46 protein-coding genes are annotated in these 43,405 nt (G+C 42.6%); 3 read left to right on the top strand and 43 right to left on the bottom strand.

What is annotated here, in order from left to right; genetic code table 11:
- Nucleotides 1-206: 206 nt before the first annotated feature.
- The 19 genes from FZ952_RS02450 to udk all read right to left on the bottom strand — a co-directional run bounded on the left by FZ952_RS02450 (nucleotide 207) and on the right by udk (nucleotide 18,086).
- Nucleotides 207-791, bottom strand: coding sequence for a GrpB family protein (locus FZ952_RS02450; protein WP_148880454.1), 585 nt, complete (start codon nucleotides 789-791; stop codon nucleotides 207-209).
- Nucleotides 792-866: 75 nt separating this feature from the next.
- Nucleotides 867-1,604, bottom strand: coding sequence for a DUF3307 domain-containing protein (locus FZ952_RS02455; RefSeq protein ID WP_148880455.1), 738 nt, complete (start codon nucleotides 1,602-1,604; stop codon nucleotides 867-869).
- Nucleotides 1,601-2,266: a SatD family protein gene (locus FZ952_RS02460; protein ID WP_148880456.1), complete on the bottom strand. Its 666-nt coding sequence runs from the start codon at nucleotides 2,264-2,266 to the stop codon at nucleotides 1,601-1,603. Before FZ952_RS02460 ends, FZ952_RS02455 begins: the two co-directional genes overlap by 4 nt.
- Before the next feature lie 91 nt (nucleotides 2,267-2,357).
- Nucleotides 2,358-2,672, bottom strand: a complete 315-nt coding sequence (locus FZ952_RS02465) for a TfoX/Sxy family protein (RefSeq protein ID WP_148880457.1) — start codon at nucleotides 2,670-2,672, stop codon at nucleotides 2,358-2,360.
- A gap of 148 nt (nucleotides 2,673-2,820) precedes the next feature.
- Nucleotides 2,821-4,341: an ABC transporter permease/substrate-binding protein gene (locus FZ952_RS02470; RefSeq protein WP_148880458.1), complete on the bottom strand. Its 1,521-nt coding sequence runs from the start codon at nucleotides 4,339-4,341 to the stop codon at nucleotides 2,821-2,823.
- Complete coding sequence (locus FZ952_RS02475; protein WP_148880459.1) at nucleotides 4,334-5,062, bottom strand: ABC transporter ATP-binding protein; 729 nt, start codon at nucleotides 5,060-5,062, stop codon at nucleotides 4,334-4,336. The genes FZ952_RS02470 and FZ952_RS02475 overlap by 8 nt, the downstream gene beginning before the upstream one ends.
- Nucleotides 5,059-6,021 carry a zinc-binding dehydrogenase gene (locus FZ952_RS02480; RefSeq protein WP_148880460.1) on the bottom strand — a complete coding sequence of 321 codons (963 nt, stop codon included), beginning with the start codon at nucleotides 6,019-6,021 and terminating at the stop codon, nucleotides 5,059-5,061. Before FZ952_RS02480 ends, FZ952_RS02475 begins: the two co-directional genes overlap by 4 nt.
- A gap of 14 nt (nucleotides 6,022-6,035) precedes the next feature.
- Nucleotides 6,036-6,800, bottom strand: a complete 765-nt coding sequence (locus FZ952_RS02485) for a nuclear transport factor 2 family protein (protein WP_148880461.1) — start codon at nucleotides 6,798-6,800, stop codon at nucleotides 6,036-6,038.
- A 3-nt stretch (nucleotides 6,801-6,803) separates the two neighbouring features.
- Nucleotides 6,804-7,241: a MarR family winged helix-turn-helix transcriptional regulator gene (locus FZ952_RS02490; RefSeq protein ID WP_148880462.1), complete on the bottom strand. Its 438-nt coding sequence runs from the start codon at nucleotides 7,239-7,241 to the stop codon at nucleotides 6,804-6,806.
- Between the two features lie 129 nt (nucleotides 7,242-7,370).
- Nucleotides 7,371-8,675, bottom strand: a complete 1,305-nt coding sequence (locus FZ952_RS02495; protein WP_148880463.1) for an McrC family protein — start codon at nucleotides 8,673-8,675, stop codon at nucleotides 7,371-7,373.
- Nucleotides 8,638-10,368: an McrB family protein gene (locus FZ952_RS02500; RefSeq protein WP_148880464.1), complete on the bottom strand. Its 1,731-nt coding sequence runs from the start codon at nucleotides 10,366-10,368 to the stop codon at nucleotides 8,638-8,640. Before FZ952_RS02500 ends, FZ952_RS02495 begins: the two co-directional genes overlap by 38 nt.
- Nucleotides 10,369-10,561: 193 nt before the next feature.
- Nucleotides 10,562-11,341, bottom strand: coding sequence for an L-threonylcarbamoyladenylate synthase (locus FZ952_RS02505; RefSeq protein WP_148880465.1), 780 nt, complete (start codon nucleotides 11,339-11,341; stop codon nucleotides 10,562-10,564).
- 99 nt (nucleotides 11,342-11,440) lie between these two features.
- Nucleotides 11,441-12,031 carry a 3-isopropylmalate dehydratase small subunit gene (gene leuD / locus FZ952_RS02510; protein ID WP_148880466.1) on the bottom strand — a complete coding sequence of 197 codons (591 nt, stop codon included), beginning with the start codon at nucleotides 12,029-12,031 and terminating at the stop codon, nucleotides 11,441-11,443.
- A gap of 9 nt (nucleotides 12,032-12,040) precedes the next feature.
- Nucleotides 12,041-13,423, bottom strand: coding sequence for a 3-isopropylmalate dehydratase large subunit (gene leuC / locus FZ952_RS02515; RefSeq protein ID WP_148880467.1), 1,383 nt, complete (start codon nucleotides 13,421-13,423; stop codon nucleotides 12,041-12,043).
- A 1-nt stretch (nucleotide 13,424) separates the two neighbouring features.
- Nucleotides 13,425-13,691, bottom strand: a complete 267-nt coding sequence (locus tag FZ952_RS02520) for a DUF1294 domain-containing protein (protein WP_062198557.1) — start codon at nucleotides 13,689-13,691, stop codon at nucleotides 13,425-13,427.
- The gene (gene leuB / locus FZ952_RS02525; RefSeq protein ID WP_062198559.1) at nucleotides 13,688-14,725 is read right to left on the bottom strand and encodes a 3-isopropylmalate dehydrogenase; all 1,038 of its coding nucleotides are present in this window, start codon (nucleotides 14,723-14,725) and stop codon (nucleotides 13,688-13,690) included. The genes FZ952_RS02520 and leuB overlap by 4 nt, the downstream gene beginning before the upstream one ends.
- Before the next feature lie 12 nt (nucleotides 14,726-14,737).
- On the bottom strand, nucleotides 14,738-16,303 hold the full coding sequence (locus tag FZ952_RS02530; RefSeq protein ID WP_148880468.1) for a 2-isopropylmalate synthase: 1,566 nt from the start codon (nucleotides 16,301-16,303) through the stop codon (nucleotides 14,738-14,740).
- A 432-nt stretch (nucleotides 16,304-16,735) separates the two neighbouring features.
- Nucleotides 16,736-17,410 (bottom strand): YoaK family protein, encoded by a 675-nt coding sequence (locus FZ952_RS02535; protein ID WP_062198563.1) that lies wholly within the window; start codon nucleotides 17,408-17,410, stop codon nucleotides 16,736-16,738.
- A 40-nt stretch (nucleotides 17,411-17,450) separates the two neighbouring features.
- On the bottom strand, nucleotides 17,451-18,086 hold the full coding sequence (gene udk, locus FZ952_RS02540) for a uridine kinase (protein ID WP_062198565.1): 636 nt from the start codon (nucleotides 18,084-18,086) through the stop codon (nucleotides 17,451-17,453).
- A gap of 104 nt (nucleotides 18,087-18,190) precedes the next feature.
- On the opposite strand from udk, the gene FZ952_RS02545 reads away from it, so the two are divergent.
- A complete protein-coding gene (locus tag FZ952_RS02545; protein WP_148880470.1) occupies nucleotides 18,191-19,171 on the top strand; it encodes a Gfo/Idh/MocA family protein in 981 nt (326 codons plus the stop codon).
- Nucleotides 19,164-20,252, top strand: a complete 1,089-nt coding sequence (locus FZ952_RS02550) for a DEAD/DEAH box helicase (RefSeq protein WP_148880471.1) — start codon at nucleotides 19,164-19,166, stop codon at nucleotides 20,250-20,252. Before FZ952_RS02545 ends, FZ952_RS02550 begins: the two co-directional genes overlap by 8 nt.
- A 97-nt stretch (nucleotides 20,253-20,349) precedes the next feature.
- Here the strand turns inward: FZ952_RS02550 and FZ952_RS02555 are convergent, their stop codons facing one another.
- The 24 genes from FZ952_RS02555 to FZ952_RS02665 form a co-directional block, all read right to left on the bottom strand.
- Nucleotides 20,350-21,747 carry a polysaccharide deacetylase family protein gene (locus FZ952_RS02555; protein WP_148880472.1) on the bottom strand — a complete coding sequence of 466 codons (1,398 nt, stop codon included), beginning with the start codon at nucleotides 21,745-21,747 and terminating at the stop codon, nucleotides 20,350-20,352.
- An 89-nt stretch (nucleotides 21,748-21,836) separates the two neighbouring features.
- Entirely contained in the window at nucleotides 21,837-22,223 is a 387-nt protein-coding gene (locus FZ952_RS02560; RefSeq protein WP_062198569.1) for a VOC family protein, read from the bottom strand.
- A gap of 76 nt (nucleotides 22,224-22,299) precedes the next feature.
- Nucleotides 22,300-23,658 carry a sensor histidine kinase gene (locus tag FZ952_RS02565; protein ID WP_148880473.1) on the bottom strand — a complete coding sequence of 453 codons (1,359 nt, stop codon included), beginning with the start codon at nucleotides 23,656-23,658 and terminating at the stop codon, nucleotides 22,300-22,302.
- On the bottom strand, nucleotides 23,648-24,322 hold the full coding sequence (locus FZ952_RS02570; RefSeq protein WP_148880474.1) for a response regulator transcription factor: 675 nt from the start codon (nucleotides 24,320-24,322) through the stop codon (nucleotides 23,648-23,650). Before FZ952_RS02570 ends, FZ952_RS02565 begins: the two co-directional genes overlap by 11 nt.
- Nucleotides 24,323-24,441: 119 nt before the next feature.
- A complete protein-coding gene (locus FZ952_RS02575; protein WP_148880475.1) occupies nucleotides 24,442-24,864 on the bottom strand; it encodes a hypothetical protein in 423 nt (140 codons plus the stop codon).
- Between the two features lie 216 nt (nucleotides 24,865-25,080).
- Nucleotides 25,081-27,624, bottom strand: coding sequence for a M1 family metallopeptidase (locus FZ952_RS02580; RefSeq protein WP_148880476.1), 2,544 nt, complete (start codon nucleotides 27,622-27,624; stop codon nucleotides 25,081-25,083).
- Between the two features lie 243 nt (nucleotides 27,625-27,867).
- A complete protein-coding gene (locus FZ952_RS02585) occupies nucleotides 27,868-28,194 on the bottom strand; it encodes a hypothetical protein (protein ID WP_148880477.1) in 327 nt (108 codons plus the stop codon).
- Nucleotides 28,195-28,202: 8 nt separating this feature from the next.
- Nucleotides 28,203-28,499, bottom strand: coding sequence for a hypothetical protein (locus FZ952_RS02590; RefSeq protein WP_148880478.1), 297 nt, complete (start codon nucleotides 28,497-28,499; stop codon nucleotides 28,203-28,205).
- Between the two features lie 10 nt (nucleotides 28,500-28,509).
- Nucleotides 28,510-29,850 carry a hypothetical protein gene (locus tag FZ952_RS02595; RefSeq protein ID WP_148880479.1) on the bottom strand — a complete coding sequence of 447 codons (1,341 nt, stop codon included), beginning with the start codon at nucleotides 29,848-29,850 and terminating at the stop codon, nucleotides 28,510-28,512.
- The gene (locus FZ952_RS02600; RefSeq protein ID WP_148880480.1) at nucleotides 29,841-30,404 is read right to left on the bottom strand and encodes a hypothetical protein; all 564 of its coding nucleotides are present in this window, start codon (nucleotides 30,402-30,404) and stop codon (nucleotides 29,841-29,843) included. Before FZ952_RS02600 ends, FZ952_RS02595 begins: the two co-directional genes overlap by 10 nt.
- A gap of 362 nt (nucleotides 30,405-30,766) precedes the next feature.
- Nucleotides 30,767-31,420: a phosphate signaling complex protein PhoU gene (gene phoU / locus FZ952_RS02605; protein WP_148880481.1), complete on the bottom strand. Its 654-nt coding sequence runs from the start codon at nucleotides 31,418-31,420 to the stop codon at nucleotides 30,767-30,769.
- A 50-nt stretch (nucleotides 31,421-31,470) separates the two neighbouring features.
- Nucleotides 31,471-32,229, bottom strand: coding sequence for a phosphate ABC transporter ATP-binding protein PstB (pstB, locus tag FZ952_RS02610; protein ID WP_062198602.1), 759 nt, complete (start codon nucleotides 32,227-32,229; stop codon nucleotides 31,471-31,473).
- Between the two features lie 27 nt (nucleotides 32,230-32,256).
- Nucleotides 32,257-33,060 carry a phosphate ABC transporter ATP-binding protein PstB gene (gene pstB, locus FZ952_RS02615; protein WP_148880482.1) on the bottom strand — a complete coding sequence of 268 codons (804 nt, stop codon included), beginning with the start codon at nucleotides 33,058-33,060 and terminating at the stop codon, nucleotides 32,257-32,259.
- Between the two features lie 11 nt (nucleotides 33,061-33,071).
- Nucleotides 33,072-33,956: a phosphate ABC transporter permease PstA gene (pstA, locus tag FZ952_RS02620; RefSeq protein WP_148880483.1), complete on the bottom strand. Its 885-nt coding sequence runs from the start codon at nucleotides 33,954-33,956 to the stop codon at nucleotides 33,072-33,074.
- Nucleotides 33,946-34,863: a phosphate ABC transporter permease subunit PstC gene (gene pstC, locus FZ952_RS02625; RefSeq protein WP_148880484.1), complete on the bottom strand. Its 918-nt coding sequence runs from the start codon at nucleotides 34,861-34,863 to the stop codon at nucleotides 33,946-33,948. Before pstC ends, pstA begins: the two co-directional genes overlap by 11 nt.
- Entirely contained in the window at nucleotides 34,860-35,744 is an 885-nt protein-coding gene (locus FZ952_RS02630) for a phosphate ABC transporter substrate-binding protein PstS family protein (protein ID WP_148880485.1), read from the bottom strand. Before FZ952_RS02630 ends, pstC begins: the two co-directional genes overlap by 4 nt.
- 98 nt (nucleotides 35,745-35,842) lie before the next feature.
- A complete protein-coding gene (locus tag FZ952_RS02635) occupies nucleotides 35,843-37,156 on the bottom strand; it encodes an RsmF rRNA methyltransferase first C-terminal domain-containing protein (RefSeq protein WP_148880486.1) in 1,314 nt (437 codons plus the stop codon).
- Between the two features lies 1 nt (nucleotide 37,157).
- The gene (locus FZ952_RS02640; protein WP_187423849.1) at nucleotides 37,158-37,928 is read right to left on the bottom strand and encodes an inositol monophosphatase family protein; all 771 of its coding nucleotides are present in this window, start codon (nucleotides 37,926-37,928) and stop codon (nucleotides 37,158-37,160) included.
- On the bottom strand, nucleotides 37,918-38,196 hold the full coding sequence (locus FZ952_RS11540) for a UPF0223 family protein (RefSeq protein ID WP_062198614.1): 279 nt from the start codon (nucleotides 38,194-38,196) through the stop codon (nucleotides 37,918-37,920). The genes FZ952_RS02640 and FZ952_RS11540 overlap by 11 nt, the downstream gene beginning before the upstream one ends.
- A gap of 3 nt (nucleotides 38,197-38,199) precedes the next feature.
- Complete coding sequence (locus FZ952_RS11545; RefSeq protein WP_187423850.1) at nucleotides 38,200-38,598, bottom strand: Spx/MgsR family RNA polymerase-binding regulatory protein; 399 nt, start codon at nucleotides 38,596-38,598, stop codon at nucleotides 38,200-38,202.
- A gap of 111 nt (nucleotides 38,599-38,709) precedes the next feature.
- On the bottom strand, nucleotides 38,710-39,639 hold the full coding sequence (locus FZ952_RS02650) for a bifunctional riboflavin kinase/FAD synthetase (protein WP_316246190.1): 930 nt from the start codon (nucleotides 39,637-39,639) through the stop codon (nucleotides 38,710-38,712).
- A gap of 25 nt (nucleotides 39,640-39,664) precedes the next feature.
- Nucleotides 39,665-40,543, bottom strand: coding sequence for a tRNA pseudouridine(55) synthase TruB (gene truB, locus FZ952_RS02655; RefSeq protein ID WP_148880488.1), 879 nt, complete (start codon nucleotides 40,541-40,543; stop codon nucleotides 39,665-39,667).
- A gap of 3 nt (nucleotides 40,544-40,546) precedes the next feature.
- Nucleotides 40,547-41,353, bottom strand: coding sequence for an alpha/beta fold hydrolase (locus FZ952_RS02660; protein WP_148880489.1), 807 nt, complete (start codon nucleotides 41,351-41,353; stop codon nucleotides 40,547-40,549).
- A 51-nt stretch (nucleotides 41,354-41,404) separates the two neighbouring features.
- On the bottom strand, nucleotides 41,405-42,997 hold the full coding sequence (locus tag FZ952_RS02665; protein ID WP_148880490.1) for a DUF2130 domain-containing protein: 1,593 nt from the start codon (nucleotides 42,995-42,997) through the stop codon (nucleotides 41,405-41,407).
- Nucleotides 42,998-43,184: 187 nt separating this feature from the next.
- Here FZ952_RS02665 and FZ952_RS02670 point away from each other — a divergent pair.
- On the top strand, nucleotides 43,185-43,405 hold a 221-nt coding region (locus FZ952_RS02670; RefSeq protein WP_148880491.1), incomplete at its 3' end, for a transposase.

Genomic DNA, 43,405 nt, shown 5'->3' on the forward strand with positions numbered 1-43,405 from the left:
TTTTTTCTCAAATTTCTCTCTACTCCTTTCTCTACATTGATGGATTGAAAAACTTGCTGGTTAGGGGATTGTCAAGTATGCACAAATCTACTGCCCCAGCAAGAAGTAGCAATCCTAGGTTTTAGCATCATTCAGTCCATCAAACCTAACGGTCTCTTAATTTGCTGAATTGATTAACGAAAAAGTAAGTAAGCGTCAGCTCAAATCTAAAAATCATAGCTTCTTTCATATCTTCCCTCATAAAGCTTTTTGGCCTTTTGAGTGTACTGTCTAATGAAATCCGTTTTAGCTGCCGTATAAGCATCCCGATTGTGCTCATACTTTTTCCATAAGATTAATTTCAACTGCTCATAGTCTTTGGCGACAGCTGGATGGTCTTGCAGATAGTCTCGGAAATAAAGTTCATCATGGTCTCCATAGTAGCGCAGATGCAAGTGGAAAACGCGCTCAGCAAAGCCTTGAAGTGTATAGCCCTTGTTAAAAGACATGCGGCCTTCTGACTCTGACATAAGTAGGTAGCCTTGCTCCAACAATTCTCTCTTGATGTTCTCCATATCTGCATTTTGAGGAATTTCTAAAAGAATATCAATAATCGGCTTAGCCCATATCCCCTCAATAGCTGTGGAACCGATATGATGCATTTTAAATAACTGATTTGGTGGCAAAAAGCTTTGTATTCTTCTGCTTTCCTCCTTATACCAAACTGACCAGTCCTTATCGTGCTCCTCTAAGAAAATGGGGAACAACTGCCATAATTCTTCTAACGACATCTCTTCTAAGGCTTTTGCCATGTGACTTCTCCTTTCTTTATAGAAAATAAGAATTAAAGTAAAGACTGAGCATCATATCCCAGTCCTCCTTTTTTATTACCAATAAAGCAAGCCATAAGTCAGTAAAACGCTGATCATGCTAAATAGTGAGCCAATCAGATAGTATTCTGCAAAGGACTGGCTTTCAGAAATTTTATTATAACGAGCAATAGACTTAGCCGTGAAGACCAGACCAATCGCTGTAAACTGCCCAAAAATAAGGGAAAGCCCCATAATCAAGCGCTCTAAAATCCCAATCATAGCACCAGCTCCTGCGATAGTCTCTCCACCGTCTTCCCCAGACTGGTATTTGCTGAAGAAAAGTTTAAAGAGAATATTGACTGGCTTACCAGTAAGGGCAAAGAAAAAGAGGGCCTGCAACATGAGGTAGTGTTCGGACAGCCAGTGAGGAGCCGAAACTTGCTGCTGTCGCAAGAGAAAATAAAGGGCAAAAATACTCATCAGATGCAAGAGCTGATCCAATAAAAAGGCAAACTTTTGCGCATGGCGACGGACAATCAAAGAATTTAATCTGTATTTCAAAAAGTCGATAAGTGCATGGCTGAGCCAGACCAAGGCGAAAAACACAAGACGCTGAGGCAAGAGCAAGCCCAAGAATAACAAGGGCAGCAGAACAATCCCCAAATGGAGAATCAAAAAATTCAACCGCCGGCTTTTAAGGTCAGCCATCTTCTGACTTTGAAGCTGAAAATCAGCTAGCACATGAGCCAGCAAAGTCAATACGAGAATCGGATTCTGCATGAAAAATTCTGAAAATCCCATAAAATTTGTCATTGTTCAGCCTCCTTTGCTGCCTGTAAAATCATTCTCATAGCTAAACGACGATTTCTCAGATAGATCTTCAGTCCAGACGACTTGAGCCGCTTACTAAGCGCACTGGGACTAATCTGCAGCAGCTCTGCTATTTCCCCGTGAGAAAAATTTTCATCATAGATATATTCCATGAGCATCTGCTCCAGCACCTCTCTTTGGCTAGCATTCCACTTACTCTGGATAAATGAAGTAGCTGCCAGCACTGTATTGACCGCCTGACTGAGCTCTTCATCGCCCAAGGATACCGCCAAGCGACTGCTGCCGTAGTCGTTCTTCTCATGAATAGCCTCAATGGCTGCGCGTGCCCTCCAGTAGGCCGGACCGTCCGAACCAATACTTTGCTCGCGATTGATCTCGGTCACAATCTCACCTAGACCAAGGCCAAAGCGAATCGGGTGGGGAAATCCTAATACAATCTGATCAATGAGCCGCATGACTTCAGGATTAGGGCGCAACAAAGCCTGAAACTCATCTCCTGTCGTAATGGTAAAAGGCGACACCAGGTAAGCCTGATAATCTTGGTTCAAGACTGCCATCAATTCCTGCAGCTCTTGCTGCGCCTGCTTGCGGTTTTTTAGCTGTTTGGATTCTATTAAATCTCCAATAAGAGCAATATAAAGCATACCAAACCTCCTTTAAGTCCATTATAAAGGAAAATTTAAAAAATGTCTATTTAAACGGAAATTTTTTCTAATATCTATTGTAAAGGAAAGTTTATTTTTTCTTTTTAGGTGCTGGTAAGGCAGGGTAGACAGCTTCAATCAGATTACAGAGAATGGCAGCATCTTCTACTTCTATACAAAGCATTGGCTTTGCGCCTGGATAAGGAGACTCATAAACCGGATTTTCAAAAAAATCCAGAGCTGGCTGGACTGGCTTGAGCAGCAAGCGATTGTCATAAATCCCGCCGAATAAGCGACCTCGATAATAGAGCAAATATTCCCCCATCATCTTGCGAAAGCTAATTTCTTGCCCTAAGCCCTCCAGTTGCTTCAGAATAAAATCCAAATATTCTTGACTAGATGCCATCGAAACACCTCCATGCATTAATACCTTATTATACCAAAAATAGATGAAGATTTCCTGACTAAGAGATCAACTCATCTCCTCCAATCCGTAGTCTGGCTATCCTCAAGTAAGCAAAAAAGCTAGACCTTACGAGTCTAACTTTTATTTCTCATTTTTTCAAAAGTCCTTCCTTGACCAGATAATCACGCGCAACATTTTCGGCCTTTTTACCTTCAATGCCAACTTGATAATTCATTTGGCTCATCTGGCTTTCCGTAATTTTACCAGCCAGCTTATTGAGAATACCTTCCAACTCAGGGTGTTTTTCGAGCAATTCAGCCTTCAGGAGAGGGGCTCCTTGATAAGGAGGGAAAAGGTGCTTATCGTCTTCTAAAACTTGTAAATCATAACGCGCAAGTTCTGCATCAGTCGAATAGGCATCCGTGATTTGAATATCACCCGACTGGATAGCTTGGTAGCGAAGGGCTGGCTCCATGGTCGCTACATTAAGATTAAGGCCATATAGAGATTGCAAACCCTTATTCCCATCTTCACGGTCGTTAAACTCTAGGGTAAAGCCTGCCTTGAGCTTGTCTTGGACTGTCTTAAGGTCAGAAATGGTTTTAAGATTGTATTCTTTAGCAACACTCTTAGGTACTGCAATCGCATAGGTGTTTTGATAAGCCATGTGATTGAGCAAGACTAGATTATCCTGTTTTCTGATTCCATCACGTGCTGCTTCAAAAACTTCTTCAGCATCATTGCTGACCTTTGGAGCAGGCTGTAAAAGAGTTCCAGTAATCGTACCGGTAAACTCAGGATAGATATCAATATCACCTTTTTTTAGAGCTTGATAAAGGAAGTCGGTCTTGCCAAAATTAGGTTTGACTGTCACAGTCATATCCGTATTTTCCTCAATAAGGAGTTTATACATATTCATAAGAATCTCTGGCTCTGGACCCAATTTCCCAGCAATAACCAGATGATCCTTCTCCTGCTTGGGAAAGAGACTCGGTGTATAAGAAGCACCGAGGCCGAGGATTAAAACCGCAAAAGCTGTAAATACTGTCCGAAGCTTAGCCTTTTCCATCCATTTAAGGAGACTATTGAAAAGAATTGCCAAAACTGCGGAGGAAATTGCTCCAATCAAGATTAGACTGGCATTGCGACGATCAATTCCTAGAAGGATAAAAGAACCTAGTCCACCAGCTCCGACAAGCGCTGCTAGAGTTGCTGTCCCGATAATCATTACCGTTGCCGTCCGAATTCCAGAAACGATGACGGGCATAGCTAGAGGTAGTTCAAACTTTTTAAGTCGCTCCCACTTGGTCATCCCAAAGGCGATTCCAGCTTCTTCTAAACTAGGATCAATCCCATTCAAAGCCGTGACGGTATTTTCTAAAATCGGGAAAATAGCGTAAATCACCAGAGCAGTCAGTGCCGGCAGTGTGCCAATCCCCATAAGAGGGATAAAGAGTCCCAGCAAGGCCATTGAAGGAATGGTTTGAAAAATTCCTGCAATTTGCAGCACCCAATTGGCTGCTTTTTTGTGACTATGAAGATAGATAGCGAGCGGAATGGTCAGGAAGATGGCCACTAATAAGGTCAGAAGAGACAGCTGGAGATGTTGCCCTAAGGCTGCCAACCATTCGCTAAAGCGCTCCTGAAAGGTAGAAATCAAATTAGCCATGTTGAACACCTCCAAATAAATCTGCTACGAAACTGGTCGCAGGTGCAGATAAGATTTCCTCAGGTGTCGCCACTTGACGAATCTCCCCATCCTGTAAAACAGCAATCCGATTCCCTAACTTTAAAGCCTCGTCCGTATCATGGGTCACAAAGATTGTTGTCATCCCAAATTGGTCATGAATACTCTTGGTCAAACTCTGCAATTGCTTACGCGAGATGGCATCAAGAGCTGAAAAAGGCTCGTCCATCAGTAGGATTTTGGGTTGGGCGATAATGGCACGGACAATACCCACCCGTTGCTGCTCACCGCCAGACAGCTCACTCGGCATACGCTGGGCATAATCTTCAGCAGGCAAGCCTACTAGCTCCAGCAATTCATCGGTCTTCTGCTGAATCTCTGCCTTGCTCCATCCTTTCATTTCAGGAATGAGAGCAATATTTTCAGCCACCGTTAGATTTGGAAAGAGGGCAATCGCTTGTAAGACATAGCCTGTGGAAAGGCGCAACTCACGCTCATCATAGTCCTTGATGCGCTTGCTATCCATATAGATATTGCCATCTGTTGGCTCTAAGAGGCGGTTGATCATCTTGAGCATTGTTGTCTTACCGGACCCAGAAGGACCCACTAAAACCATGAACTCTCCATCCTCAATCTGTAAATTGACATCTCTCAAGACATCTTTTTCTGTATAGCGTAGCGCTACATTTTTGTATTCAATCATTGTTTGTCCTCAATTTTTACGATAACCTTGCCAAAAGACTGGCTACTTTCCAGATAAGCATGAGCGTCCTGGATTTGCTCAATAGAAAATACTTTTTCAGGTCGCACATCCACCCGATAACGCTCCACAAAGTCCACTAAAGCTTGTAGCTTATCTCGAGATACATTGCCAGAAGCAAAGGTAGTCAAGTAGAGATTACGGTAAAGCATTTCAATAGGGTTAAAGTCTGGAATAGTCCACTGACCGCCCAGCAAGCCACAAGAACAGATTATACCACCATCTGCCGTCCGAGCAAATGTATCGAGAATATCGCTCGGACCGACAAGATCCAAGATCTTGTCAAACCGCTCTTCCGTCTGCAAGACCCCATCCTTGTCCAAAATCACCTGGTCAAATCCTACTTCCTTTAGTCGTTCTTCCTTGGCTAGACTACGGCTACTTCCCGCTAGATAGACATTTGGAAATTGTCCTTTGAGAAGTTTCGCAAAAGCAAGCCCAACACCACTAGTCGCTGCCCGAACCAGAACTCGGTCTCCCTCCTCAATCTTGAGATTGATATAAGAGCCAAATGCTGTGTAGTAGGTTTCAGGCAGTGCGATTAAACTTTCCAAAGCAAGCTCTGTCCTCACAGGATAAACCTGTTCATCTGGTAGCAAAACATACTCAGCATAACCACCATCAAAAGCACGCCCCATTTCTCCCATGATGGAGATGACTTGCTGCCCGACCTGCAAATCGGGACGATTGGTCTCCTCTACAAGTCCCACACATTCAATTCCTAAAATCCGTGGAAATTGAACGGAGGGCGATAGTCCTTGACGAGTAAAAACCTCGCTATGATTGATTCCAAATCCTTGTACCTTGACCAATGTCCAACCTTCTTTAACAGCCGGTTTTGGAACTTCCACAACCTGCAAAACTTCTGGTCCTCCAGCTTCCTTGACAAGCACAGCTTTCATCTTAGTGTCTCCTTTTAAAACTTCCCTCGATTCGTCAAGTCTTCTACCTTAGGCATGACTTCTTTATTGTCCCAATGCTCCACAATCAATCCATTCTCTAAACGGAAGATGTCATACTGGGCATAAGCCACCCCATCTATCTGAGTCTGCCCATAGCTGACCACATAATTTCCTTGTCCCAAAAGCTGGAAAACAAAGTCAAAAGTAAGCCCATGCTCTGCAACATAGTTTTTATAAGCCTGACTTCCTTGGCCAATCTCATGATTATGCTGAATCAAATCTTCTGCCACATAATCATTCCACTGCTCTAGTTCGCCGTTTTGAAAGATTTCTGTCAAGAAACGACGAACGGTTTTTTTATTTGCTACTGTCTTGTCCAAATCCATGTCTTCAAAATCCCCAAAGATCTGATCTAACTGCCCATTTTCTGGAGCGCGATAGTAGTCAATGACATCCCAATGCTCCACAATACGACCATTCTCATCAGAACGGAAAGTATCTGTCGTCACCCATTGAGCTTCTCCACCATTAAGATATTGATGGATATGGACAAAGACTAGATTGCCGTCTTCAATGGTGCGAACAATTTTCATCTCACGCTCGGGATGACGCTCAAAGAAATTTGCAAAGAAAGCCGCAAAACCTTCTTTCCCATCAGGCACACCTGTCGAGTGTTGGATATAAGTATCTCCTACAGATTGGGCTTGAGCCTCAGCAACACACCCGTCTTGAATGGCATGAATGTATAGATTATGTGCATTTTCAACTTGTTTTGACATGATTTATCCCTCTTTTTCTTTAAGGTTCGCTAAAATACGTTCCTGATAACTTTCAAACTGGCGAATTTCTTCCTCTGAGAAGCCTTTATAAAAAATCGCATCCAGTTTTTGACTGATACGATGGCCAACTTCTTTTTGAGACCAACCACGCTCTGTCAACTTGACATATTTTTTTCGCTTGTCTAAACCACACTGACTAAAGGTCACCAAATCCTGCTCTTCCAACTTTTTCAGCATAGTTGTCAGCGTATTATTGGCAAGTCCCGTCGCTAGTGCAATATCTGTGGCTGTAGCGCAACCTGTCTCACTATTCCATAACACCGTGAGAATCTTGCCCTGTTCACTCCGATAAAGAGCTTCAGGATCCTGACTCAGTAACTTTTGAAAAATCCGCCCATTCAACAAACGAATATGATGGGCAACTAAATGACTATCCTTCATGATTCCTCCAATTTATTTCTATATCGAATTTCCTCTATTGTAACACCTATCGTTCCATCTGTCAAGATTTTTGTTCTATTTGGAAATAGTTTTAGACTGGGGTAAAGAAAAAAGCAGGTTGAACCTACTTTAAAATTTAAAATTTATTGTTTCCGATTGATGTATCTGTTGAACAAAATGGTCATAATTTTCAGCTTCTTGAGGAATAAGAATAGACCACTTTTTCAAGAGCGCCCCGCAACCTGATAATTTACCTATGTCGTTATCAACAACCTTCCCCACGCTTGGGAAAATAAGACCGGCTGTTTTAGCTTCTAAAATGTATGTATAGGAAATCAGTTGATATAAATCCTCACGATTGATTCCTTTTTCAGTAAATTCTAGCTTTTTATATTTGGCATCTAGTACGATTTTTAAATCTTTATAATAGAAGTCTGGATAAATTTTTCGACCATGACTGCTAAATACAGAAATGCCATCTGTCTTTTCTTTATTTCGTGGATGGATGAATCCTTTTGGCAACAAGGTGTAAACATACTCTTCCCAAAGCCAAGCAACATCAAAGAGAACACCGTGTATTTTTTGCTCTTGAAGTCCTAAACCGTGCTTTTCGCTACTCAGAATCAACAGACAGAGTTCCTGTAATTTTCTATATTCTCGAAAATAGGCATGACGGACAGGTTTAGTTTGATTTAGTCTGATAATCTTAACACGATCAGCTAGTTTATAAGACGGAGTCACACGAATAATTTCTGTTACATTTTCACGATTAGCATCAAATACTCCACTCCCAATTATTTTCTGATTCTTAATATACTCAATGGTGTGTCGAATCAGCTGCATCAATGGATTATCATAAGCAAACTCTCTAGTAGTGTAGGAAATATTTCCCACAAAAGGAACATTTTTCTTAAGATGATTTCCTACATCAATCGCTCCCTTTACATGGCTATCATTATGGAAAAATCGCTGGTATTCCTTATAAAGCCCTTTTCTCAAAGCCGCTTGCAGATATTTTGGGAAGAGGTAAACCAATAGTTGATAGAGTTTATCTTCGCTAGATAAACCAACATCCAAATTAGTGAGATTGATATTGAGGACCTTCTGCAAGAGATAATGCAAAAAATAGTCGTTATTAGCATTTGAAAAACGAGAGGAAATCGTTAATCTTTCCTGACCGTAACCCAGAAAACCAATCACATTTCCTGTCTTAATGTTCTGATTTACAGTTTCAAAAATTTTCTGTTCCTTGTCCAAGTCAGAAGTATTTTTCAAGTCATTTGGAAAAATGAAAATACCATCCTCTTGAGAAAGACTTTCTAAAGTTCTATCTAAAAGTACCTGACTAATTTTTGGGTAGATTTCAACAAAATCCTCTTTTTTTATAAGTTGCTGATTATCTGTTATCCGTATCGCCATTTCCATTGCTTTCATTATCACCAGTTATTGACTGATTGGTTTGCTCATTGCTTGTCTTATCAAATGCCTTTTTCAAAGTTTCCAAAGTTTCAACCTCATCATAAGAACCTCGCAAGTAGTCTTCTAGGAGCGGCTTAATATAATCAGACCAGAGCAACTCATAGTCAAAGTCTACTTCCTGCAACTTAAGGAAATAACTTGGTCCAACATGGTAATGACTATTGAGCTCTTCTACTTTTTCTATAGCAGCATTCAAATTTCTTAGACGCATTTTCGCTTCTTCAGCACCATCTCCAAGATGTTCATCAAGCATTCCCAGCTGACTTTCAGCAGTAATTTCAACAAAGCGGAAACGACGGCGCATGGCAAAATCAAAGGTATCCACCGAACGATCAATATCATTCATCGTTCCGATGATGTAGACATTTTCAGGAATATAAAACTTCTCATTAGTTTCATGTAAATTAGCATATTGGGTCGAAACCTCTCCATCCTTACCACGATAGCCCGGATCAATGGAGAAAAAAAGTTCACCAAAAATCTTAGAAATCTCACCACGATTGATTTCATCGATGATGAATACGAAGTTTTTAATACTTGATATTTCAGCTGCTTCTTTATAAGTTTTTAATGCAAACCTTTCTTTCAAGACTTTTAGAACTGTTTTCCCGCCACTCTTATAATATCTTTGTTTATCATAATTCTTATTTTTATATAATTCATAAACATAATGTCGAGGCAATGTCCATCCAGATGCTCCACTATCATAATTGACAGATAAATTTTGCCTGCTATTAACTGACAAGTAAGATGTCTTTGTTAAATACTCCTTCTCTTCAGTGGTATTTATAAACTCCAAATAAGATTCCCAGGCTTCCTCAAAATTATCCTGACCGCCTGTCTTTTGCGCTAATTTAGCTCTTTCGCAAAATTTCTTAAAAATTCCATCCTGCAAGCCGAAGCTAATCTGCTCATCATCACTTGGAAGCGGCCGCAAACCCTCTACAAAATCCGTATAGTCATAAGAGGGATGGAATTGTACAAAATCGATTTGTTCCTCGTTTCCTCCAGTCAACTCCCTTGCAATTTGTCTAGCAAGATAGGTTTTTCCCGTACCAGGAGCACCACGGAGGATGAGGTTTTTTGATTGTTTTAATACGTTAGCATATTTCATCGAGTCCACTTTTTGTTTACTGTTTACATCGTTTTCCACTTTATACCTTTTCCAATCAAGATGATTTAAGAAATAATTATAATCTTGCTCTTTAATGTCATCACTCAGAGCAAAATCAATTAACTGATTTGCTTCTTTCTTTCGATAATTATTATCTAAGGGACACCAGATTGTTTCTTGGCTAGTTAAGAAATACCATTCCCGTTCTAAATAGCCTTGTTCCCAATCAACAATCACTGTATGCCCATCATTTAGAATCTCTTTTACAATACCCCTACCACGAATTTTCATAACAGAGACTTTCATTTCACTTTTCTTTGAGAAAGGTAGATTATGCTTTTTTGTATATGAAGACTTGGCAAATAAGATATCTCCTTGTTTTATTTTATTGAATAATTTTAGCATTTTTTGATACTGTTTATTTTCTTCATCATTATGCCATCCTAGTTCCCACTTCCCTTCTTTATTAAAATGCTCAAGATAATCATCATTTCCAAATTTTGTACCAACAAAATAAAAGTTATTATTATTCATTAATAAAACACCTCCAATTTTATAACCTATTACTGTCTTTTAAAATTATTTTATGAGTATAACTTAAATAGGTTTGTAATCTGTTAATATATCATTTTCTATCATAGCATAATTATAGGAAAAATAAAAGAAATTATAAACAAAAAACTCAGTGTAAAGAGGAAATCCCCCTCTCACACTGAGCTTTTTTATCTTAGTAATATTCGCCCTGACGGTAATCCCATGAGTTAAAGGTATCAGACAGGTGCATCATGATTTTGTCGATGTCCAAGCCTTTGCGGATGACTACTGGTGCTGGTGAGATGGAACGTTGGCCACCTTGTTCTGGAATCAGTTTTCCATCTTTATCCACCATGGAGACCATAACGCCTTGTTCATAGCGAGTTTCAATGGTCTTGTCTGGCTGGATAGAGGCCACATAGTCATCTGCTTCAATGACGAGGTCAACAGCATTTTCGATGCGCTCGCCAATCCCTTCGACCTTGCCGCGGTTTCCTTTACCGGATGGGTTAGCGGAGGAAGCATAGACCATCTTGCCTTCTTCCCAAAGCTTAGCTGCCAGCTGCTCGCCCGCCTTACCAAACTTAATCACAAAACAGCTAGTGCCACGAACATCTGTCATCAGCTCTTCCCGACCGTCGCCATAGGCTTTGAGCTTTTCAAAAGCTTCTGGCTTCCATGGAAGGATACAGCCCAAGAGGATGTCTTCATCCCAATGCTTTTGATAAAAAGCTTCAATTTCCGGATTTAGCTGAGCCAAAGCACGGAGCTCATCCATACTGCCACAGAGGACAACACCTGGCTTATTACGGTTACGTGACTTAGCTTCGAACTTACGCTCCAAGCCAGCTTTATCGCTGGTCATGATGATGTAACCCACCTTGGTCGGGCAAACGATACAACCACCATCACCTTTGAGAATATCATAGCCTTCTTGTGAAAGCTGTCCGTTCCATTGAATGTGTTTTGTCATAAGTTTCTTCCTTTTCTATTAAATTAAGATTTATTTTACCATATAAATTTAGCGAAAACAAGGATTTTTCAGAATTTTCTCAATATAGCAAAGATAAGGTTACTGCCAATAGGATGGCCGATTTTTTTCGTATTCTGTAATCAAATCTTCATACTGCAACGTAATGCCAATATCATCCAAACCGTTGAGGAGCTTATGCTTCCATTCTCCATCAATGTCAAAAGAGAAGTCCCCCACCGGTGAAAAAATCTTCTGCTGCTCCAAATCCACCGTCATTTCATCCGTCGGCTTCAGATTAGCCAAGGCTTGCCGTACTTCTAGCGACTGGACGATTGGCAGCATGCCGTTATTGAGCTCATTGTTGTAGTGAATATCCCCGAAAGATCCAGCAATGACTACCTTAAAGCCGTAGTCAGCCAAGGCCCAGGCAGCATGCTCTCGAGAGGAACCCGCTCCGAAATTATCCCCTGTAATCAGAATAGTCGCCTTGCGATACTCTGGTCTATTAAAGACGAAATCAGGATCTTCGGTGTACTGGTTGTCCAGATAGCGCCAAGCATACATGAGGTACTTGCCAAAACCTTTTTTATCAATCAACTTGAGAAACTGCTTAGGTAAAATTTGGTCTGTATCGATATTATCGTTCATGAGGGGTACCGTCGTCCCCGTGTAGATTGTAAATTTTTCCATATAACTTCCTTACTGGACCTCCGGTAGCTGGCGGACGTCTACGAAGTGCCCGGCAATAGCTGCCGCTGCTGCCATAGCTGGACTGCAAAGATGGGTCTTAGCGCCAAATCCCTGACGATCCTCAAAGTTCCGATTACTGGTCGAAGCACAGTGGACTCCGTCTGGCACCTTATCTGGATTCATTCCCAGACACATGGAGCAACCCGGATCACGCCACTCAAAGCCTGCATCCATGAAAATTTTATCCAGTCCCATCTTTTCAGCAGCCCGCTTGACCGGACGAGAGCCTGGTACGACGATAGCTGTCAGATTGGGAGCAATCTGCTTGCCAGCGACAAACTTAGCTGCCAGCTGCAAGTCACTGAGTCTAGCATTGGTACAGGAGCCGATAAAGATATAACCTAGATCAATATCTTCTGCTTTCTTACCCGGGGAGAGGTCCATGTAATTGTAGGCCCGCTCGTCGTTCATATCACGGATTTCAGGGAAAGCCGCGCCGAACTCTACTCCCATAGAAGGATTGGTTCCCCAAGTCACCATAGGTGCCAGCTGGGAGACATCAATCTCAATGACCTTATCATAGACAGCATCGGGATCACTGACCAGAGTCTTCCAATCAGCTACTGCTGCCTCAAAGTCCTTAGGTGCTCCCGGCCGCCCTTGAACGTAATCATAAGTCTTCTGGTCGGGATTCATAATGCCCATCTTAGAACCAAACTCTATGGACATATTGCAGATAGTCATGCGCTCTTCCATAGTCAGATGGTCAATCGCATCCCCAGCATACTCGACCACATGACCGACTCCTGCAGCCACACCATATCGGGCAATCAGAGCTAAGATAAAGTCTTTAGAATAGACGCCTTTCGGTGGCACCCCGGTAAATTGGACCAACATTTTCTTAGGCTTGACCTGCCAAATGGACTGCGTGGCAAAAACGTGCTCCACCTCCGAAGTACCGATTCCAAAAGCAATAGCTCCAAAGGCTCCGTGAGTGGCCGTGTGACTGTCGCCACAAACGATAAATTTCCCTGGCTGAGTCTTGCCTGTTTCGGGCCCAACCATATGGACAATCCCTTGCAACTCTGATCCATGAGCCGCATGCTCAATGCCAAAATCCTTGACATTCTCAGAAAGTTTATCAATCTGAGCCTTGGAAATCACATCCCGAATATCATAGATATTGACCGTAGGAACATTATGGTCAAAGGTTCCAAAGGTCAAATCCGGCCGTCTAACCTTGCGCCCTGCATCTCGAAGGCCTTGAAAAGCCTGAGGGCTGGTTACTTCATGAATATAATGCTGATCCACATACATAAGCTGGGGTTGCCCTTCTTGGCCTGTTATGACATGCCTGTCCCAAAGCTTATCAAAAATTGATTTTCCAGCCATACTAGCTTCTCCATATGTAATATAAAATTCCAATTTCCACTATTATTCCGCCAATCCAAGCCAGCCAAAAATACCATTTTCTGGTCTTGTGATGAAAGAGACGACCGCCTAATAAAGCGCCCAAACCTCCGGCTGCCAAAGCTGACAAGAGCAAGGTCTTCTCGGGAATGCGGTAGTGATTTTTTTTAGCCTTTCGCTTATCCCAGCCATAAAGCAGGAAAACGACAAGGTTCCATAGCAGGCAAATACCCGTTACTATCCATTTCATAAGTTCTTAATAATTGCCTCCGTCATTTGAGCTGTCCCTGCCTGACCGCCAAGATCTCGGGTTAAAATCCCCTGAGCCAAAGTCTTTTCAACCGCTGCTTCAATCACCTCTGCCACTTCAAGCTCTGCAAAACTACCCCGCAGCATCATGGCCACAGAAAGTATCATACTGATAGGGTTGGCAATGCCTTGCCCTGCAATATCTGGAGCAGAACCATGGATAGGCTCGTAAAGACTTGGTCCAGCTGCCGAATGACTGGCCGATGGCATAACTCCCAGCGTTCCTGACAGGACACTGGACTCGTCTGATAGAATATCCCCGAAGAGATTTTCCGTTACTACAACGTCAAACTTAGCAGGATTGGTAATCATGAGCATCGCAGCACTGTCCACCAGCTGGTGCTCTAAGGTCACATCTGGATAATCCTTGGCCACCTCATCGGCTACTCTGCGCCAGAGTTTGGATGTTGCTAGTACATTTTGCTTGTCAATACTGGTCACGCGCTTTCTGCGACCACGCGCAATATCAAAGGCTTTACGGACAATTCGCTCCACCTCTTCATAGCTGTAGTCATTGATATCACGCGCAGATTTGTCCTCCAAAATATGCTGACCAAAATAAATCCCACCAGTCAGCTCGCGCACGACCACAAAGTCCACGCCAGCAATACGCTCTGCCTTCAAAGGCGACAAATGCTTAAGAGCATCGAAAATCTTAACTGGACGGATATTGGCATAGAGTTCAAGCTCCTTACGCAGAGCGAGCAAGCCTTGCTCCGGTCGAACTGGGGCATTATCATACTGGGGACTACCAATAGCTGCTAGGAGAATAGCATCCGCCTCCTTGGCCGCTTCTAGAGTTGACTGAGGCAGAGGATGCCCTTCCGCATCAATACCAGCACCCCCAAAAGCCTTCTCCGTAACATGATAAGTAAAGCCGAACTTGTCCGCAACAGCAGCCAGTACTTGGAGACCAGCCTCCATGATTTCTGGGCCGATACCGTCGCCCGCCAGAGCTACAATTTCTTTTGTCATAGTCGCTTCCTTCTAATTATTTGCAGGCAGATCGCGGTAAGATACCTGATGGCCGATTTCACCAGCATTTTCCTTTTGCACAAAGGTATTGGCATGGATATAGGCAATGGCGCTGGCCTTAAGAACATCAAAGTCAATACCAGAAGAGTTGAAAATCGTATCAGTGTCGGTATTTTCAACAGCTACCAAGACGCGAGCCTGAGAGTCGATACCATCCGTCACCGCTTCAATATTATAAGACAAAAGCTGAACAGACTGGTTAAAGAATTGGTCAATCGCATTAAAGATGGCTTCAACGCTTCCTTTGCCTTCCGCCACACAGCTGACTGTCTCACCATCGCCATTAACCAACTGCACATCCGCTGTGATAGTATGGTCGTCATTGGTCGTCAACTGCAGATCATCAAAGTGGAAGCCTTCAGGATTTTCGACCGTTGTTCCGGCAATCAGAGCCCGAATATCAGCATCCGTGACTTCATTTTTCTTATCAGCCAAGACCTTAAACTTAGCAAAGAGATCATTAATTTCAGATTCTGCAAAGTCCAGAGCCAGTTCTTTGAGTTTTTCGACAAAGGCATGGCGGCCAGACAGCTTGCCAAGCGGTAGTGAATTGCTCTTGACTCCAACCAGCTCAGGCGTGATGATTTCATAGGTCAATGGATTCTTAAGGACGCCATCCTGATGGATACCGGATTCATGAGAGAAGGCATTTCCACCAACGACTGCCTTGTTCTTAGGCACTGGAATACCTGAGAAGCGGGACACCAGCTCAGAAGTGTTAATCGTTTCATTAAGGACAATGTCTGTCTCAACTTGGTAATAGTCTTGACGAATTTCTAAAGCAACTGCTACTTCTTCCAACGCGGCATTACCAGCGCGCTCACCAATACCGTTGATCGTGCCTTCCACCCGCCTAGCTCCGTATTTGACCGCAGACAGGCTGTTGGCTACTGCCATTCCCAAATCATCGTGACAGTGAGGACTGTAGATAATCTCACGTTCCGTTTGGACATTGTCAATCAGATACTTGAAGATATTGCCAAACTCTTCAGGTGTAGTAAAACCAACCGTATCTGGAATGTTAATGTAGCTAGCACCCGCATCAACTGCTGTCTGGACAACTTGGAGCAGAAAGTCCAGCTCGGTACGTGTCGCGTCCTCAGGTGAAAACTCTACAATCTCAAACTTGGAGCGAGCATAGGAAACGTGCTCCTTAATAGCTGCTAAAATCTCTTCCTTGGATTTTTTCAACTTGAACTCTCTATGAATGGGACTGGTCGCGATGAAAACATGGACTTGCGGGTATTTGGCATCCTTTAATGCTTCATAACAAGCATCAATATCAGACTTAACCGAACGCGCCAGACCAGTGACGGAAGCTTTAGTGATGACTTTAGCAATCTCTTGCACAGCCGCAAATGAATCTGGGCTAGCAGCTGGAAAACCAGCCTCAATAGCAGAAATGCCCCATTTTTCTAGTTGCTTGGCAATGGCTACCTTTTCCTTAACGGAGAAATTTACTCCCGGTGTCTGCTCACCATCCCGAAGGCTGGTATCTAGAAATTCAATTTTGCGCATAAACATCCCTCTTTCTTTATCGTTTAAAACAGCTAGAGAAAATCATTGTCGCTAATAGATGAAACCGTAAACTGAACTTTTAGCTAGTTTTAGCAAAGCACATCCTAACAAAGATTTTCGAAGAGTATAAAAACAAAAAACATCTCGCTTGAAGGCAAGCGAGATGTTGATTTACTCCCGCTTGGTAAGCCAAACAGGACTAATGCTTTCGCACTAGCCCGAGTAACGCAACAACAAAGCAAAGTTTGAAAATTGGGTTGACTTCATGTTTGACTGACTCCTTTTGAAATGTTATTGCTAGTATTTTAACACAGTATCATTGGGCTGTCAACAAATAACCTAGCATTTTCAGAATATTTTTTCAGTATAGAAAATTCTTAACTATTGAAGGTAAAATAAACCAGCAGAGCGACACTCGTACTGGTGAAATGTTCAGCGACTCCTTCTCACATACTGAGTGAGCCTGAACATCATGAAAGCAAAAAGAATCACTGCAACAATCCAAATCGTTCGCAAAGCGTAAAATTGGATGAGGTAAGTAGAAATAATAGCTCCGGTGATGAAGCTTCCTAACAAAGCAACGAAAAAGATACCTTCTTTCAGATACGGCTTTTCGCTAGTTCGGACAAAATTTCCAAAAGCTACCATCGTTTTCTTGATATTTCCTGTCATAAAAGAATTATTATAGACAATGCCATCTACTTCGCCAAAGGCTGTCGCAACAACTCCCATGCAGAAAGCGATTGGAGGAACGATAAACATATTTGGCACCGTATTGGGCATAGAACCTACCAAGGTACAGATAAGCACCAGAGGTGAGATACTGGTTACCCGCCATAATGACTGCTCGAAAATGGGGCGGAAAACAGTTATCAGGAAAATGCCCAGCATGAAAGCCAGCATGGTAGCCAGTTTCACTTCAATTTCTCCAGTTTTATGGTGAATCAGCTCAACGGACAAAAAGACGACATTCCCTGTTTGTCCAGCGACCAAGGTACCCCCACGCTCCATAAAAGTGTAGGCATCCACAAAGCCTGCGCAAAAGGTCAGCAGACAGGCAAAAAACTTCGATCGCGAATGAAATTCTCTTTTGACTAACTTTTTCATCATTGACCCAAAAAGTCCAGTGTAACACCAGACTTCCTTTCTATCCTTCTCTTGCTTCCTCCAAAATCTTTTCAATCTTGGTGGTAATCAAATCAATCGCAACTTTATTAGAAGCGCCTTCTGGAATGATGACATCCGCATAGCGCTTGGTCGGCTCGATAAACTGATGATACATGGGCTTAACGACACCAAGATACTGCTCAATGACACTATCCAGACTGCGGCCGCGCTCTTCCATATCCCGCTTAATCCGGCGGATAATCCGTACATCATCATCAGTATCGACGAAAATCTTGATGTCCATCAAATCGCGTAGACGTTGTTCTTCCAAGACCAAAATTCCCTCCACAATGAAGACATCCTGCGGTTCTTGACGATAGGTTTTGCTGCTGCGAGTGTGCTCCGTATAATCATAGGTCGGAATGTCCACTGGACGACCAGCCAAAAGTTCCTTGATTTGCTCAATCATGAGGTCTGTATCAAAAGCAAAAGGATGGTCATAGTTGGTCTTAACCCGCTCCTCAAAAGTCAGATGGGACTGATCTTTGTAGTAGGAATCGTGTTCAATCATGGCAATCTTTTCATTAGGGAAATTAGAAAGAATCGCTCGAGAAACACTGGTTTTCCCGCCACCTGAGCCACCTGTAACACCGATAATAATAGGTCTGTTTTGCATTGTTCTCTCCATTACTTGTTATCCTATCTATTATACCAAAATCATGATATAATGAAAGGGTGAATCAAGAAAAATTGAGGAAAATCATTACAAAAGGAGAAAGCATGTTAAGACTCGGTATCATTGGCACGGGATTTATTTCCCATGAGTTTATCAAGGCAGCTCAACTAAGTGGTGAGTATGAGTTAGCAGCTGTCTATTCACGGACACTTAGTTCAGCGGAGCGTTTTGCAGAAGCCTATGAAAATGTCGCCCTCTACACCGATATGATTAAATTCTTATCTACCGACCTAGATGTGGTATATATCGCCAGTCCCAATAGCCTCCACTTCAACCATGCCAAGGTAGCCATTTTGGCTCGAAAACATGTCATTGTTGAAAAGCCGGCTGTATCAAGACCTGAAGAATGGCAAGAATTGATCAAACTGGCAGCTGAACATCAGGTTTATATCTTTGAAGCAGCCAGAAACTACCACGAAGCAGCTTTTACAGTCATACGCGACTTCCTTAAAGACAAGAAGATCTGGGGAGCTAATTTCACCTATGCCAAATACTCCTCCAAGATGGGAGCCCTGCTGAGTGGACAAGAACCCAATGTTTTTTCTGCTAAATTCTCAGGCGGTGCTCTGATGGACTTGGGGGTCTATACGATTTATGCTGCTGTCCTGCTTTTTGACGCTCCACAAAGCGTCTGCTACACAGCTCAGCAACTGCCAAATAGCGTTGATCTCAATGGTTCAGGCAGCCTGATTTATCCTGATTTTCAAGTCCGCATTCAGGCTGGAAAAAATATCAACAGCCACCTGCCAGCTGAAATCTACACAGACCAAGGCACCCTGACCTTAGATGGTATCGAATATATCCGCTCTGCTATTTTCCTAAAGCTCAATGGAGAGACAGAAAGTCTAGCTATCCGCCAAGCAGACCACCAAATGCTGGAAGAGGCTCAGGCTTTTGCTCAGGTGCTTAAAGGTGGCCAAGAAGAGCTTTACAGCGACTATTTGCAGGCTGCTGCTGCCGTTCATGATTGCATTTTTGCCATGAGAAAAGACGCTGGCATTAGATTTGAGGTTGACCATGATTAAAGAAACATTCCCAACAGTCTGGCAGGACCAGCTAAATCAGCTGGGTTTTGCTGAACTGACTGCTATCCAAGAAAAAATATTCCAGCCCATTTCTCAGGGACAGACGGTGCTAGGCATCAGTCCGACCGGTACGGGCAAGACATTGGCTTATCTCTTTCCTAGCTTGTTGAAATTGAAGCCTAAAAAAGCGCAGCAGCTTTTGATTTTAGCTCCAAATACAGAACTGGCAGGACAGATTTTTGATGTCTGCAAGGCTTGGGCTGAACCTCTGGGCTTGAGCTGTCAACTCCTGCTCTCTGGTAACAGCCAGAAAAGGCAAATCGAACGTCTTAAGAAAGGTCCGGAAATCCTCATTGGTACACCGGGTCGGATTTTTGAGCTCACCAAGCTCAAGAAAATCAAGATGATGAATGTCGACACTATTATCCTAGACGAATTTGACCAGCTTCTCAGTGATTCCCAGTATGCGTTTGTTGATAAGATTCTGCATTATGCACCGCGTGACCACCAGCTGATTTACATGAGTGCTACGGCAAAGTTCGATCAAGATAAGATTGCCGAAAATACTCTACGTATCAGCATTGACGACCAGACTCTGGACAATATCCAGCACTTCTATATGCAGGTGGAGAAACGTGACAAGGTCGAACTCTTGCGCAAACTATCCAATGTAGAAGAATTTCGTGGATTAGTCTTTTTCAATAGCCTGTCTGATTTGGGCAGCGCCGAAGAAAAGCTTCAGTACCGAGGGGCCAGTACGGTCTCCCTAGCCAGCGATGTCAATGTAAAATTCCGCAAGGTCATTCTGGAGAAATTTAAGGATTACGATATCACGCTCTTGCTGGCGACGGACTTGGTTGCCCGTGGCATTGATATTGATTCTCTAGAATGCGTGGTCAATTACGAAGTGCCGCGCGATCTGGAAACCTACACTCATCGTTCCGGCCGAACGGGTCGCATGGGCAAAGAAGGCTATGTCATCACTTTCATCAGCCATCCAGAAGAACTAAAAACTCTCAAAAAATATGCCTCCGTCCGAGAGATTATTCTGAAAAATCAAGAACTTTATGTAAGACCTTAACTCAAAGCTACACTCATAAACGGGCTTTACCAGATGGATTGAGCAAATTATAAGAAAAGCAAAAAGCATTGGAAATCTTGAATTTCCAATGCTTTTCTTAATTTCTGCTATAGTAAATCTGATGTGGTTGAAGCTGATTTTCTAGTAGCTCATCAACTGTCACTAGTGTATAACCATTATTCTTTAGATACTCAAGAACACTCGGTAAAGCATCAATGGTCGTCTGATGGATATCGTGCATGAGAATAATGGAGCCTGGCTGGGTTTTGGCCACCTCCTGCATGATAGCGCTGGTATTGCGATTTTTCCAATCCAGACTGTCCACATTCCACATGATAAAGGACTGATCTACTGCGTTTTGCACTGCGGCATTAACCGCTCCATAAGGCGGCCGTGTAATCAAAGGTCGAATTCCTGTTGCTTGATAAATAGCCTCCTGCGTGTCTGTGATTTCCTTTTTAGCTTGGTCCAGAGGCAGCTTGGTCAGGACTGGATGGCTCCAAGTATGAATGCCAAGCTGATGGCCTTCGTCATGAACACGTTTAGCCAGTTCTGGATTGGCTGCAACATTTTGTCCCACCATAAAGAAGGTCGCTTTAGCATTGTATCTTTTCAGAATTTCCAAGGCCTGAGGGGTGGTCTTACTGTCTGGGCCATCGTCAAAGGTCAGAGCCACCATTTTCTCATGCCGTTTGATTTCGTATTGATGATAAGCTTCCAAATCATCGCCCTGCAGATATTCAGAATGGATTTGATCGTAGAAGTTTGAGAGAGGTACCGTCAAGCTCGTCACCCCGTTGATTTCTTTGGGCAAACGAATAGAGAACAAGCCAGCCTCGTAATGAAAGTTCCACCGACTCATATCCATTTCTCGGAGGGCATTCAAAGCCGCTGTTTGCTCTGTTTCATTAACCTGCCGAAAGGTCAACTGGCTGGTCAGCTCATTTATAAAGATTTCCTTGGTGGCTTCTGGATTTTGAAACAGCTTGTCCAAAGTGACTGCTGCACCTTCTTGATTGATATACGTCGAGGCTACTTCTCTTGCCTCCTCAGATTTGATGGTTCTCTTTATGATGTCGTAATCTTTCCTTTGAATAACAATTTCTTTTGTATTTGCCAGACTGGATGACCTTTCTTCTGTGTAGTAAAAGGTCAAGGCAGTCATATTTCCAGCCTCTTTCTTGTCATCTGTAATGCTCTGACTATCTTGTAACATTTGCTCTTTAGCGTTTTGAAAAGGCTGGCCATTCATAAGAGGATAAAAAGCTGCCACATAATGGCTGCCTATCATTCCAGCCTGCTTCTCAGCATTGCCAGCATGCTCTTTTTCTTCCTTTGCAATCACTTCTGCGACCTTTTGCTGGAAATCCCTTTCCTGAAACATTTCATAGATTCGCAGTCCACCAAAAATAAGAAGTCCTAAGAAAAACACATTCAGGAGACTGAGAAAAAATCTCCTTTTTTGAGTATGCTTCCTTTTATCTTGTCTTTTCATCTATTTTCCCCTAAGCTGTCTATCACAAAGTGATTCTGATGTTAAAAAACTTGTATCTTACAAGTGCTAAAATACAAGTTTAATTATTTTTAAAGACTTTTCTCTCGAATCACTTCAACTTTGTAGCCGTCAGGGTCTTTGACAAAGTAGTAATTTGGCGGGTTACCCGGTAGACCTTTTGGTTCAGTCACTTCATAGCCCTTGGCAGCATGCTCGGCGTGCAGACCTTCCAAATCAGGTGTGCTAAGTGCGATATGTGCAAAACCATCTCCAATCACATAAGGCCCGTGATCATAATTATAGGTCAGCTCCAGCTCATAGTCATCGCCTTCCAAACCTAGATAAACAATGGTAAAAGCGTATTCTGGAAAATCTTTACGGCGCAGTTCCTTGAAACCGAATGCCTCTTTATAAAAGGCAATAGAAGCCTCCAAATTTTCTACCCGTAAACAAGTGTGTAGCATTTTTGCTGTCATAATCTTCACCTCTTTATTTTCTTCCCTCTATTATACCGCAGAATCTGTCAAAATTGTAAATTAAATGAAAATTTTTTCAGCCTTTGCTGATTCGCTTTCTGATATCCGACTTTAGAGGCACTTTGATTTCAAAAATTGTTCCGCGTGGTTTATTGTCTTTGACTGTGATAGTCCCTTTCAGGGCATCTACGATTTGTTTTGCTAGAGATAGTCCCAGTCCAAAGCCGCCTTTCTGACGAGTTCGAGCCTTGTCCACCCGATAAAAACGATCAAAAACTTTTTTCTTATCGTCCCCGGCAATCCCTGGCCCATTATCAGAGATTCGCAAAATCAGACTTCGGTCACTGGCCAAAGCCATAAAATGAATCTCTCCATCTTCTTCGGTGTACTTGATGGCATTATCAAAAAGGATGGTCATGAGCTGCTTGAGCAAGACCTTATCAGTCGTGATTGATTTTGTCACTAGATTTTCAAATCGAAAGACCTTGTCACTTTCCTCAGCGATGATGGCGTAGTTAGAAAAGGTCGTCGTGAAAAAGTCGGGCGTAACTACACCATATTCTGGCTTGATTCCATCGTCTCGTCGGGCTAGATTGAGCAAGTTGGTCGTGAGTAGACGCATATTCCGAACTTCCTCTAGACTGGAAGCAATATTCTCACTGGAGTCCATGATTGTGGCTTCGGGCTTACGGAAGAGAGATTCCAGACGATTTTGCAGCACAGCCAGAGGTGTCCGCAATTCGTGACTGGCATTCTCAACAAAAGACTTCTGCTTCTGCATGCTGTCCAAGAGAGGCTTGACGCTCATCCGTGCTAGGTAAATACTAGCAATCAAAGAAATGCCCCAAAAGCTAATCATGACAATCGCAATCAGCTTCTCGTGCTTTTCACTGGTCTGCTCCAGCTGGCTGATACTAGTCATGACCACTGCGTATTTGACATGTTCAATTTCATCATCTGGGTCAATATCAAACAGATAGGCTCGGTAACTTTCGACCTGTCCATAACTATTGGTCAGCTGAATTTGCTTGATTTGATTAAGAAAACGCTTGTTAAATTTGACCGAATCAAAGTTCAAAAAACCGTTCTGCGCCGTCAAATTGTGGTAATCATCATCCAAAAGAATGGCAAACGTGTTGGCACTGACATTTGCCCTGCCCGGTTCCTCAATCTTGATATCAGGAGCTTGATCATGTTCTAGGTTCTTCGGATCTTGCTCTTGCTGGCCTGTTGTCCGATAAGCCAAACTCGCAACAGAAGCCGGACTTTGACTTAAACTTTTGAGATTATCATCAACGGTCGTATAAAGACTGGAGCGCATGACTTGGATAATAATCAGAGTCATAGCTGAGAAAATCAGGGTGAATACACCAAAATAGCGAATGAAATAAGAAAAATCATCCGCATAAAAGGTTTTTTTGAGTTTATTCAGCATTCTTTAAAATGTAACCGACGCTGCGAAGGGTTTGGAGGTTATTCGCAAAAGTCGTTCCTTTCAATTTTTTCCGAATCTTGGATACATAGACTTCCACCACAGAAATCGTCGTATCACTGTCAAAGCCCCATAAACGGTCAAATATTTGAGTCTTAGGCAAAATGACATTTTGATTCTGAAGGAAGTAGACCAACAAGTCAAACTCTTTGCCCAGCAGTTCCACTTCTTTTCCGTCTACCAAGGTCGAGTTGGTCGAAAGATTAACCATCACATCGCCATAGGACAGGGTATTTTCATTAAACTTACCAGAACGTTTGAGCAAGGCCTGAATCCGCATTTTAAGCTCTTCCAGATAAAAAGGCTTAGTCAGGTAATCGTCGGCACCGAGTTCAAAACCATGGCCTTTATCATCGATACTTTCCTTGGCAGTCATGATGAGGACAGGAGTGGTTACCCCTTTTTCACGCAATTCTTTAAGCACTTGGAAGCCGTCCTTTTCAGGCAACATCAAGTCCAGCAAAATCAGGTCATACACGCCACTTTCTGCCTCGTATAAACCTTCTTCACCGTCAAAGACCTGCATAACATCTGCAAAATCATCTAAAAAATCAAATACTGAGTTTGACAGACCGAGGTCATCCTCTACTAATAAAATCTTAATCATCCTGTTCCTCCCTTTTTAGAAAAAGCTTATGTCGTTTCGTTTAATAGAGACATGACAAGCACTTCTCATCTTATCTTAACCTATCTTTTTCTATTATATCATGACTTATTGAAAATACTTTAAGAATTTGTTGTTTTCGAATTATTTTCTATTGTCTCACTGCTCTTGTCATCTTTTGTTGTACCGTCAGCGTTTGACGGCTTCGTTTTTGATTTATTTTCCTGCTGCGAGCCACCCTGCTGACCGTTTTCTTGAGGGAGCTGACCTCCGGGACCGTTTTGTCCACCCATCTGAGGCGGCATGCCATTTTCATTTCCTTGCCCCTGACCTTGAGGAGGTTGCCCACCTTGACCTGGCATCTTGCCCTCTTGGTTCTTTTGCTGCGGCATGGTAGCCTGCACCGAGCTTTGCTGCGGACTTCTCTGAGTCAAAGCACCAATCCCATAGCCACCGACCGCTCCGACAGCTAAGGAGGCACTGGCTACTACGGTCATCCACCATTTGGTACTCTTCTTAACTACAATCATTTTTTCCAAATCCATTTTAAAGTTTTCCTCTTTCTAAATTTCATATTTTCATGGATTTTAACATGATGAAGTAATGTAAATCTTGATTACACAAGTTCATATCCCTTCACATGCTAGGATTATTATAGGGATGCTTGCTTAAACGGGACTGAATTTTTTCTTAAAGAAGGCTGAAAATTGGGGAGTTAAAATTACAAAAAGACCAGACTTTTATCTGATCTTTTCATTATGCTAGACTGATTCTTTAATAGCTTTCTCAACCGCTGCTTTTTCACGGGCAATCAAGTCAACACGCGCTGCGATTTCCTTGATTCCCATGCTGATGTTACGGCTGATAGCCATATCATCCAACTGTGGCTCAAAGAAGGCCTTGTATTCTGCCAGCGCTTCTGCTGTCTTGAAGGCATTCGCTGGATAAATAACGAATTTATCAAAGCTCATGTCGCCACCCAGAGCAGCCTTAATCCAGTCCCAATCATCACGCGCCCAAGTCCAGACAGTAGCTTGAGTAAATTGGTGATTCAAGAGAGGGAAATACCAGCTCATTGCCAAATCTTGTGGTTTCACGATATCCTTGTTTTTCAAAGATTCCAAAATACGAGCAAGTGTTTCTGCATCCTTAGTGTAAGCCAAAGCAGATGCCAATTGGTGTTTGAAGCTGCCATCAACTGTTGAAACATAATCATTCAAGTATTGGTCAGCCAATTCTTTGCTCTCATCATGCTTGATTTGGTTGATGAGAATGTGCAAGCGAATAGCCGCAGGCAATTTCTCCAAGTCCTCTTGATGAGCGGCAAAAATACGGCTTGCTTCTTGACTTGCTGTTTGATCATCAGCGGCAATCAGACTTCCTACAACGATCTGACGAACCAACTCATCTTCATCACTTTCGCCTTCTTTTGCTTCAAAGCCTAGGCGGTCAAAGTTGAATTTGCTAAGTTTAACAACCAATTCATGATAGGCTTTCTCGCACTCGCTTCCTTCGTCCACAAAGAGCTTAAGACCATTCAAAACGGCTTTAACTCCTGAGACAACCAAATAGGAGGTTTCTTCTGTCAGTTTTTCAATAACTGGAACCAAATCAGCAAATGAAATGCTGCCTGCTTCAGCCAAGAGACGGCGCTCTTGCACCACTTGAAGCTTGCTCGTGCTATCCAAGTCTGTAATGGCATCTAAAATATGATCAAGCAAGATGCCTTGATAGTCTGTGATATAGTGGGCTGTATTTTCAGTATTGAAGCGCAAAGCGCCTTCGTTTTGAGCAGCCAAGGCAGAATAATTTGGAATTTCCATCGTTTCTGTCTCCAGCGTATCTGGTAAACCTTTCCAGTTACTATTTAAAGGCAAGACCCAAGTGCGTTTCTTATCTTCATGCTCGCCGATAAAGAATTGTTTTTGAGAGAGTTTGAGCGTATCATTTTCTACTGTAGCTGTCAAAACAGGGTAGCCTGGCTGTTCCAGCCAAGAATCCATAAAGGCTGCTACATCACGACCAGAAGCAACCCCCAAGGCATTCCAAAGGTCACGACCGATAGTATTTCCATACTGGTGTTTAGCAAAGTAAGCATTCAAGCCTTTGGCAAAGGCCTCATCTCCCAACCAACGACGAAGCATGTGCATGAGGCGGCTTCCCTTGGCGTAAACGATAGCCGGATCAAACAAAGTATTGATTTCGTCGGGGTGCTTCACCTCTACATGGACAGACTGAACTCCGTCTGTCGCATCTCGTTTGAGCGCCAAAGGAACACCTGTGGTTTGGAAATTCTCAAAAATATTCCAGCTTGGTTCAATCGCATTAACACAGACGTATTCCATCATGTTGGCAAAGCTTTCATTGAGCCAAAGGTCATCCCACCACTTCATAGTAACCAAGTTACCAAACCATTGGTGAGCCAACTCATGAGCGATAACAAGTGCCACATCCTGACGGCTGGATACCGTAGAATTTTCATCTACCAAGAGGTAAATTTCGCGATAGGTCACCAGACCCCAGTTTTCCATAGCACCAGATGAAAAGTCTGGCAGAGCCACATGGAGTGACTGAGGAATAGGATATTTGACACCGTAATATTCTTCGTAAAATTCAATTGAGCGAACCGCAATGTCCAAAGCAAACTCCAAATTGCTGGCTGGGTGGGCCTTAGTCGCATAGACTCCTACCAAGGTTCCATTCTTGGTTTTAGCAGTAATTCCTTGCATATCACCTGCAGCAAAAGCCAAGAGATAGGAAGACATGCGAGGCGTTCTTTCAAACTTCCAAATGCCTGTCGCTTTACGGTTTTCAACGTCGATTTCAGGCATATTAGACAAGGCAAGTTCGCCTTCTGCTTGGTCAAATTTCAAAGCCAAATCAAAAGTTGCCTTAGCTTCTGGCTCATCCACACTTGGAAAGGCTTCGCGGGCAAAATGGCTCTCAAACTGCGTAGAAATAATCTCTTTTTTCACTCCATCTACTGTATAGTAAGATGGGTAAATCCCTGTCATATTATCTGTAATCTTACCTGTATAGGTCAAGGTTACTTCCACAGGGCCTGCTGCTGCCAATTCAATATAAAGAGCTTCATTGTCATTATCAAGAGTGAAGGGGCGAGCTTGTCCAGCCACTTCTACGGCCTCAATCGTCAAATCCTTTTGGTGTAAGGAAATTTTCTCAGCTTTGGCTTCACCAGTAATGGTAACTTTTCCTGAGAAAGTCTTATCCGCACGATTTAAATCCAAAAAGAGATCATAGTGCTCTGGAACAAAAGTATCAATAAAATGTGCAACTGCTTGCATGTTTTTCTCCTCATCTAATTGAAGGGGCTGGTATTGAAGCAACCTCCATTCAAAATTCATCTGTTACTATTTTACCATAATTAGTGACTTTATACTCTCATCAACTGATTCAAAATTGATTTTTGATTTTAAACATAAAGCAATCCTTTTAAACTCACCTCGTCTTTCTTTTTCTCCTCCCAAAAACAAAAAAAAGACAAGCTTGGCCTGCCTGATAGATTCGTCTCAAAGGAAAAGTGAAGTTCATGATTGCTTTGTTTCTTTCTTCAGTGCGTCCAATTTTTTATTGTACAAGCGATTTTCTTCTTGACAGACTTCATTCAGTCGATCTTCGTAACGCCTCATTTTCCGCTCAAAAGCTTCTCGATTTTTCTCGATTTGATTTAATATATAAGATGAATCAACAGGCGAACTATGACGACAGAATGATATAACCCAATTACTCATTTCCTCCGAAAAATTTCTAGCCTCCCGTTTCATATCGTGATAATCCCATTCCAATTCACTGGCTTTTCTTCGAAATGCTATATGTTCATCGTCTAATTGTGCCATCCGCTTTTTTGTATCCATAAAACCTCCTATAGAATTGGGCTCATTAAATTAGGTGTTGAGATTTCAGTTAAAACATTCTTAATCGATTCGGCTGCTAATCCGGAAAAAGCACCTTCCAAATCGGCAGGAACTTGAACTGATGAGAATGATTTCATCGTCTCAGCCTGATTGGTAAGCCATTCTTGCAATAGACGACTTTCTTCAAGGAGAGTGGCTCTTTTGGCTGAGATTAATCCTTGAATAGCCAGACGTTCCTGTATCCTCAGATACTCTTTTTTGATACGCTCTGCTTCTGCTCGATCTTCTATAATTGGTTCAATCATACGCTTCCTCCTATAATTCCCCAAAAATCTGGCTGCCTTTTTGGTCAATTTCTACGATTCTATCAGCTGCCTTGTTTAATTTACCTGCTATACTTGTCATTTTCGTCTGATATGAGTTGGCCGAGGAAAGAGTTGCTGCTTCTATTCCAGTATTCCAAGCTATCTCAAAGCTCAGCTCGGATAGTAAATCCTCTATCTCTCCACCAGAAAGGTTATGAGCCAGCGTATACGCTGCCGATCGTAGTTCTGTTATGTGCTGAATGACACTTTCCTTGGCATTTGCAAGTTTATCTTTGATCGCCTGCTCATATTCCTCAGCTTGTAGCTGAGCAGTTTGCGCGCTTGTTCGAACAAGCTCCTCTCTCAAACTAATCGTTTGACTGCCTGAACTAGTCTTCAAGGAAGCGTGCAGTTCACCAATGCGTTGTCTATTTAAAGTGAGTAGTTCTTGCTTAGAAGGTTCTGGAGTAAAAGAACCATATTTTTCTAAATATTCTTTTACATAAGATTCTGGATCTGTACTGTCAAACCATGTCTCTAGCTTAGACAAGTCAAATTTTTCAGCAGCCTTAGCTTTTCTTTTAGCAATCTCCCTAACTTGCTTTTCAGTCATGCCGGAACAGAAAAGACTATTTTTTACATACCAATTAATATCTAGACTATTACCTTTAATCTTTAGTAAGCCAGCATTATGATGTTTTCCCTCTACAGTAAATACTTTTCCATACGGAATGATCCCCCCATGACCATCCCAACTTGTTAAATCTTTCCCCCGATCACTGTATGAATGTAAGTGTTTATTAAGATAATTAAATTCTTCATCACTAATCCCTCTATAATCGGCTGTATTTTTTGTCAACGAATTCCACGCATCCCAGTCCATGAAATTTGTAATCTTCTGGACTTTCATTTCCGCAGCTACTTTAGCAACTGCTGGTCCCGCTTGACTAAATCCCGACATATTACTAATATCGACTTCTTGTCCTGTTCCAGCCATTTTTTTAGCCTTAGATAATGATTGGTTATAAAACTCCCGAACGTCCTTTGTCTGTTCTGTTAATTGATTTCTTGCCATTACTGCATTGAATCCAGATTCTAAAACATGATTATTAATGTCTCCACCGGGAGCTTGAGTTCCAGCAACGACAATAGTAGTTTGGCTGTAATCTGGCTTACCTTCCTTATCAAGAGGTGCAACAGCAATAGCTTGGGTGGTTTCGTTGACTTCGTTGATTAGCCTATTCTTATGATTAGTTCTGGGGATTGTATAGTCTTTTCCAGCATCGCTTTCTTTTATTATATCAAGCACATTGACTTGTAGCTCTTGCATTTTTTCATCTGTCAACGCCATTCCAAATGGTCTCCTTTCTTAATTTCTGTATTATAGACAATTTCCGCTTTTTGACTACCTTTTTCACTTTTCACCACATCTTTTAGTTGACCAGCATTGACAAGCGCTTCAATATTTTCATCAATTTCTTTAACAGAATTAAGTTTTGCATTTTCAGGTAAACATTTACTATCAGATATATCAATAAATTCACTACCAACTCTTATTTCAATGATTTCTTCATCCAATCCATCAAAATCGAGTCTGATACTACTAAAATCATCATAATGAGCAAATGTTCGATTTCCAATTTTTTTACCTAAATACGCCTTATCTCCATATTCATCATAAACTATAGGAACAATATTGGCATGAAACATATATCGTCCGTCACCTCCTCGAACTAGTATAGGTGAAAACTCTATTCTGCTTATTCCTGAATAGTACTCTTTGATATAAGTTGCCAGTTGCTCTTCCAACAAATGAAATCCGCGTTTGTAAAGTTTTACTCCTTTATCGTCTAAAACGTCACTAACATTATACGGCGAGTTTTGGTGCTCAATCCATTTTGTCATACAGTATCCCCCTCCTGAAACTAGAAAGAATAAAATTGTCAGACTGACAACAAGTTTTTTCTTCATAACCATACCTCCATTATAGTATCCTATAAAACAACGCTTTCAGTCATCGCTTTCCCACATTGTAGCATCATTTTTTAGTATTGTCCCCTATCGTCTTTTTCTATCGTTTCAGCCAAAGATGGCTTCCTCAATCATCTAGGTAAAATACACTGGTTTATTTTAGGTTTTTAGTCCTTTGAAATCCCAATTCGTCCATTATCTACCTAAAGGCTAGGCATCTATCCTTTTAAGCTCGTTTTACCGTTTTCTTCATTAAAACACAAAAAGACAAGCTTAGCCTGTCTTTTTACTATCTATTATAATTCAATAATCTTACCTGTTTCGAAGTAAACTACCCACTCGCAGATGTTTTTAGCGTAGTCTCCGATGCGCTCCAGATAAGAGATGACTTGAAAGTAATCGCGGCCAGTCACAATCAGTTCTGGATCATGTTTGATTTCTTCAGTTGCTAAATCACGAATATCATCAAAATGTTGGTTAATTTTTTCATCCATAGCTGCGATAGCATAGGCCTGATCCACATTGCCATTCAGATAAACATTGAGGGTTTCTTCTACGAAATCCTTGACGTCGCGGCCCATTTTCTTAATCTCTTCTTCAACAGACTGGATGCGTACTTCGCCTTTCATCCGAATGGTAGCTTGGGCGATAGACACGGCGTGGTCTCCCATCCGTTCCAAGTCGCTACTGGCCTTCAGTACTGTAATAACTGTCCGCAAATCCTGAGAAACGGGCTGCTGCAAGGCAATAATTTCTAGAGATTTTTTCTCCAACTTCACTTCGTATTCATTGACTTCCGCATCATCTTCAATGACCTGCCGAGCCAAATCACGGTCATGGGTTACAAAAGCTCGAACTGTACGATTAATCTGCGACAGCACTTCATTTCCCATAGCATAAAATTGATTATGGAGTTTTTGTAAATCTTCTTCAAATTGTACTCTAAGCATAATTTTCCTTTCATAAGCTTTTTCTGATTCCTTTTGATAGAATCAAATTTTTAACCAAATTTACCAGTAATATAGTCTTCAGTTTCTTTATTAGCTGGGTTCATAAACATTTCTTTCGTCTCATTAAACTCAATCAAATCACCGCCCAAGAAGAAGCCTGTTTTATCCGAAAGCCGAGAAGCCTGCTGCATGGAACGGGTCACTAAGAGCATGGTATAGGTGTCTTTGAGTCCATACAGAGTTTCTTCAATCTTACCAGCAGAGATTGGATCCAGCGCTGACGTTGGCTCATCCAACAGGATAATTTTCGGACGAGTAGCCAATACACGCGCTACACAGACCCGCTGCTGCTGACCTCCGGAGAGACCGATAGCCGAATCATGTAAACGGTCTTTCACCTCATCCCAGATAGAAGCCCCTATCAAGGAGCGCTCTACCGCTTCATCTAAGATTTGTTTATCCTTGACACCGTTGATCCGCAGGCCGTAGACAACATTTTCATAAATGGTCATCGGGAAAGGATTGGGCTGCTGGAAAACCATGCCAATTTCCTTGCGCAACTCCACCGTATCTGTCCGAGGACTATAGATATTGTGTCCGTTATAGATGACCGTACCTGTCGTTGTTACTTCTGGATTCAAATCACCCATGCGGTTGATAGCCTTGAGCAAGGTAGATTTCCCTGAACCTGATGGTCCAATCAAGGCAGTGATTTCATTAGGCATAAAGTCCAAGGAGACACTATTGAGTGCTTTCTTTTTATTATAATAAACCGACAAGTCCTTGACTTGCAAAATAGGTTCTGTCATAAGTTCATTCCTTTAGTTTCTTCACCTTTAACCAAAATGACCAGATACATAGTCATTGGTAGACTGCAATTTAGCATTTTGGAAAATATTGGCAGTCTTGTCGTACTCAATCAAATCCCCCAGATAAAAGAAGCCGGTGTAGTCACTGGCCCGGGCAGCCTGTTGCATATTGTGAGTCACGATGATGATCGTATAGTCCTTTTTGAGCTCAAACATAGTCTCTTCCAGCTGCATGGTCGCAATCGGATCCAGCGCAGATGCCGGCTCGTCCATGAGCAAGATATCTGGCTTGACCGAGATAGCTCGGGCAATGCAGAGTCGCTGCTGCTGGCCGCCTGACAAAGTCAAGGCCGACTTATGAAGATCATCCTTTACTTGGTCCCAAAGCGCGGCTTGCCTGAGCGAAGTTTCAACAATCTCATCCAAAACTTTCCTATCTCTCACACCAGCCCGCTCATGGGCAAAAGTGATATTGTGATAAATGGACTTGGCAAATGGATTAGGACGTTGAAAGACCATGCCGATGTGCTTACGCATTTCGTAAACATTAATATCACGACGATTGATGTCAATTCCTTCATACCAAATTTCACCAGTCACACTAGCAATATCAATCGTGTCATTCATGCGATTAAGACTGCGGAGATAGGTCGATTTCCCTGAACCAGACGGTCCAATCAAAGCTGTGATTTTATTCTTTTCAAACTGCATATCAATGCCCTTGATGGATTCTTTTTTACCGTAGTAAACATGCAGATCCTTAGTCGAAAGGGCTATCTTTTCTTCAGGAAAAGTAATGATATGTTTTTCATTCCAATTATATTCTGTCATTGCTTCTCCTTTTATGCAGAGGTTAATTTCTTATGCAAGTAGGCACCGAGTTTGCGGGCTCCAAAGTTGAAAATCAAGATGAAAATCAGGAGCACAGCTGCTGATCCTGCTGATACCACTGTTCCATCAGGAATGGTTCCTTCACTATTGACCTTCCAGATATGGACGGCCAGTGTCTCCGCCTGCCGGAAAATCGAAATCGGACTGGTAATGCTGAAAATATTCCAGTTAGACCAATCCAGAGCTGGTGCAGATTGACCCGCAGTATAGATCAAGGCAGCTGCTTCGCCGAAAATCCGACCAGAAGCAAGAACAATCCCTGTCACAATCCCTGGCAGAGCTTTGGGAATAACAACATGTAGCACCGTTTCCCAGCGGGAAATTCCCAAAGCTAGACCTGCTTCACGCTGTGTATGGTGAACGTGGCGTAAGCTATCCTCGACATTCCGAGTCATCTGAGGCAGATTGAAGACAGTCAGAGCCAAAGCACCTGAGATGATAGAAAAGCCATACTCAAACTGCACAACGAAAATCAAATAACCAAAGAGTCCGACAACCACGGACGGCAGCGAGGATAGGATTTCAATACAGGTACGGACAAAATTAGTCACCGGACCTTTTTTAGCATACTCAGCCAGATAGACTCCCGCTCCCATCGAAAGGGGAACAGAGATAATCAGGGTAATCACCAGCAAGAAGAAGGAATTATAAAGCTGAATCCCAATACCACCGCCAGCCTGATAGGAAGAAGATTTACCCGTCAGAAAAGACCAAGAGATATGCGGCAATCCTCTTACCAGAATATAAAGAATCAGAGAGGCAAGGATAGCAACAATGATACCAGCTATCGTGTAGAGGATACCAGTCGCCAATTTATCTAATTTCTTAGCGTGCATAGTTTTTCTTACCTCTTTCTTTTGTAATCAATTTAATCACACTGTTAAAGGCCAGACTCATCAGAAGCAAGACGAGAGCCAAGGACCAGAGGACGTTATTGTCCACTGTTCCCATAACGGTATTTCCGATTCCCATGGTCAAAACGGAAGTCAGGGTCGCCGCAGGTGTTGTCAGAGAGGTTGGAATCACCGCAGAGTTACCAACGACCATCTGAATGGCCAAGGCTTCACCGAAGGCACGCGCCATTCCAAAGACCACCGCTGTAAAAATACCTGAGCGAGCAGCCTTGAGTGTTACCCGCCAAATGGTCTGCCAACGCGTAGCGCCCATAGCCAGACTTGCTTCACGGTAGTGACGCGGCACAGCACGAAGACTGTCTGTTGTCATAAAGGTCACGGTCGGCAAAATCATGACAAAAAGTACGAAAATACCAGACAAAATCCCAAATCCGGTACCACCAAAAACAGTCCGAACAAAGGGAACAACAACCTGCAAGCCGATAAATCCATACACAACAGACGGAATCCCAACCAAGAGCTCGATCGCAGGCTGAAGAATCTTGGCCCCTTTAGGCGACACTTCAGTCATAAAGACAGCTGCTCCAATAGCAAATGGCGTTGCAATCAATGCTGACAAAATCGTAACAATGAAAGACCCCAAGATCATGGGCAGAGCACCGAATTCCTTACCTGACGGATTCCAAGTGGAGCCAAATAAAAATTCAAACACATTGACTCCGTTGACAAAGAAGGTCGATAAGCCCTTTTGTGCTACGAAGATTAAAATCATGGCTACAATCAGTACGATTAAAGACAGGCAGGCAAAGGTGATATATTTACCAAATTTTTCCAGACGAGAGTTTTTCGAAGGGGATAGTAATTTTTTTGCTAATTCTCCATTTCTCATTTGCTATCTCCTTTTAAGCTCGTAACATTTCCATCAGCATCTTTGCTAACCTGCATTTCCTTGATGGAAATATAGCCCATTCCTGAGACGATTCCATCCTGAACTTCATCTGACAACATGTAGTCCAAAAACTCTGCTGCCAGACCAGTCGGCTTGCCCAATGTATACATATGCTCATAAGACCATAGTGGCCAAGCATTGGTCGCAACATTCTTAGCCGTTGGCTCGTAGCCATTGAGCTTCAAAGTCTTGACAGAATCATCCACGTAAGCAAAGGCCAGATAAGAAATAGCTCCAGGAGTTTGGGAAACAATGGACTTAACCATCCCATTTGAATCCTGTTCCTGACTTTGAACGGCTGATTTACCAGCCATAATGACACTGTCAAACGTAGCCCGAGAGCCAGAACTTGCAGCACGGTTAATAATTGAGATCTCTAGATTTTTCCCGCCCAGCTGCTTCCAGTTTGTAACCTCACCGGTAAAAATCTTCTGCAACTGCTCCGCCGTTAAATTATCGACAGACACTTCTTTATTGACAATCACGGCAATTCCAGCAACTGCTACTTTGTGGTCAACAAGGGCTGAAGCATCAATCCCTTCTTTTTCCTCAGCAAAGACATCTGAGTTGCCAATTTCAACCGCACCAGACTGAACCTGAGACAAGCCAGTACCTGATCCGCCACCTTGAACATTGACTGTTTTTCCAATGTTGGTCGAACCAAACTCATCCGCTGCTGCTTCGACAAGCGGCTGAAGAGCTGTCGAACCAACGGCAGTCATGGACTCCCCTCGGTCAATCCAGCTGGAACAGGCTGATAGGCTGACTGCAAATAGGACTAGAAGCACTGACAAAATCAGCTTATATTTTTTCTTCACCATTTTTTTCCTCGAAATCTTGAGAATGATAGTGGAATGTCTATTTTGAAAGAAACTGAAAATCCCACTATATCCACTATAACATAGAAAGAGGGCTTTGCCTAGTCTTTTGAACGAAAGCGAAGCCCTTTAGGGAAATAATTTTTCAAGGTATTTCCAGTAATTTTTGCAAAGCCCAGACCATTGCCTTGGGCAAGCACTTGATACCAACCATTTGGATAGTTTTGAGAGAGTTGAACCGTCTCACCTGCTACATATTTACCAAACGCCTCGTCATCAATCTCAAGGACTGAGACGACTTCACTAGGCCTCAAGGCTAAACCTAAGGCAAAGCTCGGTTCAAAGCGATTTTTCTTAAATTCTCCTAGATGCAGGCCATTGCGAGCAATTTTCAGCTTGGACATGTCTGGCAGTCCAGCTGGCAGCAGATACAGATTGTCTCCAAAAGTATCTAAATGTCCTTCTAGCTCAATTTTTAGATGCTTTTTCTGGAAATCTTGCCAGAGTTTTCTTTGCTCAGCTGTCAATTTATTTTTGGCTGCCTTGATTTTTTTAGCAGATTGACTTCCTGTAAAGCGAAATTTCGCTACAAATTGTCCTTCTCCTTTGAAATGGTGGGGATACATACGAGCTGTTTCTGGAAAATCAATCCCCGCAACCATGCCATTGACTTTTGATATTTCAAGCAATTCCAAAGGAAAATTCTCTAAAAGCCAAGTGACAATTTCTTCATTTTCTTCTGGTGCCCAAGTGCAAGTTGAATAGACCAGCTGTCCGCCTGTCGCCAACATCTTGACAGCGTCCTCTAGAATTTCTCGCTGGAGACGAGCACACTGAGCCGGATATTCCGGACTCCAATACTGAGTAGCATCTGGCTGCTTGCGAAACATCCCTTCGCCAGAGCAAGGAGCATCCAGAACAATGAGGTCAAAATAGCCCTGATAAACCTTAGCCAATCTATCCGCAGATTCGTTGGTGACAAGAACATTTCGCGCTCCAAAACGCTCAATGTTTTCTACCAAAATTTTACTACGTTTGGCATTGATTTCGTTAGAAACCAGCAAACCTGTATTTTCTAGATAAGAGAGTAAATGGGTAGATTTTCCGCCTGGTGCAGCCGCTAAGTCCAAAACTTTCATACCCTTTTGCGGTGCTGCAACTTGTGCAACCATTTGGGCAGCCGGCTCCTGAGAATAAACTAGCCCCGTGACGTGTTCTGCTGATTTGCCTGACACTTTTCCATAATAGCCCCAATCTGTGTTTGGGATAACATCCGCAAATTCTTTCTGATTTTCTTTTAAAGGATTGCTTCGAAAGGCTGAAATCGGATCTTGAACAAAAGTCGCAAAAAAAGCCTCTGCTTCCTGACCCAAGAGCTTCTCATACTTTTCCTTAAAACCTACTGGAAAGTCCATACTAGCCTTTTCCCTTTCGTAAATACTCTTGTAGTTCGCCCAACTTGCACTTTGGTGCAATCATAATCGGCTCTTTGGTCTGGAAATTCGGCTGGCCGCCATCTAAAGTCTGAATGACAAACCCCAATTTGTCAGCCATCACGTAGGCCGCTGCATAGTCCCAAGGCCAATTATAAGAGAAATAGGCCGCCAAACCACCAGAAAGGGTCTTTCCAAAACTAATCCCAGCACTGCCATACACACGTACGCCTAAGCAAGCACGAGACAAGTCAGCCAGCCCCCAGTGATTATGCTCCAGCATACTAGCATTTGAAGCGATGAGATATGCTTGCAAGGGTTTATCGATAAAAGCAGACAACTTTCGCTCATTGCAGTAAACATCAAAAGCCCCGCCTCCATGAAAAAGCTGGTCCCGCGTCACATCGTAAATAAAGCCGAACTGGCCCTGCCCATTTTCAAAATAAGCCAACATCACAGCAAAATCAGCTTGCTGGGTAATGAAATTATTGGTTCCATCAATGGGGTCAATCACCCAGACATTCCCATCTGAGATGTCGTGTCGCAGGTCATTTTCCTCTGCCAAAATCGCATCATCAGGATAACGAGCCAATATTTTCTCAACCAAATCATCCTGAATTTTTTGGTCCATTTGGGTCACCAAGTCAGTCGGACTGCTCTTTTGCACGACATCTAAATCATCATGCAGATGCTCCTTTAAAAAAACACCTGCCTGACAAACTATTTCTTTCGCAAAATGAAATTTATTTTCCAAGAGAAATGCTTCCTTTCCCTTTTCTTTTAGCTTCCTGAACAGCACGATAAAGCGAATAGCCGCTGACAGTCTCAAATTCACGGCCTATTCGCTTCTCCTCACCTTTGCTGGGAACAATTTTTTTGAAGACTGCATAAGACTGGAGCAGTTGTTCCGCTTGAATCTTCTGTTCGTAGGCTTGCTCTACATCATTAAAAAAAGAAAGCACTGAAGCAAGCTCTTCAGTGCTCCACGATAAGTCTAGTGGGTAACTATAATTTTTGTCCATATTTTAAATATCAGCACGCATGGTTGCGGCTCTTAACTCTTCCTTCCGATAACCTCGAGGTAAGAAAGCACGTATTTCATCTTCATTGAAACCAATTTGCATTCGTTTGCCATCAAGGATAATTGGGCGACGCAAAAGACTAGGGTTTTTCTCAATCAACTTAATCAGCGTTAAAATCGATAAATCCTCTACATCTAAATCCAGTTTTTGAAAAATTTTTGAACGAGTTGAAATGATGTCATCTGTGCCGTTTTCTGTCAATGAAAGAATATGCTGCAATTCTGAGGCAGACAGAGGGCTTGTCATGATATTATGCTCCGTAAATGGAACTTCATGATTAATCAACCAAGCACGCGCCTTGCGGCAGGAAGTACAACTCGGCGATAAAAATAGTGTAATCATGCTTTTCTCTTCTTATTTTATATAATAACTAACTCTATTATACTAAATTTAATTTGGATTGACTATATTTTTTTGAAAATTACTGCCGAATGTCATGAAATTATAAATTTTTCAACTATTTCGATAAGCAGTCCAACTTTTAGCGACCTGCTCATCACTCTGCAGCTGAGCAACGAGAGTATCGATCCCATCAAATTTGACCATCTCCCGAATCTTATCCAACCAAATAATTCGAATGGTATCGCCATAAATTTCCTCAGAAAAGCCAAAAATATTGACTTCAAAACGGAGCTCATCACCTTCAAAGGTCACGTTCTTGCCGACACTAGCCATGCCTCGATAAAGCTTGCCATTGTGCTCAACTTCCACAATATAAACACCATCTGCTGGTAGGATCACTCGGTCCAGCGGCGCCAAATTAGCCGTAGGATAGCCAATCGTACGGCCTCTGGCATTGCCATGGACCACGATTCCGCGAGTAGACAAAGGATAACCCAGCAACTGATGTGCCTTGGAGACATCACCACTCTGCACAGCTTGACGGATACGAGTAGAGGATATTTTTTCATCATCCTGGTTGACCGATGAAATGATAAGCACCTGACCATCAAAATAATCTGCTAGCTCATCTGCCTTTCGCTTGTCAGAACCGAAATGATAGTCAAATCCCGCTACAACTGCCTTTGCTTTGAGCGCAGAGACATACTTATCAAAAAATTCTTGGGCTGTGTTCTTAGAAAAATGGCTGGTAAAATCAATCAGATAAAGATAGTCCACACCTAAATTCTCTAGGTGAGCAGCGCGTTCTTCGGGATGATTCAAATGCAACATCAACTCTGGCTGATAGCGGACGAAAGCCAGCTTAGGTGACTCTGGAAAAGTCAGCACCGCAATTTTCAGCCCTTGCTCAGCCGCAATTCTCTGAGCTTGCTTAAAAAGTGTTTGATGACCCTTGTGCAAGCCGTCAAAATAACCTAGAACTAGGACGGTGTCTTCTTTCTGGATAATATCTTTTTCATTTTTTATTTTAATCGTTTTCATCATTTTTCTATTTTATCACAAAATATCAGAGAAAGACCTTTTTAGGCTTATAAGACTGATCTCTTTTTTCTAAGATGGCGATGAGTTTGCCTTCATGAAAACCAGCCAAGACTGTCTCAGCATTTTCAATGGGAATAAAACGACCATAACGCACTTCTTCTAATTGGTCTGCTGTCAGTTCTAGCTTAGGCAGGTCACCGGTCCCCAGCTCCAGAGGCTGAAGGAATGTGAAATCTTCTGCTGCTACTCGCTCTGCTATTTCATCCAAGGTCAAGGCATCATCTAAACTCATACCCGCCGAGGAAGTCCGTGTCAGCTGGGACATGTGACTGGCCAAGCCAAGCTTGGCTCCCAAATCAACAGACAGGGTTCGGACATAGGTCCCCTTGCTGCACTTCACTCGAAAACGAAAGCGGGCTTGCTCATCTTCGTAGGAAATCGGACTGGTGCGTTCAAAGCTATAAATGGTCACCTGCCGCTCTGGCCGCTCCACTTCTTGACCCGCTCTTGCATACTCATAAAGCTTGCGGCCATTGACCTTGACTGCAGAGTACATGGGCGGAATCTGGCGAATCTCACCGGTCATGGACTCCATGGCTTCATCAATGAGAGCTTCTTCTAAAAGTTCCGTCACTGGCGTCCGCTCTAGGATGTCTCCGCTGGCATCCTCTGTCGTCGTTGAGCATCCCAGCGTAATTTCACCTTCGTAAACTTTGCCCTCCTCCTGCATGAACTCAACCAAGCGCGTCGCCTTGCCCACAGCAATCGGAAGTACCCCGACCACATCTGGATCCAAAGTCCCACCGTGACCGATTTTCTTAGTTCCTAAAATTTTGCGTAGCTTAAATACCGCATCATGCGAGGTCATGCCCGCTTCTTTTCTTAAGTTGATAATTCCGTTCATTGGTTAACTTTCTAAAAATACTAAAACTCTCTTTTGGAAATCCTTATGCTTTTCATAGAGTGCATGGCCACAGTCTGGAAAAATAGTGAGCTGGCTATCTTTGATATGTTGATGTAATTCGAGCGAAGCTTCTACGCTTAGAACATCATCTTCTTCTGCTCCAATGATTAGCGTAGGACAGTTGATCTTTTCCAGAACTGCCAGACTAGCATGTCTTAAGCAAGATATGGCCTGAATAGCAATCCGCTGTTTATCTTTAATGCGACCAAAGATTCCCATTATTCGATAAAGATATTTGAATTTTCCAAAGGATTTAGCCGTATAAGAGTGACTTGCAATATCCAACATCAGTTCCTTATAGGATCCCGTCTGACTCAACTCAAGCCAGCGAGTAATCCGCTCCCTACCAAGATTATTCAGTTTCGCAGTTGTAACTGTCAAAATCAATTTTTCAACTCTTTCCGGGAAATCTGCTGCCAACCACTGAGCAATCATACCGCCTTGGGAAATTCCTAGAACAGCTTCCGCTTTCAGCCCTAAGACCTCCATAGCTTCAGCTATATCAGTCGCCATATCTCGTGTTGTATAATTTTCTGGCAATTCATTGATTCGGCTAAAAACATACACTTGGTAAGCTGTTGCGAATTCCCTATAAGATAGGGCAAGCATTTGCGCCATTCCCTTAAGAGTCGCCAAACCATCCCCTAGACCTGGGATGATGAGCAGAGGTTTCTTACCTTTTCCAAAGGTCACATAGTCCATGCTCTTATCGTTAAAATGCAGGACATGATTTTTTGCACGATAGACCATATTCAGAAGCCTCCCGAAATCTTACTTACAAGAATAGTTCAAGGCCTGTTATTACTTTTTCAAAGCCTCAAACTTAGCTTTCATAGTAGGGTTTTTGCGTGTCAGTTTTTTGACAGAGACGTCGTCCAATTTGTTGTTTGCCAAGCGTAGCTGGTTTTCAGAGGTTGTCAAGAATTTTTTGATTTCTTCCATCCGGCGGATGGCCTTGTCAATCTCCTCGATGGCCTTGCCAAAGTTGGTTGAAGCAGACTGATAGTTCTTGGCGAAAGCTACTTTAAAGGCATCCAAATCTTCCTCAAAATGCGTAATATCAATGTTCTGCTCCCGCACCAAGGCCAGTTCCTGCTTGTACTGAAGCGAGTTGAGCGCAGCATTACGCAAGAGGGTAATCATGGGTAGGAAGAACTGAGGTCGGATAACATACATCTTCTCATAGGCATAGGACACATCGACAATACCTGAATTGTAAAGCTCGCTATCAGCCTCAAGAAGTGTCACCAGAATAGCATACTCACAGCCTTTCTCCCGCCGATCCTTATCCAACTCTTTGAAGAAATGCTCGTTTTTCTTCTTGGTCGCTGTCTCATCGCCTTCATTTTTCATCTCAAACATGATGGAGAGGATTTCTACACCATTTTCATCCACCTCACGGTAAATGTAGTCACCCTTGCTGCCAGTTCTGGCATCATTGTCCTTGCCAAACTCCGCTCGTGGAAACATAGCCATACGATTCTTGTTAAACTCGTACTCGCAGTGCTGCTCTAGGCTTTCACCAATCATCTTAGTAGACTGCTTGGCTTTGAAATCCTTGTAAAACTCTATGGTCTCATCTTTCTGCCGCAACTCTACCTCATAGCGCTCTTTGAGCGAGGTCTGAGCCAGCGCTGCTTCCTTTTCTTGCAAAACTAGCTGATTCTTTACCTCGTCCCGCTCTTTTTCCAGCTCAGACAAGGTCTTTTGTAGTTGATTTTCATGCTCCAATTGCAGAGTTTTCAGCTGACTTTCCAATTGCTGAACTTCCTTATCCTTCTCCTGCAATTGAAGACTAGCTGCCTGCTCCGCCTCTTTCTTAGCCAACTCCTGCTGGGTCTCAAACTGAGCAATCCGACTTTGAAGTTCTACGATAACTTGATTTTGGTCTGCTATACGCTTATCGTAGTTTTTTTCAACTTCTTGCTTTACTAACTCTCTCTCTGTCTCAAAATGACTAATCTTATGATGTAAATCAGCAATTTCCTGCTCCTTCTCTGCTAGTATGAGCTGTTGCTTATTTTGAGCCTCTTTTTTCGCAAGCTCCTGCTGACTATCAAATTGAGAAATTTGATTACGAAGCTCCGTGATAGTCTGATCCTTGTCAACTATAGATTTGTCATACTCTTTCTCAACTTCCTTTTTGACTAACTCTTTTTCAGTTTCAAACTGATCAATTTGGTGCTTTAGTCGACTGATTTCTTGATCTTTTTGAGCGCTGAGAGTCTGCTGTGCATTCTGCGATTTTTGCTCTGCTAAAGCCAGTTCCTGCTCAATCCGAGCATGAATCTCCTTGTCAAACTCTGCTGTCCGAACCTGCGACAAAAGCTCACTGTACTGGCTCTCATTGACTGTAAAAACCTCCCCACAGTTGGGGCATTTGATTTCGTTCATAGGGTACCTCGTTTAAGACATTTCTATATCTTATTATAACATTCTTCCCTGCAAATGAAAAACAGCAAGCCAAAGGGGCTCGCTGTATCAATGTAGCGTTACAATAGATGTGAGACCTGAGTACCAAAAAAGAAGAAACCTTGATAGGATTAGTTCTGACACAACCATCAAAAAAAGGAGTCTTCTCATGAATAGTATACCACAAAACATCCGCTACCTGCCACATACTTTGGATACCCGCTATCACGCTGTCAAAACCTATCGCAACGGTACCTCTGTCGCCTTTATCTGCCGGAGATACAAAGTCTCAAAAGCCTCTCTTATGCGTTGGAATAAACGGTTCGATGGAAGCAAAGAATCTCTAAGAGACAAATCCCATCGCCCTCTGACCCCTCATCCAAATAGTCA

Source organism: Streptococcus sp. Marseille-P7376, from assembly GCF_902460385.1.
Taxonomy (GTDB): domain Bacteria; phylum Bacillota; class Bacilli; order Lactobacillales; family Streptococcaceae; genus Streptococcus; species Streptococcus sinensis.

What these genes read in the sequence shown, in the direction of transcription:
- FZ952_RS02500 (WP_148880464.1), bottom strand. Translation starts at nt 10,368, where the DNA reads ATGAATAATAATAACTTTTATTTTGTTGGTACAAAATTTGGAAATGAT.
- FZ952_RS02565 (WP_148880473.1), bottom strand. Translation starts at nt 23,658, where the DNA reads ATGCTGAATAAACTCAAAAAAACCTTTTATGCGGATGATTTTTCTTAT.
- FZ952_RS02455 (WP_148880455.1), bottom strand. Translation starts at nt 1,604, where the DNA reads ATGACAAATTTTATGGGATTTTCAGAATTTTTCATGCAGAATCCGATT.
- FZ952_RS02485 (WP_148880461.1), bottom strand. Translation starts at nt 6,800, where the DNA reads ATGTCAAAACAAGTTGAAAATGCACATAATCTATACATTCATGCCATT.
- pstB (WP_062198602.1), bottom strand. Translation starts at nt 32,229, where the DNA reads ATGACAGAACCTATTTTGCAAGTCAAGGACTTGTCGGTTTATTATAAT.
- FZ952_RS02520 (WP_062198557.1), bottom strand. Translation starts at nt 13,691, where the DNA reads ATGAAATGGATAGTAACGGGTATTTGCCTGCTATGGAACCTTGTCGTT.
- truB (WP_148880488.1), bottom strand. Translation starts at nt 40,543, where the DNA reads ATGAACGGAATTATCAACTTAAGAAAAGAAGCGGGCATGACCTCGCAT.
- FZ952_RS11545 (WP_187423850.1), bottom strand. Translation starts at nt 38,598, where the DNA reads ATGATTACACTATTTTTATCGCCGAGTTGTACTTCCTGCCGCAAGGCG.
- FZ952_RS02635 (WP_148880486.1), bottom strand. Translation starts at nt 37,156, where the DNA reads ATGGACTTTCCAGTAGGTTTTAAGGAAAAGTATGAGAAGCTCTTGGGT.
- FZ952_RS02530 (WP_148880468.1), bottom strand. Translation starts at nt 16,303, where the DNA reads ATGCGCAAAATTGAATTTCTAGATACCAGCCTTCGGGATGGTGAGCAG.
- FZ952_RS02460 (WP_148880456.1), bottom strand. Translation starts at nt 2,266, where the DNA reads ATGCTTTATATTGCTCTTATTGGAGATTTAATAGAATCCAAACAGCTA.
- FZ952_RS02545 (WP_148880470.1), top strand. Translation starts at nt 18,191, where the DNA reads ATGTTAAGACTCGGTATCATTGGCACGGGATTTATTTCCCATGAGTTT.
- pstB (WP_148880482.1), bottom strand. Translation starts at nt 33,060, where the DNA reads ATGACAGAATATAATTGGAATGAAAAACATATCATTACTTTTCCTGAA.
- FZ952_RS11540 (WP_062198614.1), bottom strand. Translation starts at nt 38,196, where the DNA reads ATGGACAAAAATTATAGTTACCCACTAGACTTATCGTGGAGCACTGAA.
- FZ952_RS02575 (WP_148880475.1), bottom strand. Translation starts at nt 24,864, where the DNA reads ATGGATTTGGAAAAAATGATTGTAGTTAAGAAGAGTACCAAATGGTGG.
- FZ952_RS02570 (WP_148880474.1), bottom strand. Translation starts at nt 24,322, where the DNA reads ATGATTAAGATTTTATTAGTAGAGGATGACCTCGGTCTGTCAAACTCA.
- pstC (WP_148880484.1), bottom strand. Translation starts at nt 34,863, where the DNA reads ATGAGAAATGGAGAATTAGCAAAAAAATTACTATCCCCTTCGAAAAAC.
- FZ952_RS02535 (WP_062198563.1), bottom strand. Translation starts at nt 17,410, where the DNA reads ATGAAAAAGTTAGTCAAAAGAGAATTTCATTCGCGATCGAAGTTTTTT.
- FZ952_RS02630 (WP_148880485.1), bottom strand. Translation starts at nt 35,744, where the DNA reads ATGGTGAAGAAAAAATATAAGCTGATTTTGTCAGTGCTTCTAGTCCTA.
- FZ952_RS02665 (WP_148880490.1), bottom strand. Translation starts at nt 42,997, where the DNA reads ATGAACGAAATCAAATGCCCCAACTGTGGGGAGGTTTTTACAGTCAAT.
- FZ952_RS02490 (WP_148880462.1), bottom strand. Translation starts at nt 7,241, where the DNA reads ATGAAGGATAGTCATTTAGTTGCCCATCATATTCGTTTGTTGAATGGG.
- FZ952_RS02550 (WP_148880471.1), top strand. Translation starts at nt 19,164, where the DNA reads ATGATTAAAGAAACATTCCCAACAGTCTGGCAGGACCAGCTAAATCAG.
- FZ952_RS02595 (WP_148880479.1), bottom strand. Translation starts at nt 29,850, where the DNA reads ATGGCGTTGACAGATGAAAAAATGCAAGAGCTACAAGTCAATGTGCTT.
- FZ952_RS02450 (WP_148880454.1), bottom strand. Translation starts at nt 791, where the DNA reads ATGGCAAAAGCCTTAGAAGAGATGTCGTTAGAAGAATTATGGCAGTTG.
- pstA (WP_148880483.1), bottom strand. Translation starts at nt 33,956, where the DNA reads ATGCACGCTAAGAAATTAGATAAATTGGCGACTGGTATCCTCTACACG.
- leuD (WP_148880466.1), bottom strand. Translation starts at nt 12,031, where the DNA reads ATGGAAAAATTTACAATCTACACGGGGACGACGGTACCCCTCATGAAC.
- FZ952_RS02580 (WP_148880476.1), bottom strand. Translation starts at nt 27,624, where the DNA reads ATGCAAGCAGTTGCACATTTTATTGATACTTTTGTTCCAGAGCACTAT.
- FZ952_RS02590 (WP_148880478.1), bottom strand. Translation starts at nt 28,499, where the DNA reads ATGATTGAACCAATTATAGAAGATCGAGCAGAAGCAGAGCGTATCAAA.
- FZ952_RS02585 (WP_148880477.1), bottom strand. Translation starts at nt 28,194, where the DNA reads ATGGATACAAAAAAGCGGATGGCACAATTAGACGATGAACATATAGCA.
- FZ952_RS02480 (WP_148880460.1), bottom strand. Translation starts at nt 6,021, where the DNA reads ATGAAAGCTGTGCTTGTCAAGGAAGCTGGAGGACCAGAAGTTTTGCAG.
- leuC (WP_148880467.1), bottom strand. Translation starts at nt 13,423, where the DNA reads ATGGCTGGAAAATCAATTTTTGATAAGCTTTGGGACAGGCATGTCATA.
- udk (WP_062198565.1), bottom strand. Translation starts at nt 18,086, where the DNA reads ATGCAAAACAGACCTATTATTATCGGTGTTACAGGTGGCTCAGGTGGC.
- FZ952_RS02495 (WP_148880463.1), bottom strand. Translation starts at nt 8,675, where the DNA reads ATGAAAGCAATGGAAATGGCGATACGGATAACAGATAATCAGCAACTT.
- leuB (WP_062198559.1), bottom strand. Translation starts at nt 14,725, where the DNA reads ATGACAAAAGAAATTGTAGCTCTGGCGGGCGACGGTATCGGCCCAGAA.
- phoU (WP_148880481.1), bottom strand. Translation starts at nt 31,420, where the DNA reads ATGCTTAGAGTACAATTTGAAGAAGATTTACAAAAACTCCATAATCAA.
- FZ952_RS02660 (WP_148880489.1), bottom strand. Translation starts at nt 41,353, where the DNA reads ATGGTCTATCGTGCAAAAAATCATGTCCTGCATTTTAACGATAAGAGC.
- FZ952_RS02505 (WP_148880465.1), bottom strand. Translation starts at nt 11,341, where the DNA reads ATGACAAAACACATTCAATGGAACGGACAGCTTTCACAAGAAGGCTAT.
- FZ952_RS02600 (WP_148880480.1), bottom strand. Translation starts at nt 30,404, where the DNA reads ATGACAAAATGGATTGAGCACCAAAACTCGCCGTATAATGTTAGTGAC.
- FZ952_RS02470 (WP_148880458.1), bottom strand. Translation starts at nt 4,341, where the DNA reads ATGGCTAATTTGATTTCTACCTTTCAGGAGCGCTTTAGCGAATGGTTG.
- FZ952_RS02555 (WP_148880472.1), bottom strand. Translation starts at nt 21,747, where the DNA reads ATGAAAAGACAAGATAAAAGGAAGCATACTCAAAAAAGGAGATTTTTT.
- FZ952_RS02650 (WP_316246190.1), bottom strand. Translation starts at nt 39,639, where the DNA reads ATGAAAACGATTAAAATAAAAAATGAAAAAGATATTATCCAGAAAGAA.
- FZ952_RS02560 (WP_062198569.1), bottom strand. Translation starts at nt 22,223, where the DNA reads ATGACAGCAAAAATGCTACACACTTGTTTACGGGTAGAAAATTTGGAG.
- FZ952_RS02475 (WP_148880459.1), bottom strand. Translation starts at nt 5,062, where the DNA reads ATGATTGAATACAAAAATGTAGCGCTACGCTATACAGAAAAAGATGTC.
- FZ952_RS02465 (WP_148880457.1), bottom strand. Translation starts at nt 2,672, where the DNA reads ATGGCATCTAGTCAAGAATATTTGGATTTTATTCTGAAGCAACTGGAG.